Consider the following 57,671-nt stretch of genomic DNA (forward strand, 5'->3'; position numbering starts at 1 on the left):
CGTCAAGAGACCGTTCTTGCACCACTTCTTGAACGCCTTCTGCGCCTCTTCCTTGCTAATTGCAAACGGAATGACGATGTCGGGAGACAGCTCTCCCGCCAGCCGATCGCCCAATACGACGTTGGAGCCGCAGAAGCTGCAAGACGTCGCTACCGTCTCCGGCTCCGTGATGAGCACGGCGCCGCAGCTTGTGCAGTGGTATTCCCGCGCCTCGTCTCCGCTAAAAACGGAGTGGCTGTTCGAGCCCGAATAGCTCTCGATCTCGTCCTTCCTGCCGCAGCTTTGGCATAGCAGCATGCCGGAGGCGCTATCGAACGCCATCTCGCCCCCGCAGTTCGGACACTTATATGCAATGACCGACATTCGTGCCATCACACCCCTTTCTCTTCCCGATTCGTACTGTTGTGCTACCTTTGTTTCCTTAACAAAATCACCCTGACGGGTGGTTAAAAAACCAAAAGCGTCTAGTCACTAGTCAGTAGTTACTGACCGCCTAACGGACATAAACAACGCTATTCTTCGTTTTTTTTGGGTTATCGAAAATCTAACGGACACAGACTACCTTATTGACATTCTCAGAGCGTCATTTGACTCCATTACGACCAAATAGTGTCTTTCCTGTCTGTTAGATTGGGTGAACGTTAAAAATCGGACAAATAGCGTCGCTGGTGTCTGTTAGTTTCGATCGCTCGGATGTACGAGGTTGTCCTTCAAACGGACAGGAGCGTCGCTATTGTTTATCCACATTCGAAAGGCCTTACCGCCCCAGCTTCTCCTTCAACTCGGCCAGCTCTTCCTCCGGCTTCGTTTCCTTCGCCTTCTCGTATTGGGCGAATTCTGCGTCTATATCGTAGGCCGCATCTCTGCGAAGCTCGGCGAGCGCCATCGCCTCGTCATAAGCTCGCTCCGCCCTCTCCTCCAGCTCGTCGAGCATAGACGCTCCCGCTATACCCGCTGTGTCCGCAGCGTTAATCTTCTGCTGCGCTTCCGCAGCCGCAAGCTTGCCTTTGATCGCCGTCCGGCGCGCTTCCAGCAAGTTGATATCCGCGGTCAGCTTCTCCTGCAGCGCCTTCATGTTCGCGGCATTGCCCGCCGCGGTATGGTAAGCGGCTTGCAGCTCGGCTTCCTTGCCAGCCTCCGCCGCCTTCTGTTCCAGAAACCTCATCGCCTGAGCTTCATTGCCCGACTGAACCGACTTCTCCGCGTAACGCTGCAGCTTGGCGATCTCCGCCTTGCATTCGTCGAGTGCCCGCTTCGCCCGGCTTTCCGCCGCCATAATCGACGCCGTCTCCGCCTTCACCTTGCCCAGCTCGCCGTTTACGCTTCGCATATATTCGTCAAGCGACTTCTCTACATTGTCGGAACGCTTAAGCAGCGCATTCACATTACTGGTCATCAAATCCCTGAATCTGGATAGAATACTCATATGCCAGCCTCCTTCTGCAACGATTTCCTGATCTTATAGTACCTTATTTTCGGCAAAAAGGATTCAAATCGAAGCGAAAAGGTTTATTAAGCTCTTTCGCGGCGTTAGATCGCGGTATTAATCACCAGTAGTCTAGCCATCCTGACCAGTATGGTTTCATTACCATTTCCATGTTGCATGTATAAACAGTGGTAGTTATAATAAAACTAAAGAAGGAGCCGTGCGACCACACGACTCCAGCAGCACAGTAGACCGCTTCAAAGGCGGTCGGCTTCGGAACCTAATCTAAATCACAGAGATAGATCGCATTCCTTGCAGCGGGGCGATCTATTTTTGTTGATTAAATACTGCAATGATGGCAACAACCAGTGTTAGCAGCGCTACAATTAGCGCACCGAAACTGATCATCAACGTCAAAGCGTCTTTAACCTCCATGGGCATCCCTCCCTTCTGAGAGAGGTAGCCGACCGCCCTTGCAAGCCGTTCTATGTGCTTGTCTAATTATAGCATAATTTGTAAGAATATATGAGCAGCGAACTCTGATTTTCTCCTGCTTTGCACAAACGGGAGTTGAACCGATGTTGATCGATCCCCGAGACAAAGGACTTAGGTTTGTAGCACCGCTATAGTTGTCCGTTCCGGCTCTTTATCTGGATATACGGGCAGCGCGGAGGATGCGAGTGCATACTCGCTCGGATCCGTTTTGTAAGTATTTTTAGGACAAGAGCGTTATTTATGTGTTGATTCCGGAAATAGAAAAATACATCGCCATGATGTATTAGCCTCATGGCGATGTATTCAAAGACAACTATACGTTCCGCGGTTCTCCGTCATCATCCTCGGTAGCGATCGCATTCCCCTCATAACTAATCCAGTCGCTCCTGAGACATTGGAATCCAGCATATGGAACGCAAGGGCGAGCTGATCCTGGTCGCCGAAAACGAAATTCATGCGACGGCAAGTAGCGGCATGTCATATCCGGTTAATGCCAAGCCACTTTGCACGGCTTCTGAATATTCTTCGCTCTTCAATATCCTCGGCTCATGAGTTGTTCCTTCACCAGCCTAGCGGCTTCGGCAACCGTACCGGCTTCGATGATCGTCGTCGGCCCGCTATACTGGCTCATTGCGTGCTCGTAGCGTGGATCGTAATAATGCTCCAGGAGCAGCCGGACGGCTGCTTCGTATTGATCGGCTTCCAGACATGCCGCAATTTCCTTGGCGACCAGCGTATGAATGTGGCGGCGAATGCGCTGAAAGCCTTGTATCAGCTCCTGCTTATGCTCCAGCGGACGGTAATCCTCCACGATATGACGTACGCGTTCTTCTATAGGCAGACGAATCAGCAGATGCTCTCCTTGCTCCTTCTTCCTCACGATAAAATCCGGAATGACCGCCTTGCCGATTCGCTTGCTCTCCCCTTCTATCAGGACGTATGGGGACTGCCCGAGCTGCAGCAAGTCGGCAACAAGCAGCGACTCGAACGTCTTCTGATTATGGGATGCCATCCCTACATGTCCGAAGATAGAACCGCGATGTCCGGCCATCCTTTCCAAGTCAAGGACGGGATAGCCCTCCTCCGCGAGCTGGCGGAGAATTGCCGTCTTGCCTGTTCCGGTATTGCCAAGCAAGACAATCGGAGAAGCAGACAGCTCCATATTTTCCAGCGTCTCCACGACCCACTTGCGGTAAGCGCGGAAGCCTCCCGTCAGCCTATGAACACGTATGCCCATCAAGGAGAGAACCGTTGCCGTCGTCTTGCTGCGCATGCCGCCTCGCCAGCAGAATACGACCTTCTGTCCCGGAATCTCGCGGAACTGCTTAATGAAATCAGGCAGCTTGGCCGATACCAGCTCCAGCCCGCGGTCCATCGCCGCCTGAACGCTGACCTGCTTGTAGGTTGTGCCGACCTCCGCGCGTTCCGCGTCGTCGAAGAGCGGAATGTTGAGACTGCCCGGAATCGTCGCTTCGGCGAATTCGGATGGCGAACGCGCGTCGATAGTGACGACCGTCTTGCTCTGACGCATCTTTAATAGCTCGTCTATGCTCATATCCTGAAACAACGATACCGTCTCCTTGCGCTATGTTTTCTTGACTTATCTGACCTCGATGCGTCCGGGATGCTCATCCGTCGCGCCGCCGATGATGGCAGCCTCCACGCCGGCCTGCTTCAGCTTGTCCAGCAGCTCCTCCGCTTGTTCTCCGGCTACGGAGATAAGCAGGCCCCCCGAGGTAACGGCATCGCACAGGATCCATTGCCCGATCTCGTCCAAGGTATCCGCGAAGTCGATGGAATCCTTGACATGGGCAAAATTGTTTTTCGTGCCTCCCGGCACGAAGCCCGACTCCGCCAGCTCCCTGACCCTCGGCAGGACGGGGACATCCGAAGCGTTCACCTGTATCCCCACCCCGCTGCCCTTGGCCATCTCCAGCGCATGTCCCATCAGGCCGAAACCCGTTACGTCCGTGCAGGCATGCACGTCGAACGGCTCCATAATTTCCGCGGCCGTCTTGTTGAGCGTCGCCATGACCTCCGTTACACGACGAACCTCATCCGCACTAAGCTTGTCCTTTTTGATGGACGTCGTCAGGATGCCTACGCCGATCGGCTTGGTCAGGATCAGCTTGTCGCCGGGAAGCGCCCCCGCATTGGTCCGCACCTTGTCCGGGTGTACAAGGCCCGTGACGGCAAGTCCGAACTTTGGCTCGGCATCGTCGATGGAATGTCCCCCTACGAGCGTAATCCCCGCCTCCCGCGTCTTGTCCCCGGCTCCCCGAAGAATTTCGGCAAGAATGGATTTGTCCAGCGTCTTGATCGGAAAGGCGACAATATTAAGCGCCGTCAGCGGCTTGCCGCCCATGGCATATATATCGCTGATCGCATTGGCCGCGGCCACCTGGCCGAACGAATACGGATCGTCGACGATCGGCGTAAAGAAGTCCACCGTCTGCACAAGCGCCAGCTCGTCGCTTAGCTTGTAAACGCCGGCGTCGTCGCTCGTATCGATACCGACCAGCAGATTGGGGTTCGGTATAGAGGCCGGCAAGGCGCGAAGGACTTGGGATAGCTCTCCGGGTCCGATTTTGCACCCGCAGCCTCCTTTGGTTGAGTAGGAAGTCAGTTTGACCGGTTCCGTGTTCATGGCTCAGTTCCTTTCTATAGGGATCGTTAGTGTTATGTTAATGAAGTAAGTCCATGATAAACGATACGGCTCGGAAATTCTAACTCTCCGCCGCCAGATCGATCTCCCGATTAGCAGTGCGATACTTGATGTAATGCCTGTTCCAGATTTGCGTTGCCGTCACGATGGTTGTTTCTCCGTCCTTCTCGAAAAAATAGCCGGACCCTTCTTGGCCTGCATAGATCCAGCCTTCCTCATGCATTTTTTCCTTAAGAAGCTCTCGGTGGCCCTTCGCTTTGGATACGTACTCTCCGTCCCGGTTCATGGGTAGGATTGCTCCATCGGCAGATCGCAGCCGATACATGAGTCCGGCATTGTCCAGTCCAACCTTATTGAGGAAAAGGCCTGCCGCGAGCAAAAGCAACAACGCGACAACCGCTATCGTCCATAAAGTCCACTTCCAAACAAGTCTCGGCAATGTCATCCCTCCCCTTTCCTTTTTTGGATGCAGACGCTCACACTTTAGGCGGTCGTTTGGGTCCCGAAAGGCATTGGCTTATATGTTTTCAATCTGCCAATCGATCTCCCCGCGGCCGCTCGCGCGAAGAAATTCATTGGCCCGGGAGAACGGCTTGCTGCCGAAGAAACCCCGATGCGCCGACAACGGGCTTGGATGCGGCGAGCGAAGCTGCAGATGATGCCGGTTCGTGATGAACTCCGCCTTCTTCTGGGCGTGGCTGCCCCATAGCAGGAACACGACGGGCTCGTCCTTCTCGTTGATGGTCTGTATCACCCGATCCGTGAAATGCTCCCAGCCCTGCCCTTTGTGCGAATTGGCTTCGTGCGCCCGCACCGTCATGACCGTGTTTAGCAAAAGAACGCCCTGCTGCGCCCACTTGATCAGGTAGCCGTTATTGGGAATGTAGCAGCCCAGATCCTCGCGCAGCTCCTTGTACATGTTCAGCAGCGACGGCGGCGTGCCGATCCCTTCCTTTACGGAGAAGCTGAGACCGTGCGCCTGGCCCGGTCCATGGTAGGGATCCTGTCCCAGGATGACGACCTTCGTATCGGCAAGCGACGTGTAATGAAGCGAATTATAAATATCGTATTTGTCCGGGTATACCGCTCCCCTGCTATATTCATCAACTAGAAATTCTCTCAGCTTCACATAGTAGGGCTGCTCGAACTCCCCCTCCAGCTTCTCCGCCCAATCATTCTTCAAGATGGCCATAATGAGCGTCATCCTCCCTCGCGTTCTCAATCTAAAACTATTATACATGATTCGCAATATTTGATAACGACCAGCACGGGTACTCCTTCGACAGTAGTCAACCCATAAAGTTGTCCCGCTCCACCTTTGCCACTCGCAAACCGAAATGCTGGTACCACTCCGCCTTGCCCTTGTCCTGAGCGACTTGATGCAGAGAGTGGTTTTTCCAAGCTTCAATGGCCTCAATCGTCGCCCAATAAGAGACAGTGATCCCAAAGCCGTCGCCGCCGCGAGCGCTTTCCACGCCAAGGAACCCCTCCTGCTGAGATGCCAGCTCCACCATCTTGTCCCCCATCGCTCCATACCCCTTGTTGTCCCCATCCGACATCTGCGAGGTGAACACAACGGCGTAATACGGAGGTTCAGGTGTTTGAGCGATCTTCATCCATTAGCACTCTCCTTCGTCATTCTTCTCTATCGCTAGTGTATCAGATTTGCAGCGGATAACGAGGCCTCTGTCTTGAGGTTCCTTAAAATTTGAAAATGAATGGAAATAGGACGCCTACATTGGAGGCATCCTTTGACCTGCTGCATGTTGCTACACGATCGCCTTCTTGGCCGCCGGCAACATAGACGGAGGCAGCTCTTCCTTCAGCCTCCAAACGAAACTGATTGGCTTGTTGCCTTCATGACTCACGTATTCCGCTTCTCCAAGGAAAGTAAAGGGACTCGTAAACCCGCCCTCTTCCTTGTATTCCCGAACGAATAACAGTATGCGAGACTCACGTTTAAAAATCAGGCTCTTGAACACTAATGTTATATCTAGCTAATTCTAGATGTGCCGCAAAAGAAAGTTGAAAATGAACGTCTCTAGCGGTTCTATTCTTATCCATTGAATCAAGTGTGTTGCCAGACATTATTAATTGAATATTCTCTCTAGCCTCAGTTAGCAATTTGTTCGATGAGCATATCAACTTTAACTCACTATAGTCTCTAAAACCTTCCAATAATTAAAAATCATTTATTATCATCTTAACTATGATTTCTTCACCGAATCTATAGCTGGTGTAAGAATATTTAGAATCCTGTACATCTACCCAATCCAGCAATACTAAGGAAGTACTTAATCTTTGCTCAGTATTATGAATAGCTGCCAAGTTGAGATCCAGAACTATTATCCTTTTATACATCCTACTGCCTATCTCCAAAAGTGGCTCTCCGCTAATATCAAATGGAAGAGAGACTTCCTCAATTTCTTCAGTAGACATACTGTCTCCAAAAGAGTAGTCGATACTCCCTCCTTAATACAATACCCTTCGGAAAGCTCATTAACAGAATGCCCTATAGCTAGTTTAAAGATGATCCTTGAAACTTTCACATCCAACTTCTCTAGCTGCTTATTCTCTAGTGCCTCTTCAATATCTTTGACTAGCTTTTTGTTATAATTTATTCTACTTTCGACTTCCTCTGAAAAAGTATACTCCATTCCATAATATCTTCTTTTTAGAATATCGATTAATAGTGATAAAAAAGTTCGTCACCAGAAAATGATTTGTTGCACTCTTTACATGCCGGAACAATACTTGTCTGGATATGGTTGTGAAAGAAAGACCTTTGACGGTATATGCTCTCTGGTATCCGCTGGTTTACCACAGTAAATGCACTACTCAGAGTACGTTTTTTTATCGTAGACAATTTTTTTTCGTAATCTATTGTCGCCTAAAAAATCCACATGCCGCAATATTTATTCCTCCTTTAAGCTCACGCTTATTACCTTCTTAGCATCGTCAATATGCGCATGATCTAACTTCACTTCCACGTGACCTCTCCGGCGCGCTTCACGCCATACAAAAAGCTCTTCCTCATTATCCAGCTTCAACTCGGCTACTTCTAACGCCCGGTCGAATATATACTTTGACGTGAAAGCGATGCTTCGAACCCCATGACCACCGGGGAGAATGATTTGTTTCCTTGCCTCCCAGTCCTCGATTTCGAACAGTACATAAAGCTTATCCGGAGGATTATGCTTTGAGGGAATTACTGTGATTTCGCCACGTTTCACAATCTTCCAATCTCTTATTCTTCCATAGTATCTCACGCCTACTATTTTATTAGTCTTACCGAAAAACTTCTTTGATTGATAAAGCGCCACATACTCCAGTTGTGTAAGGATCTTATGATTCGTGATATTCTCGAGCGGGGTATGATAAAAATTATACTTCAGAGCTACTTCCAACTGTTCCTCGCTGCTCATGCAACCGACCAGTACATTTTTTCCGCTATACTTGTTATCGTAGTACTCCTTCGACCCTTTTGGTCGAACAGCCCGCTCATATGCATTCTCCGGACTGTCCAAAATAATCTCATCCAGAAACTCTTCCAACAATTTTGTTGATCCCGGCAGAAAAGGAAATGCCCCTACATTTACAGCCTTTATGCTTTTGTATAATCGATGCTCCTTATATTTCTTTTCATCCGGGTAAGGGAACAATACATACGCCCCAAACATCGTCCGTTCGAACTTCTCCGAATCTTTCTCCGCATGAACGATAGCGTCCCGGTAACGATGCATCGTGTTGATATCGTCCTCTTCAGGCCCTGGAAGCCCGTCATAGGTCGCATAATAAGGCGTCCCCGGTTCCGCAGGATTCAATCGATACTTCGCATCGAACACATACTTATACTCTGTAGAAGTCTCTATTTTTCGAAGAGTAAGTACGTTATCCGGTTTCTGCGTAAGTGTCGGTCCCCGAAGCACTTGATTGTAAAACAGCTTGAAAATTTCTCCGTTTTTCTGGTTGCGGTAAGTCACCGTCGACGCGGCAGATCTCTTAAGCTTAACGAAAACTCCGCTATAATCTAACTTTATGATGTCTTGCCTGACCAACTCATACTTGTTACTTAGCAACTGATGTATCTTAAGGAAGCACCAGTATTCATAAAGTGTGGCTAAATCCTTCAAAGACAACCGGAATAAGTCATCCTGGATGATGAGGCCTTTGAGCAGCATGAGGTAGTACTTGTATACTTCTCGATACCCTGGAGCCATCTGCATCACTATGGAAACCGTCATTTGCTTCATAGTTCCCACTTGTAAAAAGTCAAACTGAAGCACCCTTCGAACTTCCTTCTGCATACGGGTCATCGTCTGAGCCAACAAAGGGTCCTCTAGTCTTTTCTGGCCCTTTAGTAACTGCCACAATTCTTTCAGTTTCCGCTCAATACGGAGGAACACCCATCGAATGAATCGATTTTCCTGCGTATCATAATTAACGATTCTCCGAGTATCCAACACGTGCGTTGGAACATATCTTTCACCCTTGACTCGAACCATTCCGTTCGCGGGGTCTTTGACCAGTTTCTGCGGATGTTTACTCAAGTATTGCAGGGTTTTTGTATTGATTTTCTTTGCCCTCTCGGCCGGAACAATGCGTTGAATCTGATGCATTTGCGTGTGAGGGGAGCCTTCTATCCGTTGGACAGCTTTTATAAGTTGGTCAAAAAGATAGCGTAATATCATAAAATATTCCGTTAAACTTTGCTGCTTCGTCTCTTTCAGGCCCGTTAACTGATATGTTTTGCGCAGGAAATCAAAGGTCAGGTTATGAATCTGGTGATTCACATCTTGAAGAATGACCTGATAATCCCTCTTGTAATCCATCTTCACAGGGAAAACTTCCAACCTAATCATTAATAGAGATGAAGCGCTTGATCGCAATTCTAGCTCTGAAAATCCGATCTCATTCTGAAAATTCAAGTTCCCTGACAGAACCCGCTTTCCCTTCGGCAATACCGCCTCGCGCAACGAATAATTTTCATGGTAAAAAGATAAGTCTATATCCGCCTTCTTCTCAACCAATAAATTGTAGGTTTGCGTCTCGTAAAAGATCGGAAAGCAAGCTTGTTCGTTCTGCCAAGGCTCTAGCTCTCCACGGTTGGGATTAAAGACAGCAATAGATAGAACCTGCAATTGATCGGAGTTAATAGATACGTGAAGATCCCCCTGCTCCCACACTCCCGATTCCGTCCGATCTAGCTGGAGCATATCTACCGTTGGATGGTATGGTTTCCCCTCTAAGTAGAGATCAAACAGATTCGTTTCAATGTGCAGGAGAACCACGCTCTTTTTAAGAGACCCAAAATGAAGTGAATCCGTCATCATCAAACCTCCGTAGCATGTAGATAAGCTTCATACTGGATTGAGGATATTTGACATTATTTTCGGTTACATGCTTAGTCCACAGCTGCTCAACATCTCTTTCTCCATCCAAATATTCTTTGCTTTGAACGGTGGAACCCGTAATACAGAGCAATAAGAGCTCGATGATTACTTTTTTCACTACTGAGTTGTTGCCCTGAATTCGGGGTAGAATCTTCTGCATGATCTGCATATCCATTGCCTCATCGGTAGTCATCAAAGAGAACCGTTTGTTGTATATCAAGTAGAAACAAATTGAATCCCTGACACGGTAACCAATGTGCGCGTGGATATTTTCAAGAATCGTGTTGATTCTTACCAATTGACCTACAGTTCTTTGGATAATATCTTTATTGTTTGCGTATGCGTCCTTTAACTGTAAGTAGTCGCTGGTCAAAAAACTCGCCGCTGGGTATACAGCCTCTGATTCTTCTTCCGTAATACCTACAATATCTTCTAATCCATGAAAACTGTCGAGTTGGATATGATTAAATTCGATGGTATTGGCCCGGTCCAATACCTTTTTGCTAAAAGGATGCGTGGTTTCATCCATGTTCACAGTACCTATGAAGAACACATTTTCAGGGATACCAAAATTGCTACCTACTTGATCTTCAGTAACAATTTTATCGGTCACAATGTGCCCATCTTGCCAACGCTGCGTTTCTAAGATACTGAGTAAATCGCTAAAATAGTGCTCTACTCTCGCTAGATTCATCTCATCTAAACAAATAAAGTAGGGTTTCTGCCGGTTCTCCGGTTCAGATGCCGCTTCTATTACGTAAGTTAATTTTCCGCGGCGAAATGTTCCACCCAGATCCTTGTAACCTATTAGATCGGACGGGTCATTCCAATCCGGTCTAACCGGAATAAGCGTAAATTGCCCCTTCGCTTCTGTTGCCCCAAGGGCTTCTGCGAACTTTTGAATGAGCTTAGTTTTCCCCGTGCCGGAAATACCGGCCAAGATAACGAAAGGCTTTGTTTTTAAGGAAAGGTAGAAGTTCTCAATTAGTTTGTTGGGATATTGGAAGCCTTGATGATTAATATATTTTTTCATTTTTTGTAAAACACCAAAAATTTGATCGTCACCTTGCTTGTAGTTAAATATGTCCATCCCAGTCGTTTCATCATCCATGTTAGTTTCTTTATCCTTGAAGTGTAGCTGTTCCCAGATAGGAAGAAACAAATTAAAATATTGATATAACTTAGCTTCCAGATCGAACCCTTCGTTCAGAAGCTCATCCGGTTTAAAGAACTTAGTTATTCCAGTCTTTGAACCGGTTTTCGTCCGAATATAGGATACGTAGCTCTCAATATCCTGTATTTTTTCTCCTGAATTTAACCATTCTGAGGTTATAACAAACCCCTCTTTTTTTATTAAGCGTAAGACTATCGGCTTATGTCTGTCCTCCACAAGAATGTTAATGAACCGTTGTTCGAGTGCTCTCATTTGTGCTTCCTTTTTTTCTTTAATAGAAGCATCAATTCTTCCTGTTGAGGAACCTCCTGAGCCAAAACAAAAGGTAACTTCAAGAAGATCTTTTTGAAATACCCATGAATATTGAAAGCTGAAGGATTTATCTGCGTGTATGGAGATACCTGACCAAAGATAATCCTTCGGTTGGTTACCATAAGGTGTAGGACTACCGATTCTTGCTTCGATAATATGGTCATCATTTAATTGATTCTTATTTATAAATGAACGAGCAAACTCTGCAGCCACAGCGTTATAATTTTTAAGAACAGCTTCATTTTGTTTTCGCAATTCCGTCATTAAAATCTTCTTTTCGTCCATTGTTTTATTTTCTTTTTGAATTGTCTTAACAGCGCTAGCAATTTTGCTGTAAGTTTCAAACAACGCTGAGCCAATTATTGTGTTTATACTCATTTTCAAGTTACCACCTTGAACAACAAATTTTATAACCGTCAACAACTTTAATTATTACTTCTAATAAAATTATCAAGGATTTTTGTGGATTTTCCAAATCCTTTTTTGTTTGGCAATCCCAAATAATAAGAACTCCCCATTCCAACTCAGTAAGTTTTGTTATATTCTCCGCATCACGTTTTCTATTTTTCTGATTTTATCTTGCCAAAACTCTCGATTTGATTCTGGTAATTATTATTTTTTACAACTCTCATGTCCATGCCAAAAACACTCGTTTACAAAAATAATTTTTTTATGTTTTGGTAAAACAATATCAGGTGAGCTTGGAAGATCCTTTTTATGCAGGTGAAGTCTATATCCTAATTTATGAAGAAGACGCCGAACAATAAGCTCCGGCGTCGTATTTTTAGTTTTTATATTCCCTATGGGAGAATTTATCCATATGGCCTCCTAATTAAAAACATAAAAGTTTCTCAAACTGGATGTATCTTTAACAAAAAGTTCATCTACTCCAGTCCTTGATTGATACGCGATATACTTATTCATGATTTGTTGAATATACCCAGGCTCTAACCTGTATGGTCTTGTATAATTACCCAATTCCTCAATATTATGTACCTCAGTTACACTAAAGTTCCAAAGTGCACACATTAATTTTTCTGGATTTCCATGGTTAGGAAGAATTGTCAAGTGCTCATAGGTTTTTAGTTGTAAAAAAGCTGAATCGCTATCTATTCTCTTGCCGGTTACAAATTTAAGCATATTTTCTACTTTTTCAGGGCGAAACACATCACAACTAGGTGATATGCAGAGAAGAAGCTTCTCCCCATTTATTAAAACATCCCCAGAATTAAAATAATTCACAATATTGTTATTCTCAATGATGGTATCTATATTATCAAGACGTCTTTCTTTATACTCAATCACTTTCATTAGATGAACTAGATCGACTACCGTTTTAGAAAAATGTGTCGTCCCACGATCAGCTATTAAAGCTAACAATATACTCGGTAATATAGGTTCTATCCATGCAGTAACATCTCTTTTTATATTGTTCCTGTACAATGTGATACATTGTTCTTTTAACGTTTGATTGTCACCGCACAAATTAACTAATTCTGTGTTTTTTGCAAATTCCTTTTCGGACGAAATTACAATGACCTGCTCAATAATGACATTAATTGCCGGATCTAAAGAAGCAGCGTCAATTAGATTCAATCCACACATTATAGTAAATATTTCCCGCCATTTTTCCACTGATATCTGTTTTATACTAGATATAAATTTTCTGTTCTTCTTTCCGTTTGTTCTATTATTTTGCGCTTGTTCTAAATTGTTTAGTTTTCTGCTTAGTAGCTCTAGCAAATTCACATTATCCAACGCTAACATAATTCCAATATTATTCTTCCATTGTTCAGTTATCTCATCGAAAATTACCGAATCTACATCAATCACCTTATTTATATGGTTAGTTATCATCTTAGAAATGACTTTAGCATAATCAGCTGCACTAACCCCTGATGATTGAAGTTGAAGTAATAGGGTACTTTCGAATGGGTGCGAAAATTGCTTAAGTACAGTTGCCGTTTCTCCAATTATCTTATTTATTGAATCAAAAAAAGCAAATTGGAACATACCAAACTTATTAACTAGTAGTTCAATAAATGTATCCTTCAACCTATTACTGGGCAGCTCTCTTTTTTTACAAACTAAAACAAAAGCATCATGGAGATCAAATATGTCTACTGTACTTTCTTCAACATGTGTTTGAGTATAATCGACAATCTTTGAAGCAAATTTATCTCGAATCATTTTTGAAGCTTGAAGCGGATTTTTTGTATAGATTACTAGCAACTTTAATCTACCTGTATTTCTAAAAACAGATTCAAGAATGTTTAATGTCGTTTCTCCACCAGTTTGGTCAAGTTCCCAATCTAAAATTGTCAAATGTGATTGTTCAATTAAAGATACAACCGTTTCAACTTGATGGTCACCCTCAAAGAAAAAAGGACTAACCTTGTTACCATTACTATTAAGATTATAAATTATTTCGAAAGCATCAAAATAATCATCAAGCATGCCGTTAGTCTCGAGTATACTTTGTTTAATTTCCTCTTGTTGTTCAGTGTTAGTTTGATTTACATCCGATGCAACCGAGAATGATACAGGTCTTCTAGTAATCGGTTGTTCCTGTATTGAATTAGCCGTTTCAGATGCCGCAGCTGATTCTTTATTTGCTAAGTCCATAATACTTTTTAAATCACTCGGTTTTTTAATGGCATCATCAACATAAAGAATATCTTTAAAGTATTCTCTAGCAATATTAATAACTTTAGGATCAATTGTATCTAACAAAATTACCCCACCCTATCATTTTCATTAAATTTTATCTCAAGGCATGCACCGTCAAGCATCTTATCTTCTCTTTTTTGAATAATCGAGATAGAGTGTCCTTGAGATTCAAGGACCTTCCTAACTATACTAAGTCCTAGCCCTCTTCCTCCGGATCTTCTAGTAAAAAAGGGTTCAAAGACTTTTTCTTGGATTCTAGGGGGAATACCCGGACCGCTATCTTCTAAATACAAAGTATTTTTTACTATATCGCTTCTTAACAAAATTAACTTATGATGTCCGTTAAGTAACCAATAAATCGAATTGTCGATTAGATTGGAAATAACTGGGTAAATTTTTGAAGGAGAAAGCATAAGAACAAAATCCTTATCCACTTTATTGTCCACTTTTATCCCTGCTTGATTCAATCTAGCATTAAAGAATGTAATTAACTCTTCTACAAGGGCATGAACTTGAACTTTACGTCTAGTTAAGTTATAGCTTCTATACATTGGAGAAAGTTGACTATGACGTGTCCCTATCGCCTTAAAGCCAGCTTCAATCTGACGAATCCAATAACTTTGTGTGGGACTAAGGTTCGCGTTTTTAATATTTTTAATTCCATCTTCGACATTTACTAACAATTGATTGAATTCGTGATTTACAATCTCTGCTGCCATCCCCATATTTGCGAGATCTGCATATATTTCATTTTCCCTCTTTAGATTTTGATTTTGTACTTTAAGAACACCGACTAACTCATTAATTTCAGCTAATGAGTTTACGTTACCTAACTCAGATAGTTCAATAAACGCTTTATCCAAGACCTCTCTGAAAGCTTCCTCAAATGCAGTCATTGCATCTTTCAATTTTTGTCTTCTAATTTCATCAATGCGAAGTTCGATATTATTAATTAGATGATTAAGCTCTTTATCAAGATTATTTATATCATCGGGCTCTAGTACATGATAATGCTCTAACATTGATTGTCCTTTATCTACATCTTCAATTATTGCCTTTTTTAAGTGGCGATTATTCGATATAATATCTCCTGTTATTTCCGCCAACACATGTTCAAGCGCAAACAACTTACTTGTTTCGGCTAATACTTTTTTTTCTGCATTTCTAAGTTCTATCTCTATATTATTGAAGATGTTATTAATATCATCTCTCAATACAGTTAATCTATTTTTATTAGCTGTTAAATATCTATCAAAATCATTATTGAATAACATGGAGACACTACTTCGCCATGCATCCATCCTTTGTCGAATATCACTTTCTCGTTCTTCAAATGAAATTTCAAGTGAGTTTTGATTTTCATTAAAAAGTCTATGGATATCTAAATTCAGCATATTAATCTCTTCTTGCATCTCGTCGTTTGGCACAAACCTCGGATTTACAGATATTATCATTTGTTCACGATCATCATTGAGTTTCTTAAAAATAATATCTTTATAATGTAATAGGTCAGAGTAGCTCTTATTTAATAAAGCGTAACTAAACTTCTCAGGCACTTTTGGTACGGATTCAATTATGTCGTTCAACTTAAACTTATAATTATTAATTGCATTCTTTTTTTCTTTTATCTCTTTTAATAGATTATTAATTGCTTGTTTGGTCTCTTTCTCCTCATTAAGTATCGCTTCGCTTTCCTTCTTTTTTTGCTCGTGTTGATTTCTATTAAAGTTTACATAACTATCCCTTAATGCTCGGGATCCTTTTCTAGCACTAGATAAGTAATCGACAGCGATAGTAACTAACAAGTTTTGTAACGTCTTTACAAAAAAATGAAATTGCTCGTTTTCTATAAGTCCTTCTCGACTTGATTTATCCTCTAACTCAGGATTTTCATCAGAAGTCAATTCAATTTTTCCGAATAAATTCCTATGGCTAAATAAGTATTTACCGGCATTTTTAGATCGATTTTGTTCCAAATTGAGAAAATCATTCTCCGGATCCCCGTAAGGTAAAATTCTTACTCCATCTCTATATACCTTTAGTCCACCAACGTAATCTATTCTCGAATCTAATTTATCAATCTGTTCTTTTGTTAACCCTGATTTTCCAAATTCCTTTTCATAATGGCACAGTTCCACACTAAAAGGCCCGCAATCCTTACTAACAGGATTAATAATCCCGTTTGTCACATCTATCCCTTCGAGTAACTCATCGTTACAGGCATTCAACAATTCTAAATCTGCATTAAGGGCAGACAACTGACCATAAAATTTCCCATTTTCGATTTTCCCTTTTATTTTAAGGTCATAAAGTTCATGTAACTCATCATCTATAAAGTGATTGAATTGAATAGGTTCATTGTTTACAATAAGCCCTATATTAAAATCTTCAATGGTGTTATTGAAACTATCAATGAACGATCCAAGCCTATTGTATCTTTGAGTAGCCATGTAATTGGCGGATCTATTTTTCGTTGTATCAAATACTTCTGACCATGAGTGTCGTAAATCCTGAATAAGCAAAATAGTCCCTTGTTTTTTCGCATCTAATGAATATACAATTTCACCTAAATGATCGAGTGGCGTACTATTTCTCAATATTTGACTTTTAATCCTCTCATATATTACTGAATATTTCTCCTTTACCACGTTACCTTTATCTAACCAAGAATTATTATTTAAATTAGATAACTGTTCCTCTATTAATGATGAAATAAATTCTGGAGATATAAGTTCTTCTTTTGATTTATTAAAATGTAAAGGGATTACCACATCTTCAAGATACATATCTTGGTTTTCGAAAATATTCCAATTTAAATATAAGGTATGCCATTTCTCGTTTTGCGATTTAGTGAACAACCAAAGTTGTTCACCGAGAGCTGCGGATGCCAATCTACCAATTCCCTTTTCACCCATTAATCGCCTCTCTTTAATTTTGGATACCTTTTCTTTTTTCGGCTTCTTTTTAGAATCGGTTCCAAGTACTAACCACTTATTTAAAATATCCTCCTCTTCCATACCTATACCAATATCGTATAAGAAAATATATGGAGAATTATTATTTAAATTAAAATCAGCAGTAACTTCTTCTGCATCTGCATCATAGGAGTTTTTCATCAACTCAATCAATGCCGTTATATCGTCCCTGATTTGTTTTCGCCCCAACAATTCAATGGCTCTTGCTTTTGTTCGAAATTTATTAATTGACAATGGACTCACCTTCCTTCTTTTTTCCTATAAAAATAGCTTTCATAAGCCGGTGCTATACGATAAAATATTATTTAAATATCATTCTTTGGGGGTACCAAGTGAAATTTTCAGCTATAGATTTATTTTCGGGAGCAGGTGGGGTATCCGAAGCATTAAAAAAGCACTTTGATATAAAATGTGCCGTTGAGTTCGACAAAATTATTGCAAGTACGTACGCGCTAAATCACGGTAGCGACCACCTGCTAGTGAAAGATATACGAAAAGTCAAGAAAAAGAAATGGAATAGGATTAAAAGTAAACTGAATGGCGATAACCTGGACCTTCTCGTTGCAACACCACCGTGTCAAGGGTTCTCAAGACATAGCCGTAAGAAAAGTGTCACAAATGCCGATGATCGCAATAAACTTATAATGCAAGTGATAAGAGTTGCAAAGATACTTCAACCCAATTATATCCTATTTGAGAACGTCGATAATATAGTTAATTTCAAAATCTTTCATATCTTCCTAACCCTTCTTGCTAATTTAGATTCCGACGGCCACAAAAAACATAGGGATCGTCCGTCATATCACTTACGCTTTGAAGTAGTAGATGCCGTTAATTATGGGGTTCCTCAACACAGAAAAAGAATGATACTTATCGGAGAAAAGATAAATGAATTCCCGAATACCGATGCGATTATTAAAGAATCCGTCAAGGGACAACCATATGTAACTAACCCGCTTCCTTTATGGCCAAAAACAGAAAAAGCCCCCACGTTAAGAAAGCATTTGGAGCCACACAATTTATCTAAATTAGAAGCTGGTGGGGTTGATGAAAAAGATAAACTACATAGATGTAGGAATCTTTCCCCTGATAACCTAATTAGGATCCGGGCTACTCCTCGGAATGGAGGTAGTCGTTCCGATTGGAAAGAAGAGCAGTTAACATTGGAATGCCATAAAAAATCGAACGTTAGCTTTGGAGATGTCTATGGAAGAATGAATTTCGACAATTATGCTCCGACCATAACATGCGGGTGTTTAGCCTATACAAAAGGACGGTTTGGACATCCTGAAGAAGATCGAGCAATCAGCATGAGAGAAGCTGCATTAATTCAAACATTTCCTATGCATTACAAATTCACTGGAAAAGTCGACGGGAATGCTCACGAAGGTTCTAGCGAAAACATAGCTACTCAAATCGGTAATGCAGTGCCTGTAAGGCTCGCTCAATCTTTCGTAGATCTTATATTCAACCAACTTCTAAATGTAGCCCAAATTGAATTTTTTTCAGAACAATTAGTTGCTGCAACCCAAGCATAAGACACAGACCTAAGATATTCACTTAGGTCTCATTATAATTTTTATAAAAAAAAGAATACATCCCTAGGACGTGTCTGACTCGATCCAGGCCCTCTAGCGCCTCTAGCTGCGCGAATCTTGGGATAATGGCAACCTCTGAAATTGCTGTTTTCCTGCTCCATTGCGTCGACCATTTCATCCGATCGGTAATCCTCTTCCTCCATTCGCTCAACGAGTCTCGTTAACTCGGGACTCTCGCGATGACGAAGCAGATATTCTTCTTCATAGCTCGTGATGGAATGCTCGTTCAGCGGCATGGTAAAGCAATCTGGTTTCCCTCTGATTTATATGTTCTAGCCATGATTTCCTCCTACTGTAACCTCAGCTAGTATAGCGAATTCCCTATTCTTAATCTCAGAACTCGTAGTTCTTTTCACAACCTGAAGTATATCCTTATATGCTTCGATTAACGACGTTACCTTAATCTGAATAGTCTGAACCATTACAACAGGCCTCCCGTGTGACTTTTGAATTAGTTATATACTTTTTCGACACAGGATTTCCTGATCCTTCCTATGAAGTCGGATAAGTTGTGATTAAGCCAAAAACAGACTACTACAATCGAGCAGGCCCATGCTCAATTGCATGGGCCTCTCCCAGAACCATGACGTTCGGGTCATCACATCCAAATATTTCTTTTCCTATGCCTATCTATCGATAAACGACAGGTAATCCAACATTCTGTTCAAAATAACTGCAGCCTCGGCACGAGTCGCGTTCTGCTGCGGTCTGAAGTTCTCGGATTGCCACACACACTCCTCTTTGATGTCCATGTTCTTCGTTCAGGAGGGACTGGTCACAAATGCTGTCAGAATTGTCGGTACTGTCATGCGGGGCTACCAGCGAAACTGGCTAATATTTTTGATAAAAAAATACAGTCCATTCCGGATAAAATTTGTTAAGCTGAGTTTAGGGAGACCCGCGGGCGATGACATCGCCGTGGCGGCCGTGATGTGGGTTCACTATCTGTACCAAGGGAGGAAATGAATATGTCGGAACATGAGGAAAACAAAGAGGAACAAATGCTAGAAGACATTACCGGTATGACTTGTATTTACGTACCAGTAAATGATGTTTACGAGTCTATTAAATGGTACCAAAAGAATTTAGGGTACCAACCTTCTAACAACGAGCTTGTTGAGCCTGGAATGGTGACGGCAGTTTTGAATTTTCCCGATCGGAATGGAAATCTTCCCTTACCTGGTCTAAGGCAAGTTGCACCCGCATTGTTCCTTCACAAATCGGACGAAGAAGGCGGTAGATTACGGTTTTCATGGTCATTGGACAGTGGAAACCCCCATGCAATTGCTTGTTTTATTACACCGCGAATCGAGGAGTTATATAACCGTTTCAGGGCAAACGGAGTAAATATTTTAGAAGAACGGGTGACCTGCGGACCAAACATAACGTTCGCCGATCCTGACGGAAACGTATGGGAAGTTTGGCAACCATAATCGATGGGACAGACTCTATTACGCTTACGGAAAACGAAAGTTAAACAAAGCTACCGGACCCAAAGAGTTCATCTAACTAAATTGAGCTCTTTGGGTCTGATTTCCTAAATTAGAGCCTACCGGCTCAACTTCAGATAAACCTGTTGTCGTAACAGCCGGTTTTTTCTTAACATAATGCGTGGAGTAACCTCTCTCTATCGAAACTTCTCCCGACTTGGAGAATCGCAGGGGCTTCTTCGGCCCTTTCCCCCACCGTGCATAGTTTCTTATGACGGCCTGAAGCCCCATTTCACTTGCCGTCTTACGATAAACGCTCATAATAAAACTTAATTGCGACAAGTTGCCATGTATCACCCGCTCTAGATAAGGCACCTTCCCGACTCGCCATTCTTGTACAAGTTTTGAATTTAGCTTATCCATACGAATAAAAAGCTCAATCGGACTGGCTTCCTGCTTCTCATGAATCATTAGATGAACGAGCTGCTTCACCTTGGCTTGCAATTGCTGTCTGTTCATGTATTCTAGCAACCCTTTCACTTTACATTCCTTGCAACTTACAACAGCTTTAAGTACCAATCCAACGTTTTGTCCATGATCCTCGCCGTCATCGCGATAAACGGCAAAGCATCGCCCTCGAGTGGTCTATTTTGACCTCATATAAGCTCCCGATAGCGTTCATACAACTTCGTGAATTCAATGGGTGTAGGGATGGATAATTCTTTCTGGTACAGATTTGTTACGTGCTCATAGTGCCGAGCAAGCGCTGCTGAGTCGCCCAGCTTCCCATAGGCTTCAAGCAGCAGCAGGTGCGTTTCCTCATCCCATTCGCTCCGGGACACGAGCTTTTTGATGAGGATAGCTGCTTGCTCGGGCTTTTGGTGCTGAAGCAGCCATCGGCCGATCTGTTTAGCAAAACGTATGTATAATTCGTGCAAACGGATTTGCTCGGGAGTTGCCCATACGTAGGAACGCTCATCGAATAACTCTCCTGTATACAAACGCTCGCATGCTAATGCCGCTTCGATATTCCCGGCACTCAGCGTGCTAAATCGAGACACTTGATCTTCGAACATCACGAAGTCCGCTTCGATCGGGTCAAAGAGCAACCAGTATTGTTCAAGCGAGTTGGCAATAATGTGTTTATGCCCGGACGCATGCAAAGATTTGCGAAGTTGATAGACGGTCGTATTGATATAGATTGCAGCATTTTTTATTGGCATGTCCGGGTATATGTACTCGATGATGCGGCTTTTGGAAACAGGACTACCTCTATGCATCAGCAGATAAGCAAACAGTTCCATGCTTTTTCTGGAGATCCATTTTACAGGTTCGCCCTGCTCGGTCTTGACCTCTAACCCTCCCAGGGCTCGCACCGTCAATTTGCCAATTGGGATATCGGCAACGGAGGACTTTTCCCCGATTCTCGCTGCCGCCCGGGCAATCGTCTGTTCCAGACGGGATTGGGAAACCGGCTTGATCATATAATCCAGAGGGTAACTGTCGAACGAATCGATAGCGTACTCCTTATGCGAGGTTACGAATACAATGTCCAGCTCGCGATGCGCGGAACGCAGTCCGCGGGCAACCTCCAGGCCGTTATCATGGCCGAGGTTGATATCGATAAATACAAGATCAATGTCCTCGTTCCGGATTTGTTCCATGGCATCCGCAGGGTGCTGATAGCAGCCGGCCACTTCCACGTCATGAATCCGGGATAACATTTGATTCATCACGAGATGCATGGCCTTCTCGTCATCTATGACAATAACTCTCATCGCAAATCCCCATCCTCGAGAACAATTGTAAATTTGCTTCCAACGCCTGGCTTACTGTGCACCTTAAGCTGGCCGCCGCTCATTCGCAGAAAATGCTGGCTTACGAGCAATCCCATCCCGGTTCCCTTCTCGCCAGCGGTTCCTTTTGTGGAGGAGAACCGGGTTTCATCGAAGAGTTGACGAATTTGCTCCTCGTTCATCCCTACGCCGTCATCTTGCACCGAGATTTCCGTCTTGCCCCCGAAGGATGTTGCGCTTACAGAAATAACTCCACCCGGCTGGGAAAATTTAATCGCGTTGGACAGCAGGTTGCGGATGACCAGAACAAGCGCTTCGTGATCGGCGCTGACCCGCATGTCCTCGTCCACGTCGATGCGCAGTAGCAATTGTTTGGCTTCGCAGTTCAGCACAAGCAGCCGACATGCTTCCTCGACGACCCCGTGTATGATCAGCGATTCAGGTTGAAGGACGATGCCCTCCTTCTGGCCGCGAAACCATTCCAGAAGATTTTCGACCATCGCATACGTGCTGCGAACTTGTTCGCTTAATGTACGAATAATCTCGGACTCTGCTGGATGCAAGCTTTGTTTGTTTGTATCCAGCAATTCTACCAGATTGACCTGTAAGGCCAACGGATCGCGAATGTCGTGGGATACGGCCGTCAAGAGCTGGTCCTTCATCTGGTTAAGGCGGGCGACTTGCTCTAGCGCTTGCTGCTTCTCCGTAATGTCGATGATGATAGAGATCGTTCCCAGCTTGCGCTTCCGATGGGAAAAGAATGGGTAAACATTCACGATGTACGATTTTGTCTCGTAATCCACAGGGCTGCTGATTTCAATGCGGCTTTCTTCCATGTTGGTGCACGCGGACAGCCATTCTGGCCAAGCCGCCAATACTTCCCCCATATGACGACCCAGTATGGGACGGTCCGTCTTCCCTATGACCAGTTCAGAGGCGAATCTATTGCTATCAATAACGTTGCCGTTTGTATTGATAATAAGCATTCCCTCATGCATCGTTTCGACCACGATATTTCTAGCCATCGGAACACTCGAAAAAAGCTTGTATCGCATAATGATCCAGAACATGACGATACCGCAAATCCCGCTATAAACGGAAACGGGAAGAAGCCACGGCAGCAGGTTCGGCTTAACGAGCTTTAATATTTCTACCATTAACGGAATACTCCCAAACATGAGGAGCAACATACCCGATTTGCGTATTTCGGGACGGGCGCCAAGTATATAGCGCACCAATGCGAAGATGCAGCCGGCTATAATCGCATAGCACAATAAGTTGAACGCTAGAGAATAAGGAGTTTTGGTCGTGACCAAATGTCCGTTAACCAATTCTTGCGTGCTGTTGATCACATGCCAGTAGGAATCGGTCCATATCACGAACGACCAGCAGGCAAATAAGGCAATAAGGAGCCACTTCCAGCGCAGCCACTTGTCCATGCCGACCAGATCCAGCACAAAAAGAACCATCAGCGGGACCATAAACGCAAGCGCCGTTTGCTCCAAATTTCTGAAAACAAGCTTGGAGGCCAGATCGGCGGAACTTATTTCCAGAATAACGCCACCGGCATAAACCACTCGGCACCCTAGCACCCAAACAAAAAATCGAACGCCGCGTTCACGGCGATAAACGATAGCATACATAAACAGGATGCATATCAGCATCGCTGAAAAAATGATAGTAATGGTAGATGGCTGCCCTATCACGTCCATAATCGGTAAAGATACTCCTTCGCCATAGCATACTTCGATTATACTGCATTAAGGCTGTCTTTCATAATTTTGTCATAGGGTCAATGGTATGATATAGGATGACAATCGAAGTGAGAAAGATTACATAGGAGAAGCAGGAGGTACATAATGAGTAATTGGCAAAAACGAAGCGTGGCGGTTTTTCTTGTGTTCATGCTAATGGTTGGAGCTTATCCAGGGCTGCTAGCGAAAGGTGGCACAGCCCATGCGGCGCCAGAGGACTTTGCAGGAGGAGACGGAACGTCGGAAGACCCTTTTCGGATTGCGTCGGCGGAACAGCTGAGCGGAATAAGGAATCATCCTGACAGCCACTTTGTATTGATTAACGATATCGACATGAGTGCATACCTTGCAAGCTCTGCCTGGGTGCCAATCGGGGATTCTGCGCTTCCGTTCACAGGGGAATTGGACGGGCAAAATTTTAAAATCTCGAATTTTATGTTCGATCGCCGTGGAGTTGATGCGCCTGCGGGATTGTTCGGCGTTATCAGTACGAGCGGTCATATCCGGAATCTGGTCATCGAAGATGCGGTAGTCGTAGCAAGAAACCAAACAGGCATTTTGGCTGGAACAGCGGATGGGGCTGTTATCGATCGCGTCGAAGTTGCAGGGAGTGTAGCCGGCGAAAATGCGGTAGGAGGCTTGATTGGTTATTTAGGCGTCGGTAGCGTTGTCTCCAACAGTCGCGCTTCCGGCTATGTGGAAGGCATAGGAGGAGAGCTAGTAGGAGGGGAAAAAGTAGGCGGAGTAGGCGGCTTGGTCGGCACGAACTCCACAGGTACGGTAGAGGATAGCCATGCTAGCAGCACTGTCAAAGGTACGAGTGAAGTCGGCGGCCTGGTCGGATGGAATACGTCGATTGTCGTCCGCAGCCACTCGACAGGAGACGTCGCCGGCGTGAGTGAAGTAGGCGGTCTGGTCGGGGCTAATGAGGATAACGGAACGATAATGAACAGCAGTGCCTCCGGCGATGTCACCGGCGAAAGAGATTTGGGCGGTTTGGCCGGCATTAATCAAGATGGCGCGGATATAGCCGTCAGCCACGCCACTGGCAACGTAGTTGGCAATGTTGCCGGCGACGTCGTTGGCACTAAATATGTAGGCGGTCTGGTAGGCGCCAATGTTGACGCGACTCTATCCACCAGCTATGCTTCCGGCAATGTGAATGGCGATGAATATACCGGCGGGTTAGTCGGGTTGATAGAAGGCTCCACGATTACGAACAGTTATGCTACAGGCAAGGTCACGGGATCGCTATATACCGGCGGCTTTGCGGGAGCGGCTTTATTGAATTCGGAGCTCTCCAATAATCGCGCTACGGGCGATGTCAATGGTTCCCTGATTGCAGGCGGCCTAGTTGGCTTAAGCAATAAGGGGAACATATCCTACAGTTATGCTTCCGGTCATGCAACTGGTCAGCTTGATGTCGGCGGATTGGTTGGCGAACTGGAAGACGCGGTCGTCTCCGGCAGCTTTGCCGTCGGGAACGTGGAAGGCTGTAATGATATAGGCGGTTTAGTAGGAGATAGCGACGATGCGCTTGTCACCAATAGCTATGCAACAGGCGCGGTAACGGGCATTGCCGACGCGACCGTATGTATTTACAGCGCGTATGGCGATTCCATTGGGGGATTGGTTGGAGATAATAAAAACTCGACCATCGAAAACAGCTTTGCGATCGGGCGCGTAACTGGCCTTGTATCCGTCGGCGGTTTGGCCGGCATTAATGAAGACGGGGTCATTACCCGCAGTTACTATGACATGGAAACTTCGGGACAATCGGATACGAATGGGCAAGGCCTGACCTCCGAGGAAATGAAGGATGGATCGAACTACGAGGGCTGGAACTTCGATAATACCCTTTGGGCCATTCAGTGGCCCCATCATAATGGCTACCCCTATTTGAGCACCATTCAAGCCTTTATCACCTATGTTGGGAACGGCACGGATCACGGAAGCGAACAGTATCGGAGCTACTCCTACCATTTCGAATCGCAAGTGGACATTCTGGAGAAGAGCGCGGATTGGACGAAAGGCGGTTACCTCTTTCAGGGATGGAATACGGCTGCGGATGGCAGCGGCGAAACCCTTCAACCCCAAGATACCGTCACGTTGACCCGAGATAAGGTATTGTACGCCATTTGGAGACAGTCCGCCCCTCCTCAGCCCCAGCCTCAGCTTTCGGATAACGCGAATCTCTCGGTGCTGACCGTTACAAGCGCCGACGAAGAACTGGCATTAACGCCGACATTCGCAGCGGGCACGACCAGCTATCAGGTGGAAACGAAAGCTGACGAGGTCACGATCAAGGCGATTCCTTCGGATGCCAATGCCTCTGTTTCCATCAATAAAGTTAATCTTGCCGGAAGCAAGACGATAGCTCTTGACGAGGGAAGCAACGAGTTTGAAATTGCGGTCAGAGCCGAGAGCGGCACGGTCAAAATCTATAAACTGTCAATTCAACGTCTGCCAGAGAGTGAAGAATTGCCGCCGGAGGAGCCGGCTTGTACCTTCCGTGATATCAAGGGTCATTGGGCGGAGTCCCTCATTTGCGAAGCCTTGCATATTGGAATTGTAGAAGGCCCTTCGGAGACAACATTCCAGCCTCAAAAATATATTACCCGCGTCGAGTTTGCGGCTATGCTGCTTCGTACGCTAGAGATCGAATCCGCGCCTGCGGGAAGCGAGCTGACCTTTATCGATCGGGATCAAATTCCCGCCTGGGCCACTGATCTGATTAGCACTGCACAAGAGAACGGCATTTTGCAGGGTTATCCGGATCAGACGCTTCGACCGATGCAGATGGTGAACCGATCGGAGATGGTTGTCATGATGGCGAGGGCATTAAATTGGGATTTGGAGCCGGGAGACACCTCTTTTGCAGATGATGCGGAAATTCCTGCATGGGCCAAAGGTTACGTCCAAGGCGCCGCAGAGAAGGAACTGGTAACCGGACGCGACGGCAACCGGTTCAGCCCCGTGCATCCCGCCACAAGGGCGGAAGCGACAACGTTGCTATTGCGTCTGTGGCATTTTCTCGAAACCGATACAAACTGATAACCTTCGTCTGATTACGCCATAAACAAACTACTATAAAGGAAGAGGCTCATGCGCAATTGCATGGGCCTCTCGGTTTCTCAGTCATCTTTCATAAGATCCAATAACTTTTGAAGCGTCTCCTCTTCGATGATTGCCTTCACCACCTCTCGCCCAGTTCCTTTCTCTAGGACTAGCTTGGATGGCAATTTCTTATAGTAACTACCTAACGGACACAGATGACGCTATCCTTCGATTTTTTAGGTTTTCGAAAATCTAACGGACATAGGTGACCTTATTGGCATCATCATAGTGCAAACGGGCCCCATTACGACCCAATAGTGTTTTTCCTGTCCGTTAGATTTGTTTGAGGTTGAAAATCGGACAAATAACGTCGCTGGTGTCTATTAGATTATTCAACCTGTTGTTCACAAGTCTTGGAGTCGCATCATTTCCTAAAACTACGAGAAAAAGGAGTTCAATCCAAAAGAAACCCTGCCATCCTCCACCGTAGCCAATCCGCGATCCACCGCAACTTGAATGCCATTCCTCAGCGCCTTGTCCAGCGCGGCTCCGGTTCTGGCGTAACCCAGCAGCTTTACCGTTTCTCGGACAAGGTCATCCGTCGAGAGACTGCCATGGGTAAAGAGAATCTCATGGACGGCGTTCGAAACCTCCTCGGGAGGCAGATCCTCCGCACTCCTCCGGTCGGAGTCATTTTCGCTTATCCGATAGACGGCATATTGTAAAGGCTCGATATCCTTTGGCCAATAGTAGACGCTGTCCTCCCAAGCCGTAGATTGGAAAGGCAGCGAAGACAGCAAGCTCTCCAGATGGCGCTCGATCCGCGCTCCGGACCTTGTCATCCCCCAAGCTTGGATGACTCGGCGAGTCAGCAGCGATCGGCTGATGGGGCCCTCTCCTTCGATGACACTCGCGAGCTGTTGTTTCACAAGCCTGCTGGAGGAGATGCTATAGAACTCTTCGGATGACTTGGACGCGATCTGCTCCAGATTTACGGGCTGATACGAGGTGCGCCATCTGCTGGCCGGCGGCGAATCAAGCGCTTGTTGCGCCGCCTCCACTCTCTCTACTGATCCCGCTGGCTCTGGAGAAGAGGACTGAACAAACTCGTCGCCCGAAATGCTCGTAGGGTTCCCTTCGTTCGTCGAAGTCGACAACTGATTCGCTGTCGTTGCCGCCGAAGCTGCAACGACATTCTCCATAGTCGCACTTCCTGCAGCCTTGCGCTCCTTTGCGGCTTCAACAGAAGCGATAATTCGCTTGACTTCCTTCTCGGGATTATCCAACCAATCCATGGCCCATACCCGGTGGATGCTCCAACCTAGCTGGCGCAGCACTTGTCCGCGCAAAACTTCCCTGTCCCGCGCCGTCTTGCCGGTCCTATAACCGCTTCCGTCGCACACGACCGCGAGCAGATACGTATCCGGCTGATCCGGATCGACGATGGCAAGATCCATCCGATAGCCGGAGGTGCCTATATGGAGATCGACCTTGTAGCCTTCCTTCTCCAGCACCTCCGCGATTTCCTTTTCGATGCCTTGCACCCGACGGCCGGTTTCTTCCGGCCCCACGCCAAGCGCGGACGTCCCCTTCTCCGCATATTCCAGAAATGAGCGGAGCGCCGCTACTCCTTCCGCACGGGTCCGGGACACATCCAGTTGATCCGCGCGAAGCGTGGAAAACACATGCATCTCGTGGCGCGCCCGGGAGACGGCAACGTTAAGCCTGCGCCAGCCGCCGTCGCGGTTCAGTGGTCCGAAGTTCAGGACGACCTTGCCGGTGGCGTCGGGGCCGTATCCGATGGAGAACAGGATGACATCGCGTTCGTCTCCCTGCACGTTCTCCAGATTTTTGATGAAAATCGGCTCGTACAGCTTGGCTGCCGCAGTCTCCAGCTCGGGATCGCGCCGGTACGATTCGTCCAGCATATCCTCGATCAGCGTCTGCTGGATGGAGTTGAAGGTGACGACTCCGATGCTTCGATTGCTTAACACGGGATCCTTTAAGCGGCGAGCAATCTCTTGCACGACGGCCTCCGCTTCGGCGCGATTCTGCTTCGTCTTCCCTCTGTCGTAGAACCCTCCAACGGGATGCCACTTCACGCTGGATTGTCTCTCCATTGGAGACGGGAAGGTCAATAATTTATTCTCGTAGAAATGTCGATTGCTAAACGCGATCAAGCTCTCATGCCGGCTTCGATAATGCCATAGCAGATGGTCCTGCGGCATGCCAAGCGCCAAACAGTCCTCCAGGATGCTCTCCAGATCCTCCGGTACGATGACTTCGTCGCTCTCTTCGCCGCTGGTGCCGGAGAAGAAGCTGGTCGGCGGCAGCTGCTTGGGATCGCCGACGACGATGACATTTTTGCCTCTCGCCATCGCCCCGACGGCCTCGCTGGTAGGCAACTGCGACGCTTCGTCAAAGACGACAAGATCGAACGGCGCGTATTTCGGATCCAGATATTGCGCTACGGACATCGGACTCATGAGTACGCACGGACATAGCCGGTTCATCAGATTCGGAATTTGCTCGAACAGCTTGCGCATGGACAAGCCTCTGCCCCCGCTGCGAATAGCCCTGAGCAGGATGCCCGCTTCCGAGCTGGATGCGGTCTGATTGCCGATCGACGGGATATTCGCAGCCAGACGGGCCGCAATCTCTTCTCTCGTCAATTGCTCGAACGTCTCCATCGTTTCCTGGAACGACTTGATCTTCTCCTCGAACAATCGCCCGGAGAACGAAGCCAGCCCCGGATCATTCTCCAGAATATACGCGATGGCTGCTTTGCTCCAAGCTTGCTCAAAGGCCGCTTGCAGCTCATCGTGGCGCAATTGTCCGCTCTCATAGGCCGTTACAACCGATGACAAGCCTGCCGATAAGGCACGATCGCGTACTTGCCTCCATGTGCACCAATCCCTCAGCGCTCCTACATGCTCTTGCCATGTTTGAGCCTTCGAAGCCCGGTACTCGAACCACGGTTGCTCTCCGCATTTGCCGTCCATGGCCTCCAGATCCAGCTGCAGCAAGGCGACGAGCCCCTTTTCCTGCTGCTGGAACTCCTCATAGCCGGCCGTATACTTCGCTAAAACATGCCCGTGCTTCCCGTCGAACACGCTCTTGCCCGCAGCATAAGCATCCGCAAGCCGTTCTCTCGCCATCTTCGCCGCGGGCGCTTCCTGGTGCAACTGCAGCAGCTTCTCGTTCAATGCCAATACCCAGACATGGACCGCTTGAACGGCCTCCCAATCCGCCTCGCCGCCATTCCAAAGCGGGCCAAGCAGAGAGGCGACGGCGGGTTCCATCGCGGTCAAAGCCGCCGATTCCGTCTGATACGCGACAATCTGCTCCAGAAGCCCCTCCGTCTCGTTTTTCTGAAGCGCTGCACCAGCATTTGCTTTGCCCCTAAGCAGCTTGAATATCCGATTCTGTTTCAGCAGTCTTGGCAAGAACCAGCTGAGCTGGGCTTTCTTCCACTTCTGCAGAGCGGTGCCGGCGTCGAAGGTCAACACTTCCGCCGCAAATAGCGCCAATAGCTTCCGCTTCGCTTCATCCCTGGCCCTGCCATGCCGGATCGCCCGAAGCACTACAGTGCCGGCGGCTTCCAGATCGGTCTCGCGAAGCAGACCGACAGAAATAACCGGAGGCGCAGCCATTAATTCGCGGACGACATGCCAGGTGCGCAGCAGCACCGGAGAAGAAGGTCCTCCAGCAGGAGGGGCAAGAAATACGCCTACTTCTTCATAAGCCGACCTCACACCTGTAATAGCAGCCTTGTAGGCTGCAAGAAGCTCTTCCATCCCCGTGCGCAGCTGAGGATGATAGGTCGACACTCCTGCATCCGACCAGGCATGGCCATGGGGGCGACCTGTCGCTTCGCCGGCAACGGCAAGCTCTCGAACGAGGTCGCTCCACGCCATATACGAATCCTTGTCCATGCTGCCAACAACACTAGGCTCCAAGGTAATCACGGACGGGGCAGTCTTAACCAAACCATAACGAGTAATGGCTTCATATAACGAAGAGCCGAAGCCGTATTGCTTATGCAAGGACTCGACATGGCTATTCAGCTCCCGCCTCGATGCCCCGAGCCGATCCGCCAGTCTTCGCCATTCCTCTGGAGACGAAGTCCGCGCCGTCTCCAGCGTTCGGCGCAGCTGCTCAAGCACTGCTTTCTTGGTGCTCTTGTTGGAGTGAAGCTCCAGACAGAACGGGCCGAGTCCGATGCTTTCGAGCCTGCTCTGCACGACGCTGAGCGCCGCCATCTTCTCCGCCACGAACAAGACCGTCTTGCCGCCGGCCAACGCCGATGCGATCATATTTGTAATCGTCTGCGACTTGCCCGTGCCCGGCGGACCGTGGAGCACGAAGCTTCGGCCGCTGCCTGCCGCGCTAACCGCGGAGATTTGCGAAGAATCCGCGCTGATGGGAAGCAGCAATTGATCCGGCGGGAACAGCTCGTCCAGCTTCGAAGGCTCGGGAAACGTATCCGTCTGCTCCCATTCCATGCGGCCCGCCATGAGACTGGCGACGACTTTGTTTTTGGCGAGCTCGTCCGAACGGCTGCGTATATCATTCCACATGACGAAGCGGCTGAACGAGAACAAACCAAGGATCGCGGACTCCACAATGTCCCACCGGGGCATATTCATAATGACATGCCGGATCGTCGTAAAGATACCGCCCAGATCGATGCCCTTCTCATCCCTTGGAAGAGGATCCAGACCGCCGATATGGCTGCCGAAATCCTGTCTGAGCATCTCCAGCAGCGTAATATTGATCTGTGGCTCTTCGTCTCGCGCCCGGAGAATAAATCCGGCTCTCGAGGATTTGCGGATGATCTCGACCGGCACGAGCACAATCGGAGCGTACCTGGGCAGCTCGCTGGCCGTAGACTCGTACCATTGCAACAGCCCCAGGGCCAGATAAAGCGTGTTCGCCCCATTCTCCTCGATCGAGAGCTTGGCCGAACGGTAGAGGTGAACGGTTTTGTCCGCGAGCTCACGTTCATTTACATCCCCGCGTAGGCGCTTATGCTGAAATTCTTCGTAGATCAACGCGCCGAGAGGATGATCCTTGCTAACGCTGCGGAACAACTCCGCGCTTCTAATCGAATTGTCCCAATCCGACGGTCTGGGCAGCAATTGGAACTCCTGCCCTTCCGCCAACGCGTCTTCAAGCTCACCCAGTCGCGTATGAAGAAGCGGCAGCGCGGACTTGGTGAAACGGAAGTTAAGCAGCGTATTGCGCAGCGTCAGGTCGAGCAGCTTGCGCTCCCACTGCTTCTGCTTCGTTACCGCTATGGCGGAGACCTCGACCGGCCGTTCGAGAATGGCTAATTCCGACGGCGCTTCCACAGTCACTCGATAATTAGCGTCCTTTTTCTCCTCTTCGATCTCGAACCCGGTCGCCGTCTGAATTCGGATCGGAAGCGGCCGGATCGAGCTGGCGCGAGCACGCTTTACGTCAACGAAGCCGAAGAACAGCTCCGGGGCATTAAGATGATTGGCTGCCGCCTTTTCCGCCTCTTGATAGGAAGCTCGGCTGCCCTCGCACATCATGGTGCACTCCGCCAAGCTGATCTCATGCACGCCGGCCGCAAGCCGTTTCGTAAGCAGCGAGCTGTCATCCTGTACGCTCTCCGAAAAGGATTCCTGGATGAGCCAAACGCCCGCGAACGCATGTCCCTCGGTGAACACGACCAGCGGATGCAGACCGATCGCCTCCAGACAAGCGGCAAACAGCAAGGTCAGATCCAGGCAACTGCCCATTCCGTTGCCCGCAACGGCATCCGGCAGTCTGACGCGCTGGCCAACCTCCTCGAAGCTTGCCGGAGGGACGATATAAGTGGCTTGCATGTCTTGAATCGCCGAATAAACCGCGGCTGCCTGATGGCGAACCCGATTGGGATTGTTGCTCTGATAAGCGTCGAATGCGGAGCTCCCCGTCCACTTCTCCAGATAAGGCGCCGCTTCTCGTATCACCCGCGCCGTGATCGGATGATTGGGCATAACGAACGCAGCAATCATCTCCGGCATGACAGCAAGTCCCGCCCATTGATCGTAGGCCAGCACCGACAGAGGCGAACTGTCCCTGTAGACGACATCCTCCCCGCATGTTACCTCCAGCGTAAGAGTACCTGCGAGTCTCTCCGTTAAACTCGCCAGGAAAACGCCCGATACCTCGATAGACACCGTGCTGATATCTATCGTCTGCCCGGGCAGAATGACATCAATCGATTTTGTCCATACGCTGGCGAATTCTGGCTCGCTAGCAACGGTCAACCGTACGGCATGCAAGCTGCTGTCCGAATGATTGCTGAGCGAGATTCGCTGTACGATTGGTACGTAATTTTGTTGCATGGCATAGTTCACTACATCGTGTCGCATCCACTCGCATGTCAGCCCTCTGTCGACAACAATCTCCATTTTGCAGCCCCTGCCTCTCCGTAATAACGCTCTTCCTGTCATTATAGCGCAGGCGGTATTCTATTCCCACAAAATATGAGCTTGCAATAGAGTCAAGCATGGTATGGACATAGCGCCATTCTCCCAGACGCTCTATTTACATCATTGGCCACTGGCGTGTCCAGCATACACAACTCTTGCACAGCCGATCCTGCGTTAATACCGAAGTGCTTGCGAACTCCCCGAAAAAAAAAACACCCCGCAAGACTCGTCGTCCCGCTTGGGTGTGTTTCTGCACGCTAGAGCTATATTCCCCCTACTTATATAATCAGCCAGCCGTAAGACGATTAAAAAAATCAGGAATGAACAGGCTGACCTCCGGTACATAAGTAATTAATACTTGAATCACTAACAAAATAATCAACTTGGGCCAAATAAACGGAAGCATCTGCGGCACCTTAATCTTGGCAATAGAAGAAGTAACAAACAAACATACGCCTACAGGCGGAGTAATCTGCCCGATCGATACATTAACCGCCATCACGACGCCTAAATGCACGGGATCAATGCCTGCTGCCAAAGCTAATGGCAAAAACAATGGCGTAAAGATCATCAGCGCACTAATCGCATCTATAAAGGTTCCGGCAATAAGCAGAATAACGTTCATGAGAAGCAGCAGCATAAAAGGATTTTCGGCAAACGGTCCCAGCAGCTCGATCAGTTGGTCCGGAATACGATGATAGGATAACAACCATGTAAACAAGGAAGCCGACCCAATTAATAAAATGATGGCTGCAGATATTTTGGAGGTTGTAAGCAAAATATCAAGGACATCCTTAAGTTTAAGCTCCTTATATACAAAGATGGCAATAATAAGAGAATAGATGATCGCAATAACCCCGGACTCCGTCGCCGTAAACAAACCGGATAAAATGCCTCCAACCATAATGGTTGGCATTAACAAGGCCAAAAACGCATCCTTTAACCCCGTCGCGACTTCCTTGCCCGTAGCGCGTGTTTCTCTTCCTTTATAGTTCATTTTTTTGCCGACATAATAACAATACCCAAGCAGCCCAAGCCCGATTAAGACACCCGGCATAACGCCCGCCATAAACAGATCGGCGATGGACGCGTTGGCCATTACGCCATACAGCACCATAAAGATACTGGGCGGAATGATGGGACCTAATATAGCAGATGTCGCTACTAAACTCGATGAAAAACCTATATCGTAGCCTTCTTTTTTCATGACCGGAATTAACATGCCGCCGATTGCCGCAGCAGTTGCGATTGCACTGCCGGTAACGGCGGAAAAAAACATACTCGCCAGAACGACAACCATGGCCAGCCCTGCCGGGAAATGTCCGACCAACGTTTGGGCAAACCGAATTAATCTCGCTGAAATTCCGCCCTTGGACATAATTTCTCCTGCCATAATAAACAAGGGAATCGCAATTAACGAGAAGCTGTCTATCCCTCGAAATATTCTGCGCGGCACATTAATGAGTAAATCAGGATCGGTAAACAAAATCGCTAGTATAGACGTAAAACCTAGTGCATACGCAATCGGAACTCCGATGAAAAACAAAAGAAACATTACCAGGATTAAATAGATCATTTTCTCATCAAGTCCTTCACAGTGTAATAAAGCATACACAGACCGCTAATGGGAATAGCCATATATACATAAGCAACTTGCAACGGGAGAAATCCTACCGTTTGGCCCGATTGGAAATTATCGCGGATCAGCAGAATACCGTAATAAATAAAAACGAAAAGAAAAGCAAAAATCACAATAAACTCAATCATTTTAAATAACTTTCGAATGGAAGAAGGAAAGTTTTCTACCAAATCAATTTTTAAATGCTCTTTATGTTTAACCGCTAAGGCTGCGCCGAATAAAACAAACCATACGAAGCTGATCATCAATACTTCCTGAGACCACGAAAAGGAAAGGTCAAACAAGAATCTGCACATGACTTGTATCGCTGTAATCAGAACTGCAATCAACAGAAATGAACAGGTTAGAAACTCCAGCGTATAGCTTAAGAAATGTAGTTTGTTTTTCACTGTAAACTTCCTTTCTTAGGAAACGATTGGGCAGAGTAAGCAGCAAGGCTTACTCTGCCCAAAATTAGCGGTTATTGAATATTGCCAATACGCTCAACCAGCTCTGCCGGAACTTGATCGGAAAGCACGTCCTTGACTTCTTTGGTTAGTTCGCGGAACGCATCGATATTAGGCTCGGTCACAATGACGCCTTCCTCTTTAATCTCTTCAATAATATTTTTGTCAATCTCAGCGAGCTTCTCGCGTTGGAACAACTGCGCTTCTTTAAACGCATCCTCTACTACTTTTTGTTGTTCGGCCGACAAGCTTTTCCATGCCTTGTTGCTCATCGCGACCGCTGCCGGAGAATAGGTGTGGCCGGTTAGGGACAAATACTTTTGAACCTCATAAAATTTCATGGAGTAAATCGTGTTCAGAGGATTTTCCTGTCCATCTACGACACCTTGGTCCATCGCGGAATATAATTCGTTAAACCCGAGCGGAGTGCCGTTGGCTTTTAAAACGGCCATGTGGGCATCCCATACTTTGGACGGTTGAACTCTAATCTTGAGGCCTGCCATATCTTCGGGGTTGCTGATCTCTACTTTATTATTGGTAAAATGGCGGAAACCGATTTCCCAAAATCCAAGGAACTTCATCCCTTTATCGTTTGCTTTTCCGATCAGCTCTTGTCCAATTTCTCCGTCCAGCGTTTTATACACATGATCCAGGTTGCGGAACAAATAAGGGATACCGAATACATTCATCTCGGGGACAATGTTGGCAAAGGAGCTGTCCGCGACAACTGCCGTAATATCCAACGTACCGTCCATGACTTGTTCAACCGTTTCATTTTCGTTGCCAAGCACGCCATTGTTGTAAATATCCACCTTTACCGCTCCGTCTGTTTTCGCTTCGACGATTTCTTTAAATTTATCCGCCGCAATTTGGTATTGATGCGTGGTAGAACCTACGTGAGCAATTTTTAAAGTAATGGCCCCTGCTTCCGAAGAATTGCCGCCTTTGTCATTGCTGCCGCATGCCGCTAAAAACACGGCCATTACAAGGATAAATAATGCAAATTGGTTTGTTTTTTTCATTTTTTTATACTCCTTATGGTTTAAGTGTGGGTTCAAAAAGTCCGGTTTTCAGCACCGAGAAGATTGGATGAAGGTAGAAACTGAGGAGCGGAGCGTAGTGGCAGCTACGTGAGCACCGGAAGTTTCGCCTGAATTCAAGATTCGATGTCGAGTTGGCTTCTTGGCATACTTCGTGATCAAAAGCGGACTTTTTGAACATCCTCTTTAATCGATTGAGGTAACTAGGTCCTTGATCCAAGGCAAACCTGATACGGGCGAAATGTGAACCTCCGAATCCGCAATTGCGCGGATGCTGCATAAGTACCCGGCTTTGTTATCCACTACAGCCATACATTCCCTGCACGCATTTGCAGAGCGGCACGAATATCTAACGGCGATCGAAGGATCTTTAAATTCCCTTAGCCACAAGATCGCATCCAATAAACTCATGCCCTCTTTGTAAGGAACTTCAAACCTTTCCGTACGCATACCGGTCTGAGTATCGCCGCGTACCACATTTAAAGTGATCAGCGCCACTTCACTTCACTCCCTTTACTTTAGATTACACGCTGGATAATCGATGAGAATGGAGTTCCCAAGCGCCATCCCGATGCCGTTTATATTGAATACTAACGGGCTGCTCATACGGCTGCTCGTAATCCAGTCGAACATGAGCTCCACGCGTTTCTTTTCTCAAAAGCGCTCCCTCAACAATGGCTTCGCCAAGCATTATCATATGAAGCAGCTCTACCTTTTCAACGAAGCCCAGTACATAAGCCGAGGATTTCGCAAGGGCTATGCGGACAACCCTGTCCCGCAGCGCCGCCAGCTGTTGGCGGGCAGCGACAAGCTTTTCTTCTGTTCGCAGCGGGCCGGCACCCTCCCACATTACCTTTTGAAGCTCGTGCTTAATGGCAAGCATGGAACCTTCATCCTGAGCAACTTGACGTGGATGCCACAAATCCTCTAATCTTGCGAACTCCTCTTTTACTCTCTCATCGCTCCATGTCACCGAGGTTTGGAGCCTTGCTGCCTGCTCCCCGGCAATACGCCCCGATACAAAAGCTTCTGTAAGTGCATTTCCGGACAAGCGATTGGCTCCGTGCATACCATTAATCAACTCGCCGCATGCATACAGCCCCTCAATTGTCGTTTCCATTTGCGTATTTATTTTGATGCCACCCATCGTAAAGTGAGCCATTGGAGCAACTTCCACCAAATCTTTTGTCAGATCAATGCCCTGCCTGCTCAATAGATCAATCGTCGATCCAAAGGCCTCTTTTAGCTTGGGCTCCGGAACCATCCTGAAATCCAGATAAGCTCCGCCATGCGGCGTACCCCTGCCCTCTTTTACCTCGCTAAAGATAGCAAAGGAAGTTTGGTCGCGTGCCGCCGTGTACACACCGGAAGTCTCGTTATTGTAACGATCCATAAATTCTTCTTGCAGACCATTTAACAAACGACCGCCGAGTTTATACCGAAAGGGGTCCCACATAATAGGGTCAATCCCCACAAGCGGGGGATGCAAATGGGCGATAGGGAAAAATTGCACCATCTCCATATCACGCAGCTCGGCGCCCGCTTCTGCCGCAAGCACGAAACCGTCTCCCGTCATATTTGCCGAGGCGCTATTGCGCTCGTAGATCTCGGTAAGGCCGCCCGTTGCCAAAATAATCGCTTTAGCATCAATTTTAACGGGCTGCAGTTGCTCGATGGAGAAGCCGATCGCGCCAACGGCTCGTCCATCTTCTACAACGATTTTTGTGATCATCATATTTTTGATGCGCTCGATCGCTTTATCCTTCCAGATGGCTCTTCGAAGTCCGGCAGATGTTGCTCCGCCCGTATTTAGTATATCTACATAAACGCAGCGTCTTCGCGAGTGACCGGGCGCCACTACTTGAGATCGGATACCTTCGGCTGTACGAGCCCACTTTACGCCATAACCTTCCAGTTCATTAATTAATTCCGGTCCGCGATCGACAATCGTTCTAACAATATCGGGATCGGCCATGCCCCGACTGCCTTTTATCGTATCCTCGAAGTGAATATCGGGATGGTCCTCCTCAGCCTCTCCCAATGCGACAGCTACAGTCATTTGGGCAAGCACGGTCGCACCGCCGCGCCCAATAATGCTTTTATCCGCTAGCACAACCCTTGATCCTTTGTCTGCCGCCGCTTTCGCTGCCACCATGCCGGCCGCGCCAGAGCCAATGACTAACACATCCGTTTGCACGTATAAGGGTTCCATCGTACAACCTTCCTTTCTGCTATGTAGCGACTCTTATTTTTGTAATGCTTGTACAGTTATGCCGGCCGCGGTTAATGCCTGATTAATGGTCCTTGCAAACTCCAGCGCGCGGATACCGTCCCCGTGAATACATATCGTCTCGGCTTCTATGTCGATATCGACCTGCTGCCTTGTAAGAACCTTTCCTTCCTTAACCATGCGAATTACTTGCGCCAGCGCTTGTTGTTCGTCCGTAATCATGGCGTCAGGTTCCCGCCTGGACGTCAGCGTTCCGTCGGATTGATAGGTACGATCCGAAAATACTTCGCTTCCCGTACGCAGACCGATACGCTTGCCCGCTTTCAGCAGCTCTCCTCCGGCCAAACCAAACAAAATCAATTCGGGATTCACTTTATACACGGCTTCCGCAACAGCCTCGGCCAATTTGGCATTGGTGGCTGCCATATTGTATAGCTCGCCATGAGCCTTTACGTGCTGGAGCTTCCCGCCTTCCGATTGAACAAAACCTCCAAGAGCGCCAATTTGATAGACAACAATGTCATAGGCTTCTTGCGGAGATATATCCATCTTTCTACGTCCAAATCCGATTAAATCCTGCAGTCCAGGATGAGCTCCAATCGAGACGTTGTTTGCTATAGCCAGCTTGACCGTTTTCCTCATCGTCCCCGCATCTCCGGCATGGAAGCCGCAAGCAATATTGGCCGAAGTGATATATGGCAATATTTCTTCGTCATAACCCAGCCGGTAGGCCCCAAAGCTTTCGCCCATGTCGCAATTTAAATCAATAACCTTCATATCCATCCTCCTATAAGCTGTACATTTTAATCGTTACCTGCAGTTGAAGCAGGCTTAGGTCCATAATCATTTTTAATCTTTGCGCTTCCTTTATATCAATAAGCTCAAACCTGATTGGATTGCCGATTTGAGCTTGTGCCAGCAGCGGCAAGTCTACCGAAATGACCTGAGCGATTTTAGGATATCCACCCGTTGTTTGACGATCAGCCATGAGCACAATGGGATTGCCGTCCGATGGAACCTGCACCGTCCCCATTACAACCGGCTCAGAAAGAAGCTCTCTTGCTTCCTTTAATTGCAGAGCGGCTCCTTTTAACCGGTATCCCATACGGTCAGACTGGGGCTCAACTACAAATGGCTCTTGAAACAAGCTTTGAAGGCTCTCTGGACTAAAAAACTCAAACTGGCTCCCCGGCAAAACCCTTAACACAGGCTGTAAGGCATAACGAGGAAGCAGCTCATCCGACACTTTCCATGAAACGGATGCGAAGGAATCGCCCTTCTTGTTCTCTCGCTTTAATTTGTCGATTATTTTTGCGGATCGTTCGTTCGGGGGACGGATTTGCAATACATCGTCTGCTTTCAGCATTCTTCCTTCTAATCCGCCTATTTGCGCCCTCAAATAAGTAGAATAGGAATTCATCGGCTTAGGAAGCTTAAATCCGCCTGCAACCGCGATATAAGCGCGCATCCCTTGCTTCGCGGATCCCATGTGTAACGTTTGTCCAGCTTCTATCCATACAGGCCTCCATAGCGGAAGCTCCTCCCCGTCAATCATTGGTTTGAATGCAGCTCCGCAAATCGCAATGAGAGCGGCATGCTCAAAATATAAAATTGGACCGACAACGGTAATTTCCAGACTCGCTTCGGCTTCCTCGTTGCCAACTAATATATTTGCGACGCGATACGCTAATGTATCCATCGCTCCGCCAGCAACAACGCCAAATTTTTGGTATCCGAATCTCCCCATATCCTGTATCGTTGTCAGGACGCCAGGTTTAATCACATAAATGCCCATTCTATATTCGACTCCATTGGTCATACTCTATTGGTGATATTGGATAGAAACGAATCCTGTTGCCGGCCTTCAATAAGGTAGGAGGATTTTTATCCGGCAAGAATAACGAAATCGGCGTTCGTCCGATTAATTGCCAGCCACCCGGCGTTGAGATGGGATAAATGCCTGTCTGTTCGCCCGCAATCCCTACCGTCCCGCTTGGGATGACTAGACGAGGCGTTTGTTTCCGCGGTGCGGAAATTCGTTTATCCATCCCGCCCAAATAAGGAAATCCCGGCGCAAAACCAAGCATGTATACCAGATAATCGCGGCTGCAATGAATCTGGATAACCTCTGTTGTACTCATTCCGTTTTGCGCAGCTACAAATTCCAGATCGGGACCAAACTCTCCCCCGTAGCAAACCGGAATTTCCACCAGCGCAGGTTCCGCGGCCGCCGTATGCTGCACTTGCTGCAAAACACTTTCCAGCCACTTGCTTACAATCTCATAGGGAGAAAGCTCAAGCTCGGAACCGGCTTCCGGATCAGCCTCCGCCCTCTGCAGCATCCCCATATACACCTGCAAGGGCTCATAAACGATCGTTACCGAAGTATAGGCTGGAATATATTCGATCATGCCGTCAAACGAGTGTTGTTCCAGATAATGCGACAGCATCATGACCCGTTGATGAGTACCCTCATCCACCTGGTTGCCCAAACTAACCATTATCGCGCTATCTCCAAGCGAAGCCATTTCGTAATTCGTAATCTTCGCGACCATAACATCCCCTATTTCAATTCATGATAAATCGATTATCTTTTTTGTTCCGAATTTCGGAACTGTCGTTCCGTAAAACAATCACATATATATCGATAATTATAGTCGGATTTAAACGGAAAGCAATCATTTTTTTCCTCCCGTTATACGGTTAGCCATTTTCCGTGTATACTGGTAATCGACACATTCGCCCATCACTGCTTGAAGCAGCTTAAAATATGGAGGATTTTATGAGTATTCCTACCGTTTCGAATCATAAAAACAAAACAGTCGTACGTTCTATGGATCTGCTCCATTTATTTTTGCATCACGAACAATTGACGATCAGCGATATGGTTAAGTTGTCCAACATGCCAAAAACAACCGTACATCGCATGATCGGCTCTTTGGAGGATATGGGTTTATTAGAAAAAGACCATGAAGGAAAATATAAGCTGGGATTGTTGTTTTTACAATTTGGTCATCTTGTGAGCGAGCGGCTGGACATTCGAAAAAGCGCCTTGCCAATCATGCATAAACTGAGCAGCGACGTTAAAGAAGCCGTCCATTTAGCTATACGAAACGGCAATGAAGCCATCTATATCGAAAAGCTGGATACGGACCAGCCTGTAAGGCTATTTACGAAAATTGGAAGAAAAGCTCCTTTATATGCGGGGGCCTCGTCGCGGATTATTCTTGCTCATTTAGAGGCCGAGGAAAGAGAGCACTATTTAAATACAATAGAGCTTAAGCCTGTCGGAGAGGGAACGATTACGAATAAGGAGCAGCTTCGAGATATTCTAAATCACTCCAGAGAAGTCGGTTATAGCTTTAGTCGGGCCGAGCTGGAAAACTATACGGCCGAGTTAGGCGCTCCGATCTTCGATTATTCCGGTAAAATAATTGCAGCTATAAGCATCGCAGGTCTTGAAATCAAATTTGAGGAGCAGCACCTGCCAGGGCTTATCCAAAAGCTTAAACAAGCGGCACTGGAAATATCGCTTCAGCTAGGTTTTCAGCTTTCGCATAACGGCAATAGATGAGGAAATCTGTACATGGCATAGCTCGAAAATCGGCCTCTCTGCACATTTGTGCATTTCTCCCCAATTTCTTAAGCAAATGGAGCTCCTGCACAGCAAATTGTACGAAAATACACAAATTCTCGCTTCATATCGTCGATCGGGACCTCTTCGAACCAAAATTTGTGTATATATGTACAAATGTACGAATAGATTGCCCTTCCCCCCATCTTAATTGTGTATTTTCGCACAATTGTTGTACCGTTTGTGAAAATAACCATGGGCGCACCCAGCACGCAGCCGTTAGTTTGCCGTAAACAGCCCAAAACCAATCTGCATCTGAGAGTGCCATAAACAAGCCGTCTCTTTCCTATCATCAAAAAAAACACCCCGCAAGGACGTCGCCGTCCCGCTTGGGTGTTCTTCCGCACCTATTTAGCTAATTCCTTCAGCTCTCTGTTTCTTTCTGTAATGCTTGATCTCTTGATCCGTCGTGACCAGGATCGGCAGCAATTTCTCGCTCCGGATCATCGCCGACTTGCACATCGGACATGTGGGCTGCTCCTTGAACGAGAAGCTGTCCCTGATCCAGCCGTTGCAATCGTCTCTGCCGCATGACCAGATGGTGGTCAATTCCTCAGGCAAATTATCCAGCGGTTTATTCCATGAATAAGCCATCGAACCTTCCCCCTTCGCATCACTCGAAAAAAAAGAAAAGCCCCAAACGCTAAGTCTGGGGACAATGTCTCACTTACAGCTTGACAACATTTTCGGCTTGTTGGCCGCGGTTGCCTTGAACAACGTTGAATTCCACTCGTTGTCCTTCGTCCAGCGATTTGAAGCCATCGCCAACGATTGCGCTGAAGTGTACGAATACGTCGTCTCCACCTTCGACCTCGATGAAACCAAAGCCTTTTTCTGCGTTAAACCATTTAACTGTTCCTGTTTGCATAGAAACACCTCCATATTTTTATATGACCTCTTATTTTATCGAAATTAAAATAAAAATTCACATATTGCACAAGATTATTAATTAAAATAATAACCCTCTGCAATATGCGAATTGCGGTCAAAATTCCAATAAACTCATTGTACCATATCGGCAAGATAATAACAAATTGTATTTGTCCCATTGATATTTGTCCCATAATGGGCCTCAGCCGCTCCATGTCGATTTGAAATTTATAGCCGCTGCGGAGTTAGCGATACGAGTCGAGTCGCACAGCTCGATCATCGCCGCAACCGCTCCATCGTACCCTTCCCCCTCTTCGCAATGGATGGAGGACCCATTCTGGGTATGGGTGCTTTACGGAGCAGCGAAGATCGGCAGAGGCGAATTATTCGAGTGCCGCTCCACGACGCTTTAAGCTGTTACCAAGCGCGCTAAAGGCTTCGATCAAGATTGATAAGCGATTGAGCCAAGAGACCGCAGGGCTGGTGCGCAAGGAAGAGGCCGAACAAGCCGCGATCGCATATCTCGACTCGGTTTACGAAAACATTCGCCAGTGATGTCTTGTTCTTATAAAGCTCCACAATTTTCGCATATCCGATCCGCTCCGAGCGCGGCCTTGCAGGAAGGACAGGTTTCGCTTGCCGCAGCCGCAACCGCTTCCTCTTTTTCAATGAGGGTGTCAGCTTTGCCCGTTTCTTCGAGAGCCATAACTTCTCCCGATTCCGCTGCGTTGACCACAATTACTTCCGGTGCTGACTCTCCAAGCGTATGCTCGAATTTATGACCGCAGGTGGAGCAGTATTTCGCTTCGAACGGCAATACTTCCCCGCAAACGCAATCCTTCTCAGCCTTAATGATTTTTATTTTATTCTCCAGCTGCACGATTTCGAGTTGGATAACATTGATCGTATGGCTAGCTGTCTGAACCAATTCCAGAGCGGATGCCGACTGACCGGTTGTATGTGCCTGATATACCGCTTTGCCAATTTGTGCATAAAGCTTTTCGATCTCGCCGCGTTTGCTTGAAATTTGCGCGTGCAATCGTATAACCTCGACGGAATCCTTGGCCTTATCCGCTGCTTTCGACGCGCCTTCTTTTAGTTTGTCAAAAAAACCCATTGCAATCCTCCTCTTGTTCCCTAGACATTGTATAAATCTATATTACATCATATTTTCGGCAATTATCTATGATTATTGATTATCAGAAATCTTGACCAAAAAAAGCCCGGTCCACTCGACATCGAGCGAACCGGGACAGAGATATCCCTGTATTTGGAATGATTGCTGAATACGCATTATGGGGTTATACTATGTGCATACTCTTAAAGAGTATCCACACATTCATTACACCTACCAATTTGTACGTATAAATAATTACCAAATATATCAAGGAGGTCGTTGATGCATGAACACCGATCATCCAAAGGCGATAGACGTTATCCATATATTAATGAGATCAACCTACTTCATTCAAAGAGAGTTTCAATCCCAGTTAACAACGTTTGACACACCTTTTCCTCTCACAGGTCCCAGGCTGCGTCTACTTTCCGTCGTTGCGGAAACCGGAAAAATTCGCATGAATGAATTAGCTGCTAAATTAGGTATCAAAGCACGAACCGTTACCGATTTTGTTGATGCTCTTGAACAGGATAAGCTCCTCGTCCGTATTCCGGATCCAACTGACCGGCGAGCCACGCTGATCCAGCTTACGGAGCTCGCTCAGTCCAATATTGAGCAAGCCCTTATTTACCAAGATAAAATCGCAAACAAGGTGCTGGAAAATCTTTCGGTAGAGCAGCAAAAGCAATTTTTCGAGCTTCTATTGCAACTAATCAAAGATAAGGATATTTCCGATACTTGCGAAGAGGCAAAGAAATAATCCCGTTCACATTAGCGAACGGTGATGTTCGCAAGTATTCAGCTATTTCCCCTCTAGCTCGAGGCACTCCATTGATATTGAAAATGATAGAAGCCCGATTCCAATTCCAGAATAATCCGGTAATCGTAGAGCGCGATGATCCGTACCCCTTCTGCTTCATCAAGCCGTGCGCCTTGCTCCGTCACCCGGTCCTGAAGCGCGTTCGGCAATTCAAGCGTGGCCGTCGTATTCGGGGGAATCGTTACTTCTATGTTCACCGCCCCGTCCGCGACTTTCCAACCGGAAACAATTTCCCCATACATGGATTTAAAGGTCGCTTTGGCGTAACTAAGCCCATCGTTAGGAAGCGGCTTGATTTGAATATGCTTGAAACCCGGTCTGTCTTGGGCCGTGTCAATGCCTGCCACGAAGCGATATAACCACTCCCCGATCGCTCCAAATGCATAATGATTAAAGGAGTTCATATCTTTGCTCCAAAACGAACCATCCGATTTCCGTCCGTCCCAATGTTCCCAGATCGTAGTGGCGCCATTTTGTACGGAATAAAGCCAGGACGGGTAGTCGCGGGATAATACCAACCGATAAGCCAGATCGTTTCTCCCGATATCCGAAAGCGTCGGACAAATATAAGGTGTCCCAAGAAATCCCGTAGTCAACTTATACTCCGATTCTTCAATTAACCGAATAAAGTCCTTCTCCACTCTTTTGCGTATCGAACCTTCCACCAAGCCGAAGTGAAGAGCTAATACGTGTGCCGTTTGAGTAGCGGATACCAATCTTCCCGTGCTCGTAACAAACTCTTTATTAAAGCTAAAGCGAATGTTGGCGAATAACTCCTCGTACATGGCCGCATCCTCGTGTTTACCTAACACCAAGGCGGATCTGGAGAGCAATTTTGCGGAATAAGCGTAAAACGCAGTCGCGATGAAGTCCTTTGGCGTCGAACCTGTATAGCTTCCCGCCGGAGCATCCAACGCTAGCCAATCCCCGAATTGAAAACCGTCATTTCGAAGATATTCCTGTTCCCCCGAACTCCGCAAAAATTCGACCCATGCTTTCATGCTGTCGTATTGTTCTTCTAACAGGCGCAGATCTCCATAACATAGATAAATCGTCCATGGACAAATAACCGCAGCATCCCCCCAACCGGAGGCGGAATGCATCTCCCACCCTGGCAACGTGTCGGGAATCGTGTTGGGTACGCCGCCAGCAGGCAATTGGTCCGCTTTCAAATCCCTCAGCCACTTTGTAAAAAATACGGCAACATCCATGTTATGGACAGCTGTACGAACGAAAACCTGAGCATCGCCCGTGTATCCCAATCTCTCATCTCGTTGCGGGCAATCCGTAGGTACGTCAAGGAAGTTTCCTCTCTGTCCCCATACAATGTTGCTTTGCAATCTATTGACAAGCGGGTCCGAACATTCAAAAGTACCCGTCTCTTCCAAGTCTGAACTGATGACATGCGCTGTAAAACATTCGGAGATCACGTCCCCCGGATAACCATTCACTTTCACATAACGAAAGCCCTGAAACGAAAATCTCGGTTCATACCGTTCATTTCCCGTTCCTTTACATATATATCTGGTTATCTGCTTGGCCGAACGCAAGTTTTCGACGTATAAGTTACCGTCCGAATCCAATTCTTCGGCATGTATCAGCTCAATGACCGTTCCTGCAACACCCGAAGCTGAGTAGGAAACCCAACCGGACATATTTTGGCCGAAATCCAAAATGGTCTCGCCATTAGGCGAATGCAAAACCCGCTCAGGTTTAAGCTCTTTTACGATTACTGTCGGTACGTTTTCCTGCGGAATCAGCATATGCTTGGAGCGCTCCATCGTTTCAACGAACAACCAATTTTGATCGTCGTATTCCGGCAGACTCCAACCCTCCTTCTCGAGCCTGGCGTCATAGGTTTCTCCATCATAAATGGAAGCCATTAAAATCGGCCCCGTCTCCGCACGCCAGGAACCATCTGTAACGACTGCCTGCTCGCTGCCGTCTTTGTAGACGAGATGCAATTCAAGCAATGCGGCCCTGCGATTCCCATAAAAATCGCAGGGGTGTCCTCCTATCCTGCCTTTGTACCAACCATCGGCGAGAGTCATTCCAATCGAATTATCGCCATTGCGGATATACTCCGTCACATCAAACGTTTGAGTCTGAAGCCGTTTGTGATAACTAGTCCACCCGGGCGTAAACAATTGATCGTTTAAGCGTTTGCCGTTAATCTCCAATTCATACAACCCAAGAGCCGTCGCGTAAACTCTGGCGGAACGCAAGGAAGAATACACTTTAAAAGCTTTCCGCAATAAAGGCAGGGCTTCATATGGGCGATTATGTTTTCCTGGATCAAAGGTAATCCATTGAGCCTTCCACTCTCTAAAATCCAAAACACCCGTTTCAAAAAAAGAGGACTGCCAATCACTTACTCGTCCTCTCGCGTCCCAAACTCGAACTCTCCAATGGTAGACTTGACGAGACTTTAGCGGGCGTCCGTCATATTCGATGTGTACCGACTGGTCCGAGCCTATCTCTCCAGTATCCCAGATCGGATTTTCGAAATCCGGATCGCCCTCAGAGACTTGGAGATGATATCCTTTTTGTCGAATTTCCCTCCCCGTGCCGAAAAGCTTCCAACTAAACCGGGGAATGCGCACGCCAATCCCGATCGGGTTTCTCCTGTATTCGGCGCGAAGGTCTCCAATACCGAAACCATGCATTTCCGACCTCTGAGTTTTAGCGGTGAAAACGGGATCAGCCTTTGATTGCACCGGCGACGAGTCCTTTCATCATATATTTTTGTGTAAAGATAAATACAACGATCAGCGGCAAAGTCGCCATCACGCACAGCGCAAAAATCGGACCATAATCGATGGATTGGTGATTGGCCTTAAATTGCACGATTTGAGACATTAGAGTCATCTTTGAGGGATCTTTTAAATAAAGAAGCGGACCGAAAAGATCGTTCCAGATCCCGTATATATTTAACATAATAAGAGTCCCTGTTGCCGGAAGCATAAGAGGAAAAATAATCAACCAGAACGCACGAAACTTTCCATACCCGTCCATGGCTGCCGATTCTTCGATTTCCCTTGGAATGGATTTCGTAAAACCCGAGTACATGAATATCGCCATGGGTAGCGCGCCTGCCGCGTATAACAGGATCATGAAAGTGCGCGTATCAATCAGATGCAAGGCAACTCCCATTTTAAAAATGGGGATCATGCCTGTTTGCAACGGAATGACCATGCCCGAGATAAAGAAAAAAAAGAGAAACTGAAAGAACCTGCGCGGAATACGCGCTATAACATAACCTGCCATAGAAGAGATAATGACCAACAGTCCGATTGATCCAACGCTAATGACGGACGTATTAAACAGACCTAGCAACACGTTTACTTTTTCAATCGCTTTTTCATAATGGCCCCAATATAAAGAGTCGGGCATGGCTAAAGGTTGATTGATTTGAGCCGGAGATCTAAAACTTGTCAGAATGAGATAAAATATCGGATACAAAAACAGGAAAGCAGCAATGATTAATATAATCTCCAACGTTATGCCCGTAGGGTTTTTCCGTTTGGCGGAGCGCTTATTCATTACATCTCCACCTCTTTCCGTCGCATGATCTTCAACTGAATCAGCGTAACGATCATGATAAAGATCATCAAGACAATCCCGCCCGAAATGGCATAGCCGTACGTATTTTCCCGGAATGCGGCATTATAAATAGCAAGCGTCAGGGTATAGGAAGCAGAACCGGGGCCCCCGCCCGTCATGATGTATGGAATATCGAACATTTTTAAGCCGCCGACGATGGTCATAAAAACGACGATCGTTGTCGCGGGCATAAGCATCGGAAGCGTGACATGTCTAAATCGGTTTAACGCCTTGGCGCCGTCCATTTTCGCAGCCTCGTACAAGTCCTGGGGGATGGTTTGCAGTCCGGCTAAATAAATCACCGCGCAGTACCCGAGTCCTTGCCACTGCGTCAATGCGATAATGGTCGGAAATACGGACCGTGTGTCTCCCAGCCAATCACGCACCCAGCTATGCAGCCCCATTCGTTCCAGAAATCCGTTAAGCAAGCCTTCATACTGCAAAATATGGCCCCACACGATAGAGGTGACCACAAGACTTACGACAACCGGTAAATAAAACGCGACTCTGAGCAAAATTTTCGTACGGAAAGAACGGTTCAACAAGATCGCCAACAGTAAGGACAAGGGATTTTGGACAACAATTCCGAAGATGGTGATCAAGATCGTGTTTTTGGCCGCCTGAAGCATTTTGGAGTCTTCAAGCAAAAACGCATAGTTGTCCCAGCCAATAAACTTGGCAGGACGAATGGAATCCCATTCTGTAAACGAATAGTAGATGCTTGAAACAAAAGGGTAAAATACAAATGCCGAAAATAATGCCGTTGCCGGAAGAATGAACCAAAAACCAGCCCACCACTCCCGGGTGCTTGCCTTCATCATAACATCACCTGTTTAGTATTCGACCGGCCGCTCGAGGAGGGCCGGTCGAATGGATATGGTCTTCGATTACTCTGCGGGGAGAATGACAGTTCCTATGTCCTTCTCCAATTTTTTCTGGGCTTCCGTCAAATCCTTTACATCAAGTTTGATGCCCGAGGCTACCTTCGTAAAAGTCTCCGTCAGCGAAGTCATAGCCGAAGCAGGCAAATAAGCTTCGTATCCGATACCGGATTCCGTCTCGTCAACAACTTTCAACAAATCGTTTAACGCGGCATTCGGGTATTCGAGCTGCATGCCCTGGATTCCAGGCACGGTTCCGCTACCCACATTAAACGGCCCATAGACCTCAGGACTCGCGATAACGGCTACCAAATCCTTTGCTTGCTGAAGGAGCTTTGTTTTGGCGTTCACCGAGAGCGATTGGTCAATACCTAGCGACAGCTTGGCATACCCTTTTTCTGTTCGGAACGGGAGGTATCCGAGTTCGAATGCCGTATGGCCTTTCGTTTGGAAGTTTTCCTGAGCGGTGCCTGGCATCCAAGGACCTTGAGCGATCATGGCCGCTTTGCCCGAAGTGAACAGATCCGCGGATTGCGGCCAATCAATGCTAAGCGCGTTTTTGTTCAAGTAACCCTTCTCGACCATTTCTTGCAGATGCATCATGACCGCTTGAACTTCCGGTCCGTCCAGTCGTTTCTTGCCTTCGTAAAGATCCTTGCCATACGTTGGACTGCTCTCGTAGCCATGAGGCTGCATCCACAGATTAAAGGTCATGCTTGCAGTCCAAGCGTCTTTAAAACCTGCAGCCACAGGTGTAATTCCTGCCGACTGTATTTTTTCGAAAGCGCTTTCCATTTCCGCCCATGACTTCGGCACTTCGATCCCTAGATCGGCGAAAATATTTTTGTTGTACCAGATTCCGCTCGAGGCGATGCCCATAGGAAGTGCGTATACCGTATCCTTGTACGAATAAGCGCTCTTCGTTCCCGGATTCAGCTTAGCCCCCCATGCCTCTCCGGATAAATCCGCCAAATATCCTACTTCTCCGAACACGGCTGTCTTACCTTGGTGGAAAAACACGTCCGGCGCCGTATCCGAGGCCAGCTCCGCCTTCAGCTTATCTGCGTACGCATCCCCGAGTGTAATGTCCCATTGGATGGTAGCATTCGGATATTTCTCTTTGTAGGACTTCTCAACATTCGTCTTGAACTCTTGCATGAAGGGCCGATCATCAATAAACCAGGTCCCGATTCGAATCGTAAAGGATTCGTCTTTTCCGCCGCTGGATTCGGGCGTAGCTTTACTCCCCTCAGAAGTAGTAGAACCCGTTGCATTCGCATTTTTGGGTTCGTTCGATTGATTTGCTCCGCATGCCGAAATCAGCGCAACTAGCAATAGGCTTGCCAGTACGAGAAGCGTTCTTTTTCTTTTCATAGATTTGACCTCCATATTGAAGTGATTAGGATTGGCACCGTCCGTCGACTAGCCTCCCTATCCATAAGTTTATCGTTTCGAAACAAGAATCGACATATGTCCATTTGTCTTGAACTGTTCTGTATTTTTCCTTACCCTTTATACTCGCTGGGGGTTTTTCCAGTCATTTTTTTAAACAATTGGCTAAAATGGGCTGCATCCTTGAACCCTACGGCATAGGCTACTTCATAATGCTTCATGCTTGTCGTCGACAACTTCTCCTTAGCGATGTTGATACGGTGTTCCCACAATACATCGCTAAAATTCCGTCCAGTTTCTTTCTTTATCAACCTGCTTAAATACGAATAATTGACGAAAAGCTCTTCTGCCAACATTTGCAGCGTGATGTCTTCCATATAACGTCGTTCGATGAAATTCATCGTGGCATCGATATAATGGATGGGCGTATTCTGTCTGACAGCACTAATTTGAGATGCCGTATTTTTTAGAAACGACTCCATAAATGCCATTAAATCCGAAAGGATGGTATAAGACAGTACGTCTTTGCGGACAGCAATCGTTTCCTCCGGACTTGGCTGGATACCAAACGAATGCAGGATTTGGCCCGCCGTCTCCACCATCTCCATGCAGGCTTCCTGGATACGCGTTTTGCTTATGCCTTCCATCATGAACGTTCTGCTCTTGGATCTTAAATAATCGGAGAGCGGCTCCTGTTCTCCTCTGCGCAAGAGATCAGACAGCTCGGAACGATTCATCTCCGACTGCTCTCGTTTCTGCTCCTGCATTAAGAGCATAGCGGAATAGGCAACGATCGAATTCCGTCCTATCAACATCCGGTATTCCAAACATTTCTTGGCTTCTTCACGTCCCCTGCGAAGCTCCGTCACAGATGGCAGTAAATCGCTAATGCCGATCGAAATACTAAAGCCGCATGACTCGCCAATAGCTCCCAGGATCTTCCGGGCGACCTCCATCGCTTCATGTACGGATTGTTCCTTCGTGGCAGAGGGGGACATGAACAAAACTAAATATAGGCCGCTGTGCGCCAGGGCCGACCAGTAAGTATGAGGAAACGATGTCATAACGTCGGCGATGAATTCTCGTAAAGTAAGGTTGGTAAACGGTTTACCCAAATCGTCCAATAAACCTGAATTGTCGATTTCAATAAAAAAGAAAATGACCGGTTGATTCAACGTTTTGGGCAAGTCAAGCGATCCGGGCATCTCCCGTTGCGGCATTGTCAAAAGCGACTGTATCCATGCCTCCTGTTGGACCCAATCCGGTCTCCGACGATCCATTCGATGATCTCTTATCCATTGAACTCTATCCACGAGTTCATTTTCATGAAACGGTTTCGTTATAAAATCGACAACGCCTAACTTTACGGCTTGCTTGGCATATTCGTATTCGCCATGTGCCGTCAGAAATATCACTTTCATATCAGGACGGACGTCGAGAATACGACGAGTTAATTCAATGCCGTCCATGGAGGGCATGCGAATGTCCGTGATTAACACATCCGGCTTCTTATCTTTTGCCCTGCATATTGTTTCGTAAGCTTCCCACCCGTCAGCCGCTTGTCCGACAATCGTACAACCAAGACGATTCCAAGCGGGCAAAGAGACAATATAATCCCTAACCGCCTTTTCGTCATCGACGATAAATAGTTTCATGGCGCTGCAATCTCCTTTTCAGTTGGGACATCCGTTGACTCTTTCATGATGATAGGCATAAGAAGCTTTACGACCATTCCTTGTTCGCCTTGCAGTTTCTCAATGCCATAACGATTCCCAAAATGCAGCCGAATACGGGATTCTATGCCTTTTAAGCCTGATCCCATTCCTTTGGATTCGCGAGGGCGGGGTTGTGCAGAACCGCCGTTGTCCTCAATCTCGATGACGAGGTTGAATTGACTTTCGTAAGCTCTAATGTCGATTCGGCCTTTCCCGCGAATATGGTCGATGCCATGAATGAACGCATTTTCAATAATAGGTTGAAGAATTAATTTCGGAACTTCGACCTGCTTCAAGTGATCCGGCAGATCGATATGATATTCGAATCGGTTTTCGAATCGATATTGATGAATTTGCATATAGATTTTCGCAAATTTCATTTCGACGTCCAAAGAAACGAAGGTTTCCCCCGGCGAAATGGAAAAACGAATGATGCTGGACAGACTTTTCACGACGTAGGGGATCCGATCGATCTTGTCCTTGGATTTGGCCAGAATGCTGACGTATTCCAAGGTGTTGTGCAAAAAATGGGGATTAAAATACGTTCGGATCGCCGCCAACTGGGCCTCCTTCTGCTCGAGTTCCGCTTTATATACTTTTTGGATTAATTCTTTTGTTTCCATTATCATTCGGTTAAAACTATGACAAAGTTGGGCAATCTCATCATGGGAACCGAAATTTTCGATGAGCTGGTAGTTTTCCTTCTGTGCTTTGCGCATGAGATTGCTTAAAGTAGCCAAAGGACTTGTTATTTTTCTCAGTACGTAATAGGTAATGACGATTACCGCCACCCAAGATGCGAGCGCTACCACGACCGAGAAAACTGCCAACTTTCGGATGCCAGCACTTGCTTCGGATACAGGAATGCGGCTTACGTACTTAAATCCCGTCGATTTGGAGTTTAGTTCCGTCGCGATCGTATCCCCCATAGCTTGCGTGGAAATGAGTTGGCCGATTCTATTTGGATTGTCGGTGGACATCACAATATTGCTGGCGTTCGTAATAAAAAACGAACCGCTTTCATAAGAGTCGTATAAAGCAGTAACTTTGATTGGGTCTAACAAGACAACCAAACTACCCAGTACGGTACCAGTTGCTGAATCAACAAGCTGCAAGTTGCAGATGAGCCGACGATTATCGATAAAAAACGCCCACTCCGGAATGCCTTGTTTTTCGAACGGCATAATGACAATCGCATCGTAATACTGAATTCCAGATTCGGCACCCGCAAAATATTGTTTGCCTTGAACGTCAAAAATGTGAATGGAATCGGCGAAATCGCCAATGTTTTTGCTCATATTGCCCAACTCAATCCACAGCATTGCTTCCACTCGTTCCGTCAAGGCCGCTCGTTCGGCTGGCGATAGTGGATATTGATCAGGATTCCAAGCGTTGCGTAGCAGCGTGTACACGAACAAATTGTCACCGATGTCAGAAGCTTCGTTAGCAAACGCCTTAAAAACGCCATCGATTTTATCCGATGTTTCGGACATGGTTTGTTTAAATGATTGATCGACATTATGTTCAAGAATTCCTTTCGACGTTACATAGAAGGTTGCACTCACAATGATCAGAGGAACTAGCGTTAATAGAGAGTAGATTAAAATCATTTTGTAATGTAATTTCGATCGGATGAAACGAATGATTTTCACTTGCGAACCTCTCCTTGTCATTGATTGGCATCGAATTAGTGTCCATATCCAATCTCTATTCTCACGGAAGGCACTGTTGTCAGTCAATGATGCGTTGAACTTGTTCGGATTGTATTGGATAACGGCAAGAGCTCCTTTCCGTTATATCCGGAAGGAGCCCGATCCTCATGTCTTCGTTCAAGCGCAACCCTCAGTAGATTGCAATTTCGTATACAATAGGTTGCATGGTTCCGGACGTAAAGTAGAGTCGCGCTTGGCTTCCGGTTACTGCGGGGAAAGTTACGGTCCTTGGCGTGTTTACATCACCAATCGTCGTTCCCGTGTATGCCGTTGCCCATGCAGAACCGTTCCAATATTCAACTCTGTAGCCTGTCGTGCGGTTTCCGTACTCGGTTATTACCGCCTTGCTGAAGGTAACCGATTGACCGAAGTCAACCGAAAGCCATTGCCCCGAAAAAAGATTGTTGGCAGCCTGCCAGTTTGTTAAAGATGAACCGTCAAACGCCTTATCGGCGGATTGATCATCGTCGTACCGCGAAGAGCTGGCGTAATTGGACACTGGTTTATTTAATGCATGATTTCGATTTAAGAGTTCAAACTCGTAAATGATGGGTTGAAAACCAGTACCGCTAATAAAAAACAGTCGTGCTTTACTTGCGGTTACGCTTGGAAAAGTTACAGTCAAAGGAGAACCATAATCGCCAATGGTTGTTCCCGTATAAGCCGTAGACCACCCGGAACCGTTCCAGTATTCGACGCGGAATCCCGTTGTACGATTTCCATATTCGCTAATTACGGCGGAGTTAAATGTTGCATTGCTGCCAAAGTCGACTTGCAGCCATTCATTTGCATAATTGCCCGATGCCGCCTGCCAGTTGGAAGCAGTACCATCGAAAGCCTTTGCGGCAGTTTGACTCGCGTCGTATTGGGAGGAACTGCTGTAAGTCCGGTTAAAAGCAACATTTTGCGTCAACAGCTTATAATATTCAATCGATTGAGGACTAGTTGTCATTCCCGATTTAACAGCTATAGCTTTTATAACGATCGTTTCGGGTGAAGGAGACGTAATTAGCAAAGGAGCTGTGTAAACAGGACTTGCCGTCGTCGGAGTCGTCCCATCGGTAGTGTAATGAATGGTTGCGCCACTAGTCGTCGTAGTCATCGCCACGCCCAACATGGAGTCATACGTTCCTCCCCCGGTGCTCATAATTGGAGAACTCACCCTATTGGTTATTTTGGTAACCCATAATGTCCAATCCTCCGTGGAAGGCTGGGAGGGAATACTCCACTGCCCCGATGTATTCGGCGAAAAATTAGGGGTTATCGTCGTATATTTTCCGGTACGTGGATTTAACCATCTTGCCATGTAGGTATCCGAAACATTCAGTCCATTCAAAATTCCGCTATATGTCGTTGTCGTTGACGGATAATAAGCAACAATCGATGATCGATCCGGGTTTGTTTTCACTGCCGGGCTTTGTGTTCCCGAAGGAGCTCCACTCCAGGAGATAACAGAATGATTGGGCTCCACCGTCCACCAATTCGCGGCTTCAAAGAAGTCTTTCATATAGCGCATTTGTTCTCCGGCAGGCTTATCTATGGCATTGTACCAAGGGGTCGGAATGCCTCCCCAAACTTGCCAAGTGTCATGACTATCCCAAGTGGCTTGCCATAAGCCTTCAGCGCCATATGAGAACCCGGCACTGCCAGCCATATTCGCATTCCATGCTGTTTCCCTCGTATAATAAGAAGGTATGCCGTTGATATTCTCATAATTGGCTTCGCCTTCAATGACAACCTTGGTCGGAGTTTCATTGTAATGATTCAACCAGTAGCTTTTGTCCAGTAATGCGCCATGACCTCCCTGCAGAAAATCGAAATGATAAGCATCGTCATTTCGAAACGCTATCGTATTCGTGTAATCATTGTGAAGAGTATTGGCCCGTTTGTATGCATCGATAGCGTAGGTATAATCGAGTACATTCTTCCAGCTGGCCGCACTCCCCTGACCATATTCCCCGCCGCCTGTCCACACCGTTGGATAAGCGCCATACCTGGCTACAATATACCTGGCCATTCTTTTGTAATCCGCTTCGTTACCGCTCTCCAACAACCTTCCCCAGTCGATGCCCAATGCAACGACGAGCCCTTTTTCGACCGCATATTGAATGCGAAGATCGCTGTTTTGCCAGAACCCGGGATTTAGGTCAGATGCGAATCCACTCCAATTCATTAGAGAATTCGCAGCATTAAATACCTTGAATTCCCGAATGGAAGGAGTGCTGCCTCCTGTTGCTCCCGTTATCGTAATCCTGACGTACCTAACCGCAGCCGATACAGGATCGGAGAAGGTATCGCCCGAAACTCCCGATGTGCGGTCTACCAAAGTTGTATAAGATACATTATCGGTCGAACCTTCAATTTTGTATCTCCAAGTGTCATTCTCTCCAAATAAGGTTTCGACTCTACTAAGTGTCGTATTTGTTTTTAGATCCATAGAAAACCATTGAGGATAAACATTCGAAGCAGCCTTCCACATTGTCCCTTCTCGATTGTCCAGAGCTTTGGTTGGGTGGGCCACATAACTATCGTAAATGGTGCTAGAGGTAATAAAACTCGAAGCATCAGCATCATACCGATCGTAATTCCAAACATGACCGCCCTCATTGTAGGTTCCGGTTGCATCCACATCACCTTGCTCGAAAGCGAAAAAGTTCATCTGATAAACCGAAAATCCTTGTTTGACACGCTTATCCACCATACCTTTATACTGTGACGACCATCTCGAATCGTTAGATGACCCCCATCTTTCCCGATAAGAAAGTCCCATCCAATGAGTATCCGCCAACCAATAGAAAGGCGTTCCATCGTTGTAGGTTAAGTAGCGGTTCGAAGGATCCGCTTTTACGAATCCATGTTTATAAATATTCAGGGATCCCGAATAAGGTTGACTCATTACGGTTCCGGTTTGTCCATGCAACCCCGTATCCGTCGGATCCGAAGCAGCCGTTGTATACGACCAGGTGCCTGTAGCGGTAGGAGCAAACCGAAACTTCCATGTATTCCCGCCATCCCAAAACCCCGGTATTGTTAAGGTTGTACCTCCGGGTCCGGTAAATGTGGCACTGATTTCTACATCCATAAAAGGATTCGAATAGCTCTTCGAACTATGCAAAGCGATGTCTACTGCTTTCCATATTTCCGTGGAATACGCCGCATGAACGTTCTGAACCGAAAATGAAAACTGGCCTACAGCAAGTGAAGTAAACATGACAAGAAATGCAATTACTAACGATACTCGTCTTTTCATTGATCTTTTACCCTCCCTGGTAAGCGATTTCATATATAGAGTAAGGGAACTGTTCTATCATTCACATGTTTGTATTTTGCCTTACCTATTCTATATTTTAGAGGATGGACGGACTCTCTGCTCCTATGATA

Annotated in this window: 42 protein-coding genes and 1 pseudogene (1 of these 43 cut by a window edge); 6 read left to right on the forward strand and 37 right to left on the reverse strand. The window is 46.8% G+C overall.

Annotated elements, in window-relative coordinates:
* From B1748_RS08315 to B1748_RS36780, 3 genes are all read right to left on the reverse strand, one after another.
* A protein-coding gene (locus B1748_RS08315) for a TFIIB-type zinc ribbon-containing protein (protein WP_087567598.1) crosses the window boundary here: on the reverse strand, positions 1-363 show its beginning. The gene continues 669 nt to the left of window position 1, outside the view; the window shows 363 of its 1,032 coding nt (coding positions 1-363); it begins with the start codon at positions 361-363; its stop codon lies off the left edge, out of view.
* Between the two features lie 394 nt (positions 364-757).
* Positions 758-1,426, reverse strand: coding sequence for a PspA/IM30 family protein (locus tag B1748_RS08320; protein WP_087567430.1), 669 nt, complete (start codon positions 1,424-1,426; stop codon positions 758-760).
* Positions 1,427-1,753: 327 nt separating this feature from the next.
* Positions 1,754-1,861, reverse strand: coding sequence for a putative holin-like toxin (locus B1748_RS36780; protein WP_179215470.1), 108 nt, complete (start codon positions 1,859-1,861; stop codon positions 1,754-1,756).
* 468 nt (positions 1,862-2,329) lie between these two features.
* Between B1748_RS36780 and B1748_RS36785 the strand changes: the two genes are divergently transcribed.
* Entirely contained in the window at positions 2,330-2,473 is a 144-nt protein-coding gene (locus tag B1748_RS36785) for a hypothetical protein (protein WP_179215471.1), read from the forward strand.
* On the opposite strand, the gene mnmH is transcribed toward B1748_RS36785, so the two are convergent.
* The 12 genes and pseudogenes from mnmH to B1748_RS08385 all read right to left on the reverse strand — a co-directional run bounded on the left by mnmH (position 2,454) and on the right by B1748_RS08385 (position 17,344).
* Positions 2,454-3,488: a tRNA 2-selenouridine(34) synthase MnmH gene (gene mnmH / locus B1748_RS08325; protein WP_087567431.1), complete on the reverse strand. Its 1,035-nt coding sequence runs from the start codon at positions 3,486-3,488 to the stop codon at positions 2,454-2,456. The genes B1748_RS36785 and mnmH overlap by 20 nt on opposite strands.
* Before the next feature lie 33 nt (positions 3,489-3,521).
* Complete coding sequence (gene selD, locus B1748_RS08330; protein WP_087567432.1) at positions 3,522-4,568, reverse strand: selenide, water dikinase SelD; 1,047 nt, start codon at positions 4,566-4,568, stop codon at positions 3,522-3,524.
* Between the two features lie 79 nt (positions 4,569-4,647).
* Positions 4,648-5,025 carry a hypothetical protein gene (locus B1748_RS08335; protein WP_087567433.1) on the reverse strand — a complete coding sequence of 126 codons (378 nt, stop codon included), beginning with the start codon at positions 5,023-5,025 and terminating at the stop codon, positions 4,648-4,650.
* 78 nt (positions 5,026-5,103) lie between these two features.
* Positions 5,104-5,778 (reverse strand): uracil-DNA glycosylase, encoded by a 675-nt coding sequence (locus tag B1748_RS08340; RefSeq protein WP_087567434.1) that lies wholly within the window; start codon positions 5,776-5,778, stop codon positions 5,104-5,106.
* A gap of 97 nt (positions 5,779-5,875) precedes the next feature.
* Positions 5,876-6,202, reverse strand: coding sequence for an antibiotic biosynthesis monooxygenase family protein (locus B1748_RS08345; protein ID WP_087567435.1), 327 nt, complete (start codon positions 6,200-6,202; stop codon positions 5,876-5,878).
* A gap of 153 nt (positions 6,203-6,355) precedes the next feature.
* Positions 6,356-6,538, reverse strand: a pseudogene (locus B1748_RS08350) (hypothetical protein); the annotation flags it as partial.
* Positions 6,539-6,767: 229 nt separating this feature from the next.
* A complete protein-coding gene (locus B1748_RS08355) occupies positions 6,768-7,025 on the reverse strand; it encodes a hypothetical protein (protein WP_143810267.1) in 258 nt (85 codons plus the stop codon).
* Positions 7,026-7,501: 476 nt separating this feature from the next.
* On the reverse strand, positions 7,502-9,916 hold the full coding sequence (locus B1748_RS08365; protein ID WP_087567438.1) for a restriction endonuclease-like protein: 2,415 nt from the start codon (positions 9,914-9,916) through the stop codon (positions 7,502-7,504).
* Positions 9,885-11,843 carry an McrB family protein gene (locus B1748_RS08370; RefSeq protein ID WP_087567439.1) on the reverse strand — a complete coding sequence of 653 codons (1,959 nt, stop codon included), beginning with the start codon at positions 11,841-11,843 and terminating at the stop codon, positions 9,885-9,887. The genes B1748_RS08365 and B1748_RS08370 overlap by 32 nt, the downstream gene beginning before the upstream one ends.
* 234 nt (positions 11,844-12,077) lie before the next feature.
* Entirely contained in the window at positions 12,078-12,287 is a 210-nt protein-coding gene (locus B1748_RS37940; RefSeq protein WP_218781622.1) for a very short patch repair endonuclease, read from the reverse strand.
* A gap of 6 nt (positions 12,288-12,293) precedes the next feature.
* Positions 12,294-14,198 (reverse strand): response regulator receiver domain, encoded by a 1,905-nt coding sequence (locus B1748_RS08380; protein ID WP_087567440.1) that lies wholly within the window; start codon positions 14,196-14,198, stop codon positions 12,294-12,296.
* Positions 14,199-14,200: 2 nt separating this feature from the next.
* On the reverse strand, positions 14,201-17,344 hold the full coding sequence (locus B1748_RS08385; protein ID WP_087567441.1) for a sensor histidine kinase: 3,144 nt from the start codon (positions 17,342-17,344) through the stop codon (positions 14,201-14,203).
* A 98-nt stretch (positions 17,345-17,442) separates the two neighbouring features.
* On the opposite strand from B1748_RS08385, the gene B1748_RS08390 reads away from it, so the two are divergent.
* Positions 17,443-18,648, forward strand: coding sequence for a DNA cytosine methyltransferase (locus B1748_RS08390; protein WP_179215472.1), 1,206 nt, complete (start codon positions 17,443-17,445; stop codon positions 18,646-18,648).
* A 1,028-nt stretch (positions 18,649-19,676) separates the two neighbouring features.
* Positions 19,677-20,141, forward strand: a complete 465-nt coding sequence (locus B1748_RS08400; protein WP_179215474.1) for a VOC family protein — start codon at positions 19,677-19,679, stop codon at positions 20,139-20,141.
* A 72-nt stretch (positions 20,142-20,213) separates the two neighbouring features.
* On the opposite strand, the gene B1748_RS08405 is transcribed toward B1748_RS08400, so the two are convergent.
* From B1748_RS08405 to B1748_RS08415, 3 genes are all read right to left on the reverse strand, one after another.
* Positions 20,214-20,657: a hypothetical protein gene (locus B1748_RS08405; RefSeq protein WP_087567445.1), complete on the reverse strand. Its 444-nt coding sequence runs from the start codon at positions 20,655-20,657 to the stop codon at positions 20,214-20,216.
* A gap of 137 nt (positions 20,658-20,794) precedes the next feature.
* The gene (locus B1748_RS08410; protein WP_087567446.1) at positions 20,795-21,916 is read right to left on the reverse strand and encodes a response regulator; all 1,122 of its coding nucleotides are present in this window, start codon (positions 21,914-21,916) and stop codon (positions 20,795-20,797) included.
* Entirely contained in the window at positions 21,913-23,646 is a 1,734-nt protein-coding gene (locus B1748_RS08415; RefSeq protein WP_087567447.1) for a sensor histidine kinase, read from the reverse strand. Before B1748_RS08415 ends, B1748_RS08410 begins: the two co-directional genes overlap by 4 nt.
* A gap of 147 nt (positions 23,647-23,793) precedes the next feature.
* On the opposite strand from B1748_RS08415, the gene B1748_RS08420 reads away from it, so the two are divergent.
* A complete protein-coding gene (locus tag B1748_RS08420; protein ID WP_087567448.1) occupies positions 23,794-26,742 on the forward strand; it encodes a GLUG motif-containing protein in 2,949 nt (982 codons plus the stop codon).
* Between the two features lie 440 nt (positions 26,743-27,182).
* On the opposite strand, the gene B1748_RS08425 is transcribed toward B1748_RS08420, so the two are convergent.
* The 9 genes from B1748_RS08425 to pxpB form a co-directional block, all read right to left on the reverse strand.
* On the reverse strand, positions 27,183-33,170 hold the full coding sequence (locus tag B1748_RS08425; protein ID WP_179215475.1) for a DUF3320 domain-containing protein: 5,988 nt from the start codon (positions 33,168-33,170) through the stop codon (positions 27,183-27,185).
* 307 nt (positions 33,171-33,477) lie between these two features.
* Positions 33,478-34,767 (reverse strand): TRAP transporter large permease, encoded by a 1,290-nt coding sequence (locus B1748_RS08430; RefSeq protein ID WP_087567450.1) that lies wholly within the window; start codon positions 34,765-34,767, stop codon positions 33,478-33,480.
* Entirely contained in the window at positions 34,764-35,219 is a 456-nt protein-coding gene (locus tag B1748_RS08435; RefSeq protein WP_087567451.1) for a TRAP transporter small permease, read from the reverse strand. Before B1748_RS08435 ends, B1748_RS08430 begins: the two co-directional genes overlap by 4 nt.
* 71 nt (positions 35,220-35,290) lie before the next feature.
* Positions 35,291-36,298 carry a DctP family TRAP transporter solute-binding subunit gene (locus B1748_RS08440; protein WP_087567452.1) on the reverse strand — a complete coding sequence of 336 codons (1,008 nt, stop codon included), beginning with the start codon at positions 36,296-36,298 and terminating at the stop codon, positions 35,291-35,293.
* A gap of 204 nt (positions 36,299-36,502) precedes the next feature.
* Positions 36,503-36,814, reverse strand: a complete 312-nt coding sequence (locus B1748_RS08445) for a 2Fe-2S iron-sulfur cluster-binding protein (protein ID WP_087567453.1) — start codon at positions 36,812-36,814, stop codon at positions 36,503-36,505.
* A 25-nt stretch (positions 36,815-36,839) separates the two neighbouring features.
* On the reverse strand, positions 36,840-38,528 hold the full coding sequence (locus B1748_RS08450; RefSeq protein WP_087567454.1) for an FAD-binding protein: 1,689 nt from the start codon (positions 38,526-38,528) through the stop codon (positions 36,840-36,842).
* Positions 38,529-38,561: 33 nt separating this feature from the next.
* Positions 38,562-39,323: a LamB/YcsF family protein gene (locus tag B1748_RS08455; protein WP_087567455.1), complete on the reverse strand. Its 762-nt coding sequence runs from the start codon at positions 39,321-39,323 to the stop codon at positions 38,562-38,564.
* Positions 39,324-39,333: 10 nt separating this feature from the next.
* Positions 39,334-40,341 carry a 5-oxoprolinase subunit C family protein gene (locus B1748_RS08460; RefSeq protein WP_087567456.1) on the reverse strand — a complete coding sequence of 336 codons (1,008 nt, stop codon included), beginning with the start codon at positions 40,339-40,341 and terminating at the stop codon, positions 39,334-39,336.
* Position 40,342: 1 nt separating this feature from the next.
* Positions 40,343-41,101, reverse strand: a complete 759-nt coding sequence (gene pxpB, locus B1748_RS08465) for a 5-oxoprolinase subunit PxpB (protein ID WP_087567457.1) — start codon at positions 41,099-41,101, stop codon at positions 40,343-40,345.
* Between the two features lie 227 nt (positions 41,102-41,328).
* On the opposite strand from pxpB, the gene B1748_RS08470 reads away from it, so the two are divergent.
* Entirely contained in the window at positions 41,329-42,120 is a 792-nt protein-coding gene (locus B1748_RS08470; protein ID WP_087567458.1) for an IclR family transcriptional regulator, read from the forward strand.
* 411 nt (positions 42,121-42,531) lie between these two features.
* Here B1748_RS08470 and B1748_RS08475 read toward each other — a convergent pair whose 3' ends face one another.
* The 3 genes from B1748_RS08475 to B1748_RS08490 all read right to left on the reverse strand — a co-directional run bounded on the left by B1748_RS08475 (position 42,532) and on the right by B1748_RS08490 (position 44,167).
* Positions 42,532-42,774, reverse strand: coding sequence for a cold-shock protein (locus B1748_RS08475; protein ID WP_087567459.1), 243 nt, complete (start codon positions 42,772-42,774; stop codon positions 42,532-42,534).
* 73 nt (positions 42,775-42,847) lie between these two features.
* Complete coding sequence (locus B1748_RS08480) at positions 42,848-43,048, reverse strand: cold-shock protein (protein WP_087567460.1); 201 nt, start codon at positions 43,046-43,048, stop codon at positions 42,848-42,850.
* A 567-nt stretch (positions 43,049-43,615) separates the two neighbouring features.
* The gene (locus B1748_RS08490; RefSeq protein ID WP_087567461.1) at positions 43,616-44,167 is read right to left on the reverse strand and encodes a double zinc ribbon domain-containing protein; all 552 of its coding nucleotides are present in this window, start codon (positions 44,165-44,167) and stop codon (positions 43,616-43,618) included.
* Between the two features lie 286 nt (positions 44,168-44,453).
* Between B1748_RS08490 and B1748_RS08495 the strand changes: the two genes are divergently transcribed.
* The gene (locus tag B1748_RS08495) at positions 44,454-44,927 is read left to right on the forward strand and encodes a MarR family winged helix-turn-helix transcriptional regulator (protein WP_087567462.1); all 474 of its coding nucleotides are present in this window, start codon (positions 44,454-44,456) and stop codon (positions 44,925-44,927) included.
* Between the two features lie 53 nt (positions 44,928-44,980).
* Here B1748_RS08495 and B1748_RS08500 read toward each other — a convergent pair whose 3' ends face one another.
* The 7 genes from B1748_RS08500 to B1748_RS08530 form a co-directional block, all read right to left on the reverse strand.
* Positions 44,981-47,653: a glycoside hydrolase family 78 protein gene (locus tag B1748_RS08500; RefSeq protein WP_087567463.1), complete on the reverse strand. Its 2,673-nt coding sequence runs from the start codon at positions 47,651-47,653 to the stop codon at positions 44,981-44,983.
* A gap of 34 nt (positions 47,654-47,687) precedes the next feature.
* Positions 47,688-48,530: a carbohydrate ABC transporter permease gene (locus tag B1748_RS08505; protein ID WP_087567464.1), complete on the reverse strand. Its 843-nt coding sequence runs from the start codon at positions 48,528-48,530 to the stop codon at positions 47,688-47,690.
* Entirely contained in the window at positions 48,530-49,408 is an 879-nt protein-coding gene (locus B1748_RS08510) for a carbohydrate ABC transporter permease (RefSeq protein ID WP_179215476.1), read from the reverse strand. The genes B1748_RS08505 and B1748_RS08510 overlap by 1 nt, the downstream gene beginning before the upstream one ends.
* Before the next feature lie 69 nt (positions 49,409-49,477).
* Positions 49,478-50,845 carry an ABC transporter substrate-binding protein gene (locus B1748_RS08515; RefSeq protein WP_179215477.1) on the reverse strand — a complete coding sequence of 456 codons (1,368 nt, stop codon included), beginning with the start codon at positions 50,843-50,845 and terminating at the stop codon, positions 49,478-49,480.
* 131 nt (positions 50,846-50,976) lie between these two features.
* Positions 50,977-52,518, reverse strand: coding sequence for a response regulator (locus tag B1748_RS08520; protein ID WP_087567467.1), 1,542 nt, complete (start codon positions 52,516-52,518; stop codon positions 50,977-50,979).
* Positions 52,515-54,317: a sensor histidine kinase gene (locus B1748_RS08525; protein WP_143810270.1), complete on the reverse strand. Its 1,803-nt coding sequence runs from the start codon at positions 54,315-54,317 to the stop codon at positions 52,515-52,517. The genes B1748_RS08520 and B1748_RS08525 overlap by 4 nt, the downstream gene beginning before the upstream one ends.
* A 103-nt stretch (positions 54,318-54,420) precedes the next feature.
* Positions 54,421-57,540, reverse strand: a complete 3,120-nt coding sequence (locus tag B1748_RS08530; protein WP_179215478.1) for an apiosidase-like domain-containing protein — start codon at positions 57,538-57,540, stop codon at positions 54,421-54,423.
* Between the last annotated feature and the right edge of the window lie 131 nt (positions 57,541-57,671).

Origin of the sequence: Paenibacillus sp. MY03 (genome assembly GCF_002165585.1) — a bacterium.
Lineage (GTDB): Bacteria > Bacillota > Bacilli > Paenibacillales > Paenibacillaceae > Pristimantibacillus > Pristimantibacillus agaridevorans.

What these genes read in the sequence shown, in the direction of transcription:
- B1748_RS08345 (WP_087567435.1), bottom strand. Translation starts at nt 6,202, where the DNA reads ATGAAGATCGCTCAAACACCTGAACCTCCGTATTACGCCGTTGTGTTC.
- B1748_RS08510 (WP_179215476.1), bottom strand. Translation starts at nt 49,408, where the DNA reads ATGAAGGCAAGCACCCGGGAGTGGTGGGCTGGTTTTTGGTTCATTCTT.
- B1748_RS08405 (WP_087567445.1), bottom strand. Translation starts at nt 20,657, where the DNA reads ATGAACAGACAGCAATTGCAAGCCAAGGTGAAGCAGCTCGTTCATCTA.
- B1748_RS08515 (WP_179215477.1), bottom strand. Translation starts at nt 50,845, where the DNA reads ATGAAAAGAAAAAGAACGCTTCTCGTACTGGCAAGCCTATTGCTAGTT.
- pxpB (WP_087567457.1), bottom strand. Translation starts at nt 41,101, where the DNA reads ATGGTCGCGAAGATTACGAATTACGAAATGGCTTCGCTTGGAGATAGC.
- B1748_RS08455 (WP_087567455.1), bottom strand. Translation starts at nt 39,323, where the DNA reads ATGAAGGTTATTGATTTAAATTGCGACATGGGCGAAAGCTTTGGGGCC.
- B1748_RS08415 (WP_087567447.1), bottom strand. Translation starts at nt 23,646, where the DNA reads ATGGACGTGATAGGGCAGCCATCTACCATTACTATCATTTTTTCAGCG.
- B1748_RS08355 (WP_143810267.1), bottom strand. Translation starts at nt 7,025, where the DNA reads ATGTCTACTGAAGAAATTGAGGAAGTCTCTCTTCCATTTGATATTAGC.
- B1748_RS08460 (WP_087567456.1), bottom strand. Translation starts at nt 40,341, where the DNA reads ATGGGCATTTATGTGATTAAACCTGGCGTCCTGACAACGATACAGGAT.
- B1748_RS36785 (WP_179215471.1), top strand. Translation starts at nt 2,330, where the DNA reads ATGGAACGCAAGGGCGAGCTGATCCTGGTCGCCGAAAACGAAATTCAT.
- B1748_RS36780 (WP_179215470.1), bottom strand. Translation starts at nt 1,861, where the DNA reads ATGGAGGTTAAAGACGCTTTGACGTTGATGATCAGTTTCGGTGCGCTA.
- B1748_RS08475 (WP_087567459.1), bottom strand. Translation starts at nt 42,774, where the DNA reads ATGGCTTATTCATGGAATAAACCGCTGGATAATTTGCCTGAGGAATTG.
- B1748_RS08365 (WP_087567438.1), bottom strand. Translation starts at nt 9,916, where the DNA reads ATGACGGATTCACTTCATTTTGGGTCTCTTAAAAAGAGCGTGGTTCTC.
- B1748_RS08505 (WP_087567464.1), bottom strand. Translation starts at nt 48,530, where the DNA reads ATGAATAAGCGCTCCGCCAAACGGAAAAACCCTACGGGCATAACGTTG.
- B1748_RS08480 (WP_087567460.1), bottom strand. Translation starts at nt 43,048, where the DNA reads ATGCAAACAGGAACAGTTAAATGGTTTAACGCAGAAAAAGGCTTTGGT.
- B1748_RS08320 (WP_087567430.1), bottom strand. Translation starts at nt 1,426, where the DNA reads ATGAGTATTCTATCCAGATTCAGGGATTTGATGACCAGTAATGTGAAT.
- B1748_RS08450 (WP_087567454.1), bottom strand. Translation starts at nt 38,528, where the DNA reads ATGGAACCCTTATACGTGCAAACGGATGTGTTAGTCATTGGCTCTGGC.
- B1748_RS08430 (WP_087567450.1), bottom strand. Translation starts at nt 34,767, where the DNA reads ATGATCTATTTAATCCTGGTAATGTTTCTTTTGTTTTTCATCGGAGTT.
- B1748_RS08410 (WP_087567446.1), bottom strand. Translation starts at nt 21,916, where the DNA reads ATGAGAGTTATTGTCATAGATGACGAGAAGGCCATGCATCTCGTGATG.
- B1748_RS08530 (WP_179215478.1), bottom strand. Translation starts at nt 57,540, where the DNA reads ATGAAAAGACGAGTATCGTTAGTAATTGCATTTCTTGTCATGTTTACT.
- B1748_RS08370 (WP_087567439.1), bottom strand. Translation starts at nt 11,843, where the DNA reads ATGAGTATAAACACAATAATTGGCTCAGCGTTGTTTGAAACTTACAGC.
- B1748_RS08420 (WP_087567448.1), top strand. Translation starts at nt 23,794, where the DNA reads ATGAGTAATTGGCAAAAACGAAGCGTGGCGGTTTTTCTTGTGTTCATG.
- B1748_RS08440 (WP_087567452.1), bottom strand. Translation starts at nt 36,298, where the DNA reads ATGAAAAAAACAAACCAATTTGCATTATTTATCCTTGTAATGGCCGTG.
- B1748_RS08400 (WP_179215474.1), top strand. Translation starts at nt 19,677, where the DNA reads ATGTCGGAACATGAGGAAAACAAAGAGGAACAAATGCTAGAAGACATT.
- B1748_RS08495 (WP_087567462.1), top strand. Translation starts at nt 44,454, where the DNA reads ATGAACACCGATCATCCAAAGGCGATAGACGTTATCCATATATTAATG.
- B1748_RS08425 (WP_179215475.1), bottom strand. Translation starts at nt 33,170, where the DNA reads ATGGAGATTGTTGTCGACAGAGGGCTGACATGCGAGTGGATGCGACAC.
- selD (WP_087567432.1), bottom strand. Translation starts at nt 4,568, where the DNA reads ATGAACACGGAACCGGTCAAACTGACTTCCTACTCAACCAAAGGAGGC.
- B1748_RS08470 (WP_087567458.1), top strand. Translation starts at nt 41,329, where the DNA reads ATGAGTATTCCTACCGTTTCGAATCATAAAAACAAAACAGTCGTACGT.
- B1748_RS08490 (WP_087567461.1), bottom strand. Translation starts at nt 44,167, where the DNA reads ATGGGTTTTTTTGACAAACTAAAAGAAGGCGCGTCGAAAGCAGCGGAT.
- B1748_RS08500 (WP_087567463.1), bottom strand. Translation starts at nt 47,653, where the DNA reads ATGCATGGTTTCGGTATTGGAGACCTTCGCGCCGAATACAGGAGAAAC.
- B1748_RS08340 (WP_087567434.1), bottom strand. Translation starts at nt 5,778, where the DNA reads ATGGCCATCTTGAAGAATGATTGGGCGGAGAAGCTGGAGGGGGAGTTC.
- B1748_RS08520 (WP_087567467.1), bottom strand. Translation starts at nt 52,518, where the DNA reads ATGAAACTATTTATCGTCGATGACGAAAAGGCGGTTAGGGATTATATT.